This is a genomic window from Streptosporangium sp. OZ121 (assembly GCF_051918885.1).
In the GTDB taxonomy this organism is placed as follows: Bacteria; Actinomycetota; Actinomycetes; order Streptosporangiales; family Streptosporangiaceae; genus Streptosporangium.
Genome location: NZ_JBPXMC010000036.1, coordinates 1 through 57,062, shown reverse-complemented (window position 1 = coordinate 57,062; position 57,062 = coordinate 1). Strand labels below are relative to the sequence as shown.

46 protein-coding genes and 2 pseudogenes (1 of these 48 running past the window's edge) are annotated in these 57,062 nt (G+C 70.7%); 28 read left to right on the top strand and 20 right to left on the bottom strand.

The features are described from left to right. The 3 genes from ACTOQ1_RS37990 to ACTOQ1_RS37980 form a co-directional block, all read left to right on the top strand. On the top strand, positions 1-544 hold the 3' end of the coding sequence (locus tag ACTOQ1_RS37990; protein WP_440072934.1) for a serine hydrolase domain-containing protein. 569 nt of this gene lie to the left of the window's left edge; 544 of the gene's 1,113 nt are visible here — the last part of the coding sequence; its start codon lies beyond the left edge, outside the window; its stop codon occupies positions 542-544. Between the two features lie 308 nt (positions 545-852). After that, on the top strand, positions 853-2,586 hold the full coding sequence (locus ACTOQ1_RS37985; protein WP_440072932.1) for an ABC transporter ATP-binding protein: 1,734 nt from the start codon (positions 853-855) through the stop codon (positions 2,584-2,586). Continuing rightward, positions 2,583-4,340 (top strand): ABC transporter ATP-binding protein, encoded by a 1,758-nt coding sequence (locus ACTOQ1_RS37980; protein ID WP_440072931.1) that lies wholly within the window; start codon positions 2,583-2,585, stop codon positions 4,338-4,340. The genes ACTOQ1_RS37985 and ACTOQ1_RS37980 overlap by 4 nt, the downstream gene beginning before the upstream one ends. A 182-nt stretch (positions 4,341-4,522) precedes the next feature. Here ACTOQ1_RS37980 and ACTOQ1_RS37975 read toward each other — a convergent pair whose 3' ends face one another. Beyond that, positions 4,523-6,868, bottom strand: coding sequence for a HelD family protein (locus ACTOQ1_RS37975; RefSeq protein ID WP_440072929.1), 2,346 nt, complete (start codon positions 6,866-6,868; stop codon positions 4,523-4,525). Between the two features lie 345 nt (positions 6,869-7,213). Between ACTOQ1_RS37975 and ACTOQ1_RS37970 the strand changes: the two genes are divergently transcribed. The 4 genes from ACTOQ1_RS37970 (at position 7,214) to ACTOQ1_RS37955 (ending at position 12,369) form a co-directional block, all read left to right on the top strand. Continuing rightward, positions 7,214-7,699: a TipAS antibiotic-recognition domain-containing protein gene (locus ACTOQ1_RS37970; protein WP_440072927.1), complete on the top strand. Its 486-nt coding sequence runs from the start codon at positions 7,214-7,216 to the stop codon at positions 7,697-7,699. 16 nt (positions 7,700-7,715) lie between these two features. Further along, the gene (argG, locus tag ACTOQ1_RS37965; RefSeq protein WP_440072925.1) at positions 7,716-9,164 is read left to right on the top strand and encodes an argininosuccinate synthase; all 1,449 of its coding nucleotides are present in this window, start codon (positions 7,716-7,718) and stop codon (positions 9,162-9,164) included. A 510-nt stretch (positions 9,165-9,674) separates the two neighbouring features. Then, positions 9,675-11,918 carry an RICIN domain-containing protein gene (locus ACTOQ1_RS37960; RefSeq protein ID WP_440072924.1) on the top strand — a complete coding sequence of 748 codons (2,244 nt, stop codon included), beginning with the start codon at positions 9,675-9,677 and terminating at the stop codon, positions 11,916-11,918. Positions 11,919-12,024: 106 nt separating this feature from the next. Then, complete coding sequence (locus tag ACTOQ1_RS37955) at positions 12,025-12,369, top strand: hypothetical protein (protein ID WP_440072923.1); 345 nt, start codon at positions 12,025-12,027, stop codon at positions 12,367-12,369. Positions 12,370-12,383: 14 nt separating this feature from the next. On the opposite strand, the gene ACTOQ1_RS37950 is transcribed toward ACTOQ1_RS37955, so the two are convergent. Further along, a complete protein-coding gene (locus tag ACTOQ1_RS37950) occupies positions 12,384-14,351 on the bottom strand; it encodes a beta-galactosidase (RefSeq protein WP_440072921.1) in 1,968 nt (655 codons plus the stop codon). A gap of 255 nt (positions 14,352-14,606) precedes the next feature. Here ACTOQ1_RS37950 and ACTOQ1_RS37945 point away from each other — a divergent pair, with 255 nt between their 5' ends. After that, complete coding sequence (locus ACTOQ1_RS37945; protein WP_440072919.1) at positions 14,607-14,921, top strand: PaaX family transcriptional regulator C-terminal domain-containing protein; 315 nt, start codon at positions 14,607-14,609, stop codon at positions 14,919-14,921. Here ACTOQ1_RS37945 and ACTOQ1_RS37940 read toward each other — a convergent pair. Together ACTOQ1_RS37940 and ACTOQ1_RS37935 are read right to left on the bottom strand one after the other, a co-directional pair. Next, positions 14,867-15,375: pseudogene (locus tag ACTOQ1_RS37940) on the bottom strand (rhamnogalacturonan lyase); the annotation flags it as partial. The gene ACTOQ1_RS37945 and the pseudogene ACTOQ1_RS37940 sit on opposite strands and share 55 nt — an antisense overlap. Before the next feature lie 129 nt (positions 15,376-15,504). Then, a pseudogene (locus ACTOQ1_RS37935) lies at positions 15,505-15,804 on the bottom strand (rhamnogalacturonan lyase); the annotation flags it as partial. A gap of 1,046 nt (positions 15,805-16,850) precedes the next feature. Here ACTOQ1_RS37935 and ACTOQ1_RS37930 point away from each other — a divergent pair. Continuing rightward, positions 16,851-18,326, top strand: a complete 1,476-nt coding sequence (locus ACTOQ1_RS37930) for a family 43 glycosylhydrolase (RefSeq protein ID WP_440072917.1) — start codon at positions 16,851-16,853, stop codon at positions 18,324-18,326. Positions 18,327-18,547: 221 nt separating this feature from the next. Here ACTOQ1_RS37930 and ACTOQ1_RS37925 read toward each other — a convergent pair whose 3' ends face one another. Then, entirely contained in the window at positions 18,548-19,918 is a 1,371-nt protein-coding gene (locus tag ACTOQ1_RS37925; protein ID WP_440072916.1) for an RICIN domain-containing protein, read from the bottom strand. Between the two features lie 329 nt (positions 19,919-20,247). Between ACTOQ1_RS37925 and ACTOQ1_RS37920 the strand changes: the two genes are divergently transcribed. The 3 genes from ACTOQ1_RS37920 (at position 20,248) to ACTOQ1_RS37910 (ending at position 24,394) form a co-directional block, all read left to right on the top strand. After that, the gene (locus ACTOQ1_RS37920) at positions 20,248-20,436 is read left to right on the top strand and encodes a hypothetical protein (protein WP_440072914.1); all 189 of its coding nucleotides are present in this window, start codon (positions 20,248-20,250) and stop codon (positions 20,434-20,436) included. A gap of 923 nt (positions 20,437-21,359) precedes the next feature. Continuing rightward, entirely contained in the window at positions 21,360-23,273 is a 1,914-nt protein-coding gene (locus ACTOQ1_RS37915; protein WP_440072913.1) for a hypothetical protein, read from the top strand. Next, positions 23,270-24,394, top strand: coding sequence for a substrate-binding domain-containing protein (locus ACTOQ1_RS37910; RefSeq protein WP_440072912.1), 1,125 nt, complete (start codon positions 23,270-23,272; stop codon positions 24,392-24,394). The genes ACTOQ1_RS37915 and ACTOQ1_RS37910 overlap by 4 nt, the downstream gene beginning before the upstream one ends. A gap of 11 nt (positions 24,395-24,405) precedes the next feature. On the opposite strand, the gene ACTOQ1_RS37905 is transcribed toward ACTOQ1_RS37910, so the two are convergent. Continuing rightward, a complete protein-coding gene (locus ACTOQ1_RS37905; protein ID WP_440072910.1) occupies positions 24,406-26,304 on the bottom strand; it encodes a DUF2264 domain-containing protein in 1,899 nt (632 codons plus the stop codon). 228 nt (positions 26,305-26,532) lie between these two features. Here ACTOQ1_RS37905 and ACTOQ1_RS37900 point away from each other — a divergent pair, with 228 nt between their 5' ends. From ACTOQ1_RS37900 to ACTOQ1_RS37875, 6 genes are all read left to right on the top strand, one after another. Beyond that, complete coding sequence (locus ACTOQ1_RS37900) at positions 26,533-27,546, top strand: hydroxyacid dehydrogenase (RefSeq protein WP_440072909.1); 1,014 nt, start codon at positions 26,533-26,535, stop codon at positions 27,544-27,546. Positions 27,547-27,576: 30 nt separating this feature from the next. Then, complete coding sequence (locus tag ACTOQ1_RS37895) at positions 27,577-28,875, top strand: ABC transporter substrate-binding protein (protein ID WP_440072907.1); 1,299 nt, start codon at positions 27,577-27,579, stop codon at positions 28,873-28,875. Between the two features lie 70 nt (positions 28,876-28,945). Further along, a complete protein-coding gene (locus ACTOQ1_RS37890; protein ID WP_440072905.1) occupies positions 28,946-29,881 on the top strand; it encodes a carbohydrate ABC transporter permease in 936 nt (311 codons plus the stop codon). Then, complete coding sequence (locus ACTOQ1_RS37885) at positions 29,878-30,777, top strand: carbohydrate ABC transporter permease (protein WP_440072903.1); 900 nt, start codon at positions 29,878-29,880, stop codon at positions 30,775-30,777. Before ACTOQ1_RS37890 ends, ACTOQ1_RS37885 begins: the two co-directional genes overlap by 4 nt. Positions 30,778-30,782: 5 nt before the next feature. Next, positions 30,783-31,451 carry a hypothetical protein gene (locus ACTOQ1_RS37880; protein ID WP_440072901.1) on the top strand — a complete coding sequence of 223 codons (669 nt, stop codon included), beginning with the start codon at positions 30,783-30,785 and terminating at the stop codon, positions 31,449-31,451. Between the two features lie 480 nt (positions 31,452-31,931). Then, complete coding sequence (locus ACTOQ1_RS37875) at positions 31,932-33,383, top strand: family 43 glycosylhydrolase (RefSeq protein ID WP_440072900.1); 1,452 nt, start codon at positions 31,932-31,934, stop codon at positions 33,381-33,383. A gap of 331 nt (positions 33,384-33,714) precedes the next feature. Here the strand turns inward: ACTOQ1_RS37875 and ACTOQ1_RS37870 are convergent, their stop codons facing one another. From ACTOQ1_RS37870 to ACTOQ1_RS37860, 3 genes are all read right to left on the bottom strand, one after another. Next, a complete protein-coding gene (locus tag ACTOQ1_RS37870; protein ID WP_440072898.1) occupies positions 33,715-34,146 on the bottom strand; it encodes a VOC family protein in 432 nt (143 codons plus the stop codon). A 240-nt stretch (positions 34,147-34,386) separates the two neighbouring features. Continuing rightward, on the bottom strand, positions 34,387-35,019 hold the full coding sequence (locus ACTOQ1_RS37865) for a DNA alkylation repair protein (RefSeq protein WP_440072974.1): 633 nt from the start codon (positions 35,017-35,019) through the stop codon (positions 34,387-34,389). Between the two features lie 164 nt (positions 35,020-35,183). Then, on the bottom strand, positions 35,184-35,642 hold the full coding sequence (locus ACTOQ1_RS37860) for a MarR family winged helix-turn-helix transcriptional regulator (RefSeq protein ID WP_440072897.1): 459 nt from the start codon (positions 35,640-35,642) through the stop codon (positions 35,184-35,186). 91 nt (positions 35,643-35,733) lie between these two features. On the opposite strand from ACTOQ1_RS37860, the gene ACTOQ1_RS37855 reads away from it, so the two are divergent. From ACTOQ1_RS37855 to ACTOQ1_RS37830, 6 genes are all read left to right on the top strand, one after another. Further along, the gene (locus tag ACTOQ1_RS37855) at positions 35,734-36,294 is read left to right on the top strand and encodes an NADPH-dependent FMN reductase (protein WP_440072896.1); all 561 of its coding nucleotides are present in this window, start codon (positions 35,734-35,736) and stop codon (positions 36,292-36,294) included. 291 nt (positions 36,295-36,585) lie between these two features. Beyond that, complete coding sequence (locus ACTOQ1_RS37850; protein WP_440072894.1) at positions 36,586-37,326, top strand: SDR family NAD(P)-dependent oxidoreductase; 741 nt, start codon at positions 36,586-36,588, stop codon at positions 37,324-37,326. Positions 37,327-37,530: 204 nt separating this feature from the next. Then, positions 37,531-37,677 (top strand): hypothetical protein, encoded by a 147-nt coding sequence (locus tag ACTOQ1_RS37845; protein ID WP_440072892.1) that lies wholly within the window; start codon positions 37,531-37,533, stop codon positions 37,675-37,677. A 254-nt stretch (positions 37,678-37,931) separates the two neighbouring features. Continuing rightward, positions 37,932-40,247, top strand: a complete 2,316-nt coding sequence (locus ACTOQ1_RS37840) for a xanthine dehydrogenase family protein molybdopterin-binding subunit (protein WP_440072891.1) — start codon at positions 37,932-37,934, stop codon at positions 40,245-40,247. Beyond that, positions 40,244-41,170, top strand: coding sequence for an FAD binding domain-containing protein (locus tag ACTOQ1_RS37835; protein ID WP_440072890.1), 927 nt, complete (start codon positions 40,244-40,246; stop codon positions 41,168-41,170). Before ACTOQ1_RS37840 ends, ACTOQ1_RS37835 begins: the two co-directional genes overlap by 4 nt. Continuing rightward, positions 41,167-41,649 carry a (2Fe-2S)-binding protein gene (locus ACTOQ1_RS37830; protein WP_440072889.1) on the top strand — a complete coding sequence of 161 codons (483 nt, stop codon included), beginning with the start codon at positions 41,167-41,169 and terminating at the stop codon, positions 41,647-41,649. Before ACTOQ1_RS37835 ends, ACTOQ1_RS37830 begins: the two co-directional genes overlap by 4 nt. A gap of 195 nt (positions 41,650-41,844) precedes the next feature. Here the strand turns inward: ACTOQ1_RS37830 and ACTOQ1_RS37825 are convergent, their stop codons facing one another. Both ACTOQ1_RS37825 and ACTOQ1_RS37820 read right to left on the bottom strand, forming a co-directional pair. Next, positions 41,845-42,045: a ferredoxin gene (locus ACTOQ1_RS37825; RefSeq protein WP_440072972.1), complete on the bottom strand. Its 201-nt coding sequence runs from the start codon at positions 42,043-42,045 to the stop codon at positions 41,845-41,847. A 56-nt stretch (positions 42,046-42,101) separates the two neighbouring features. Beyond that, complete coding sequence (locus ACTOQ1_RS37820) at positions 42,102-43,313, bottom strand: cytochrome P450 (protein ID WP_440072888.1); 1,212 nt, start codon at positions 43,311-43,313, stop codon at positions 42,102-42,104. 173 nt (positions 43,314-43,486) lie between these two features. On the opposite strand from ACTOQ1_RS37820, the gene ACTOQ1_RS37815 reads away from it, so the two are divergent. After that, positions 43,487-44,125, top strand: a complete 639-nt coding sequence (locus ACTOQ1_RS37815; RefSeq protein WP_440072887.1) for a TetR/AcrR family transcriptional regulator — start codon at positions 43,487-43,489, stop codon at positions 44,123-44,125. Positions 44,126-44,158: 33 nt separating this feature from the next. Here ACTOQ1_RS37815 and pcaG read toward each other — a convergent pair whose 3' ends face one another. The 5 genes from pcaG to ACTOQ1_RS37790 form a co-directional block, all read right to left on the bottom strand. After that, positions 44,159-44,683, bottom strand: a complete 525-nt coding sequence (gene pcaG / locus ACTOQ1_RS37810) for a protocatechuate 3,4-dioxygenase subunit alpha (RefSeq protein WP_440072886.1) — start codon at positions 44,681-44,683, stop codon at positions 44,159-44,161. Further along, on the bottom strand, positions 44,680-45,441 hold the full coding sequence (gene pcaH, locus ACTOQ1_RS37805; RefSeq protein ID WP_440072884.1) for a protocatechuate 3,4-dioxygenase subunit beta: 762 nt from the start codon (positions 45,439-45,441) through the stop codon (positions 44,680-44,682). Before pcaH ends, pcaG begins: the two co-directional genes overlap by 4 nt. 101 nt (positions 45,442-45,542) lie before the next feature. Next, positions 45,543-46,172, bottom strand: coding sequence for a CoA transferase subunit B (locus tag ACTOQ1_RS37800; protein ID WP_440072882.1), 630 nt, complete (start codon positions 46,170-46,172; stop codon positions 45,543-45,545). Continuing rightward, the gene (locus ACTOQ1_RS37795; protein WP_440072880.1) at positions 46,169-46,948 is read right to left on the bottom strand and encodes a CoA transferase subunit A; all 780 of its coding nucleotides are present in this window, start codon (positions 46,946-46,948) and stop codon (positions 46,169-46,171) included. Before ACTOQ1_RS37795 ends, ACTOQ1_RS37800 begins: the two co-directional genes overlap by 4 nt. Before the next feature lie 194 nt (positions 46,949-47,142). Continuing rightward, positions 47,143-47,907, bottom strand: coding sequence for a class I SAM-dependent methyltransferase (locus tag ACTOQ1_RS37790; protein ID WP_440072878.1), 765 nt, complete (start codon positions 47,905-47,907; stop codon positions 47,143-47,145). Between the two features lie 133 nt (positions 47,908-48,040). On the opposite strand from ACTOQ1_RS37790, the gene ACTOQ1_RS37785 reads away from it, so the two are divergent. Next, complete coding sequence (locus tag ACTOQ1_RS37785) at positions 48,041-48,640, top strand: TetR/AcrR family transcriptional regulator (RefSeq protein ID WP_440072877.1); 600 nt, start codon at positions 48,041-48,043, stop codon at positions 48,638-48,640. Between the two features lie 192 nt (positions 48,641-48,832). On the opposite strand, the gene yjfF is transcribed toward ACTOQ1_RS37785, so the two are convergent. From yjfF to ACTOQ1_RS37765, 4 genes are read right to left on the bottom strand one after another with little or no spacing between them, the layout of a single operon-like run. Further along, positions 48,833-49,825, bottom strand: a complete 993-nt coding sequence (gene yjfF, locus ACTOQ1_RS37780; RefSeq protein ID WP_440072876.1) for a galactofuranose ABC transporter, permease protein YjfF — start codon at positions 49,823-49,825, stop codon at positions 48,833-48,835. Then, positions 49,822-50,940, bottom strand: coding sequence for an ABC transporter permease (locus ACTOQ1_RS37775; protein WP_440072874.1), 1,119 nt, complete (start codon positions 50,938-50,940; stop codon positions 49,822-49,824). The genes yjfF and ACTOQ1_RS37775 overlap by 4 nt, the downstream gene beginning before the upstream one ends. Beyond that, entirely contained in the window at positions 50,937-52,448 is a 1,512-nt protein-coding gene (locus ACTOQ1_RS37770; RefSeq protein WP_440072873.1) for a sugar ABC transporter ATP-binding protein, read from the bottom strand. Before ACTOQ1_RS37770 ends, ACTOQ1_RS37775 begins: the two co-directional genes overlap by 4 nt. Before the next feature lie 35 nt (positions 52,449-52,483). Beyond that, positions 52,484-53,479 carry an ABC transporter substrate-binding protein gene (locus tag ACTOQ1_RS37765; RefSeq protein ID WP_440072872.1) on the bottom strand — a complete coding sequence of 332 codons (996 nt, stop codon included), beginning with the start codon at positions 53,477-53,479 and terminating at the stop codon, positions 52,484-52,486. A 682-nt stretch (positions 53,480-54,161) separates the two neighbouring features. On the opposite strand from ACTOQ1_RS37765, the gene ACTOQ1_RS37760 reads away from it, so the two are divergent. Together ACTOQ1_RS37760 and ACTOQ1_RS37755 are read left to right on the top strand one after the other, a co-directional pair. Further along, positions 54,162-55,697: a S1 family peptidase gene (locus ACTOQ1_RS37760; protein ID WP_440072871.1), complete on the top strand. Its 1,536-nt coding sequence runs from the start codon at positions 54,162-54,164 to the stop codon at positions 55,695-55,697. Positions 55,698-55,976: 279 nt separating this feature from the next. Beyond that, entirely contained in the window at positions 55,977-56,891 is a 915-nt protein-coding gene (locus ACTOQ1_RS37755; protein WP_440072869.1) for an RNA polymerase sigma-70 factor, read from the top strand. Positions 56,892-57,062: the final 171 nt, after the last annotated feature.

Genomic DNA, 57,062 nt, shown 5'->3' with positions numbered 1-57,062 from the left:
GGAGATCGAGCACCGTCTCGCCCGTCCGCTCCACCTGACGGGAACCTACCTCCCCGGCAGCGAGGAGACGGTCCGCGACCCGCACGCCCGCCACTACTCCAAGCTGGGCGAGAGCGACCCCGACGCGGAGATCCACGACGTGACCGAGATGGACGTGAGCTGGGCCGGGGCCGCCGGCGGCATGATCTCGACGACCTCGGATCTGCACCGGTTCCTGAACGCCCTGCTGGGCGGTCGTCTCCTGCCGCCCGCCCAGCAGGAGGAGATGTTCACCACCGTCTCGACGGAGGGCTCGGGCTGGGTCCCGGACACCCGGTACGGCCTCGGCGTCTACTCCCAGAGGCTCCCGTGCGGGGTCACGCTCTGGGGCGGCGGCGGCTTCATCCAGGGCTCGATGTCGTACGCGATGGGCGACCGCCAGGGCAACCGCGTGCTGGTGAGCAATCTGAACGGCGACTGGAACGACTTCCAGGAGACCTTCACCACGCTCTTCGAGACGACCTTCGGCCCGGCCGTCCCATCACCGGGCGGCGCGGGCGGGTGACCGGGGGACGACGGGCCCGCCGGCGCGCGACGTCCGGTTTGTCGAAATTCATCGGATCCGGCTAGTCTCCCGTTGATTAGGAAAGGCTAACCTACTTCAGGCGAGCTCTCCGCCCAGCCCGTCCAGAGCCGCCCGAAAGAGCCCTCCATGTCCCCCTCATCCGCGCGCTGTCGCCGCCGGCCGGCGACGTCCTGGCGGTGCGGCCTCGCTCCGGCACAACCACCGGTGGGGGTGGTGACCGTGAGCCTGGGCGGAGCCCGTTTCGCGTGGCCGCCGACCGGACGGGCACGCGCACGACAGGGACGGGCATGACCGGAACGCGCACGGCAGAGGCGGGCATGACCGGCGCGAACGTTCTGCGCAGGACCATGAGACGCAACGCCGCGCGCCTGGGCGCGGGCACCCTGCTGCTCAGCCTGCACCAGGTGTGCGAGGCGAGCGTGCCGATCCTCATCGGTGTGATCGTCGATCGCGCGATCGGCCCGGGCGACGGCGGGTCGCTGCTGTGGTGGCTGGCCGCGCTGGCCGCGTTGTTCACCGCGCTGACCCTGGCCTACCGGTACGGCGCGCGGACCCTGATGCGCGCCATCGCCCACGAGGCCCATCTCCTGCGCCTGGAACTCGCCGCGAAGATCATCGACCGGCGCGGCCCGGACACCGGCCTGCGCGCGGGCGAGCTGCTGACGATCTCCTCCAACGACGCCGGCCACACCTCGGAAATCCTGGACCACCTGCCACGCGCGGTCGGGGCGCTGGTCGCGGCGGCGATGTGCGCCGTGACGCTGCTGCTCATCGACCTGCCCCTCGGCGTGGCCGTCCTGGTGGCCACGCCGTTGACGCTGCTGGCGCTGCACGCCGGCACGCCGTACATCACCCGGCACGTCGCCGCCCAGCAGGAGCTGGCCGGTCAGGCCGCGTCGCTCGCGACCGACCTGGTCAGCGGCGTGCGGCCGCTGCGGGGCATCGGCGCCGAGGCGGCGGCCTCCCGGCGGTACAAGCGGGTCAGCCGGCTCTCGCTGGCGGCCGCGCTGCGGGCCGGCCGTACCCAGGCAATCTACGCGGCCGTCTCCGGCGCGGGCGGTGCGCTGCTGGCGTGCGGGGTCGCGGTGCTCGCCGGGTGGTTCGCGTTGCGCGGCCAGATCTCCGCCGGCGAGTTCCTGACGGTGATCGGCCTGGCGCAGTTCCTGATGGAACCCGTGGGCACGCTGACGCTGGTGCCCGGCTGGGTGGCCGAGGCGCGCGCCTCGGCCGACCGGGTGGCGCGCGTGGCCGGCGCGCCGGTGCTGCTGCCCGGCGGACCTCCGTCCGGCGGGTCCGGCGACGCCGGCGCGGCGGGCCCGCCGGGCCCGGTGGACGGGGGGCTTCCCGGGCTGGAGGTCTCCGGGCTGAGCTACGACGCGCTCGCGGGGGTGGACCTGGTGGCCGGGCCCGGCGAGCTCGTCGGGGTGATGGCCCACCGCCCCGCCGACGCCGACGCGCTGGTGCGGGTGCTGTCCGGGCGGGTGAGCCCCGCCGAGTACGGCGGAAGCGTGAGGATCGGCGGCCGGATCCTCGTCGAACCCCACCACACCGACCTGTTCGAGGGCACCCTCGCCACCAACCTGACCGTGGGCGGCGAGCCGGGGAGCCCGGAGGAGCTCGCGGCGGTGCTGGCCGCCTCGGCGGCCGACGACGTGGTCGCCGCCCATCCCGACGGCCTGGAACTCCAGGTGGTGGAGCGGGGCGCGAGCCTGTCGGGCGGCCAGCGCCAGCGGGTGGCCCTGGCCAGGGCGCTGCTGGCCCGCCCGCCGATCCTGGTGCTGCACGATCCGACCACGGCCGTGGACGCGGTCACCGAACAGGGCATCGCCCGTGGCCTGCGCTCCCTGCGCCACCCCGCGGGCGGCGGCACCTTCACCACCCTGGTCGTGACCAGCAGCCCCGCCCTCCTCGCCGCCGCCGACCGGGTGTTCGTGCTGGACGGCGGCAAGGTGGTCGCCGAGGGATCACACGCCGAGCTGGGGGCCACCGACGACGACTACAGGCGGGCGGTGCGGCGATGAGCACGGCGGGGGAAGGGGATCAGCTGCCGGTCGCGAGCGGCGGTGAGACCTGGCGCTGGTTGCGCGCCGAGCTGCGCGAGCGCCGCGGCGCGGTGGCCGGGACGCTGCTCGTGGGCGTGCTCGGCGCGACGGCGTCGGTCGTCCCCGCGTACGTGATGGGCATCCTCGTCGACCGGGTGCGCGAGCAGTCGGGCACCGCGGTGATCGTCGCGGTCGCCGTGGTCATCACGCTGTCGGCCCTCGCCGGCGGTGCCGCCACCGGGCTGACGTCATACCTGGTGGCCAGGCTGGGCGGCCAGATCCTGGCCGTCCTTCGCGAGCGTACGGTCGCCCGCGCCCTCACGCTCCCGCTCACCAGACTGGAACGCGCGGGCAAGGGCGACCTGCTGTCGCGCGTCAGCGCGGACGCCGCCGAGGTCACCAGGGCCGTCTCCGACGTCATCCCCGGCGTGATCGCCTCGGTCCTGCTCGGCACGCTGAGCCTGGCCGCGATGGCCGGCCTCGACTGGCGGCTCGGCCTGGCCGGCGCCGTCTCGGTGCCGCTGTACGCGCTGGCGCTGCGCTGGTATCTCCCCCGGGCCGCCCCTCACTACGCGAGACAGCGCGTCGCGGTCGCGCGCTCGTCGCAACGGCTGGTGGAGAGCATGCAGGGTGTGCGCACGGTGCACGCCTACCGCGTGGAGGAAGGTCACCTGCGCGCCATCGAGACCGCCTCGCGCGACTCGAGGGAGGTGTCGGTGGGGGTGCTGGACCTGTTCACCCGTTTCGTGGGACGGGTCAACAGGGCCGAGTTCTGCGGCCTGACCACCATCCTGGTCGCCGGCTTCCTGCTGGTCCGCGCGGACGCCGTCACCGTCGGCGAGGCCGCCGCCGCGGCGGTGCTGTTCCACCGGCTGTTCAACCCGATCGGCATGTTGCTGTTCGTCTTCGACGAGGTGCAGGCGGCCGGGGCGAGCCTGGCCAGGCTGGTCGGCGTCGCCCACCTGGAGTCCGCTCCCGAGCCCGAGGGGGGAGCGGCCCCGGCCGACGCCTCACTCGACCTGGTCGACGTGCGCTTCAGCTACGACGGCTCCGCCGAGGTCCTGCACGGCGTCACCCTTCGCGTGCCCCCCGGGGCCCGGGTGGCCCTGGTCGGCTCGACGGGCGCGGGCAAGTCGACCCTGGCCGCCGTCGCGGCCGGGTCACTGCGCCCGACCGGCGGCAGCGTGCTGATCGGCGGGGTGTCGCCCTCCTCGCTGGACACGGCGAGGCTGCGCGGACACGTGGCGATCATCACGCAGGAGACCCACGTCTTCGCCGGGCCCCTCGTCGAGGACCTGCGCCTGGCCCGCCCCGGCGCGACGGCCGAGCGGGTCGCCTCGGCGCTGGAGGTGGTCGGGGCGCTGCCATGGGCGCTGGCGTTGCCCGAAGGCCTCGACACCGTGGTCGGGGAGGGCGGTCACGAGCTCTCGCCCGCCCAGGCGCAGCAGCTCGCCCTGGCCCGCCTGGTGCTGGCCGACCCGGCCGTCGCCGTGCTGGACGAGGCCACCGCGGAGGCGGGCAGCATGGGCGCGCGCGTGCTGGAGGACTCGGCCGCCGCGGCGACGCGCGGCAGGACCACCCTGGTCGTGGCGCACCGGCTGACCCAGGCCGTCTCCGCCGATCGTGTCGTCGTCCTGGAACACGGGCGGATCGTCGAGGAGGGGCCCCACGAACGACTGGTCGCCGCCGGGGGCCGCTACGCCCGTCTCTGGGAGGCCTGGGAGTCGCGCTAGGCCCGGGGCCGGGAATCGGCGCCCGTACCGGGCCGTTCACCGTGGCCGCACCCGGGTGGAGCCGAACTCACCGGACCGGGATGACCTGTTCCTGAGGGTCCGGTGGCGATCGGCCGTATCGTCTTCGCGACCGCCAGGAGGACCTTCTCCTCCTCCCGAAGGCGGCTTCGTCACCGTCACCGTTACCGGGCGAGTTTGGCGAGCATGTCGGGTAGTTCCGCTTCGTGCACCACGGCAAGGCGCCTGGTGGCCCGGGTGATCGCCACGTAAAGATCGTGACCCCCCTTGGGTGACTGGGCGAGGATCTCGTCAGGTGCCACGACCACGACGGCGTCGAACTCCAGCCCCTTGGACTGGGTCGCGGTGAGCACCACCATCGGCGTCTCGAGATCGACCTCGGCGAGCCCGGTACGGCGCGCGTCGGGAACGATGACGGCCAACCGCCCTTCGCCGATCGCGGCGAGCTCGGACTCCACCACGTCCGCGAACCCGGGTGACGTCCGGTGGACGGCACGAGGCGGAGTCCCGCCGGTACGGACCGACCGCGGGGGGACCTGGTCAGGAGCCACGGCGCGCAGGACGTCGGCGGCCACGTCCATGATCTCGGCCGGGGTCCGATAATTGATCATCAGTCGCTCCTCGCGCCAGCGGCCCTCGGCATAGGGAGCCAGCACCTCTTCCCAGGTGCGGGCGCCCGCCGCCGACCCCGTCTGGGCGATGTCGCCGACGACGGTCAGCGAGCGGGTCGGGATGCGCCGCATGACCGAACGCCAGGCCATCGCCGACAGCTCCTGGGCCTCGTCGATGATCACGTGACCGTAGACCCACGTCCGGTCGGCGACCGCGCGCTGGGCGGTGGTCAGCGCCGGGCCGCGGTCGTGATGACGGTCGGCCAGGGTGCCGACGTCCAGCAGGTCACCGAGCCTCGCCCCGGCCTCGTCCAGGATCTCGAAGTTCTCGTTGTAGGTCAGCACGTCCTGGGCGTAGGCCCGCTCGTCGCGCCGCTCGGCGGCGTCGGCCCGGTCACGTTCGGGATCGCCGGTCAGGTCGGAGCCGAGCAGCTCGGCGGCCTCGTCGAGCAGCGGCACGTCACCCACCGTCCACGGCGCGTCCGGCGCACGTAGCAGCTCTCCCGCCTCACCGGCGTCCAGCCCCGCCGAGAGCATCGCCTCCCAGTCGGACAGCAGCTCGCCGACCAGTCGCTCCGGGGTGAGGGCCGGCCACAGCTCGTCCACCGCCCGCCGTACCGCCGGCTGCTCCCACAGCACCCGGCAGGCCTCACGCAGCGTCTCCTCCTCCTCGACCCGCATCTCCTCCTCGTCCGGCGGCAGCTCCAGCCACGAGTCGCCGTCGTCGGGCAGTACCACCCCCAGCTCCTCCTCATCCGTCAGCCACTCGTACTGCGCGGCCTCGGCGGTGGCCAGCGCCCGCAGCATGTCGAGTACGAACACGTGCCGGGCCTCGTTGTGCGGGCTGCGCAGCGCGCGGGCGCGGTCGCGGGCGACGACGCAGGTGTCGTGGTCCACGCGGATCGTCGTCCAGTCGACCACGACCTCCTCGCCGCCGCGCACCGACGTCCGAGCGGGGATCTCGACCTCGAGATCCCCTTCGGGAACCCGCTGCCGATCCCGTACGGCTCTCGCCATCACCTCGGCCATCCGCAGGTCACCCTTGATCACGGCCTGAGACGGGCCGTCCTCCGCCGTCGCCACGATGCCCGGATAGAGCCGCCCGAGCGTGGTCATCACCACGTCGCTCTCGCCGAGGGAGGGCAGCACCTGCTCGATGTAGCGGGAGAACAGGTCGTTGGGCCCGATGATCAGAACACCCCTGCGCTCCAGGACGTCCCTGTGCGTATAGAGCAGGTAGGCGGCCCGGTGCAGCGCGGCGACCGTCTTCCCGGTGCCGGGACCGCCCTGGACCACGAGGATCCCGTGCAGGCCCGAGCGGATCACGCGGTCCTGCTCGGTCTGGATGGTGGCCACCACCTCGCTCATCTTGCCGGTCCTCGCCCGGCGCAGCGTCGCCAGGAGCGCCGCCTCCCCGACCAGCGACCGGCGGTCGGCGTCGCTCATCCGATCGAGGTCGAACACCTCGTCGTCGACGCCGACCACGGTCCGGTCGCGAGTGTGCAGGTGGCGGCGCCGTACCAGTGAACCCGGGTTGCCGGGCGTGGCGGTGTAGAACGGGCGGGCGGCAGGCGCCCGCCAGTCGATCAGGACCGGCTCGCCGTCGCCGTCGCGCAACCCGATCCTGCCGATGTAGAGGGTCTCACCGCCGGAGTCGTCGATCCTGCCGAAGCACAGGCCATGCTCCACTCCGTTGAGCCTGGCGAGGCGCCTGGCGTACTCGCCGGAGAACACCTCCCGCTCGACCATGCCCCGAGCGGTGCCGACCCCTGGACTCCGGTGCGCCTCCCTCAGAGAGGTCTCGGCCCGCTCACGCGCCTCGTCGAGGTGGCAGTACAGCATGGTGATGTAGGACTGCTCGGCCTCGATCTGGGGGCTTGACACTTGACGGCTCGACATTTCCTTGGTACGCTCCTCTTAGTTGGGGACGTGTTTTCTTTTTCATGTGAGAGCGCTAAGAAAACGAGTATAGACCGTCCCGTACGCCGATGCGTCGACCTGATGCAGCCCGCCGTGCAGCCACCGGCCTCAGACGGCGGACCACCCCGCCGGGCGCGCCGCCCACCCTGTCGGGCGATGACCGGCGGGATGACGGGGCAGCGCGGCCGTTCGCAGCGTCCCCCGTGGTCACAGGCTCGATCGACACACCCGGACCTCGCCCGTGCGACAACCCGGGGTCGCCGGTGCGGGCCGATATGCGACCGGTTTGACCCTCACGCGACGTCAGTCCGTACGGTCGCCGTCATGAGTGACAGGAAGATCAGGTCCCCGCTCGGCGACGAGGAGAAGCGCGAGGTCTGGGGCGAGTTCGCCGATCGGGAGGACGAGTACCTCACCGAGGTGGAGCAGCGGTGGGGGGACTCCGGCGCGTACGCGCAGTCCGCGAAGCGCGTCGCGGCCTACGGAAAGGAGCAGTGGGAGCGGATCAACCGCGACAACGCGGCGATCGAGGCGCGGATCCGGGAGCTGATGGACGCCGGCGCGGCCCCGTCGAGCGAGGCGGCGATGGACGTGGCCGAGGCGCAGCGGCGGCACATCGCCCGCTGGTTCTACGACATGACGCACGAGTTCCATGTGCGAAAGAGCCACCTGTACGTGGAGGACCCGCGTTTCCGGGCGGGCATCGAGACGAACACCCGGCCGGGCGCGGCGGAGTGGCTGCGGGAGGCGATCGCGGCCAACGCCTCGCGCCATGAACCACCCCCCGCTTTGCATGACCATGCGCCGTAATGCATAATCTTGTTTCATGTCCAAGGTTCTCACCTCCCTGCCCACCGGCGAGCGGGTCGGCATCGCCTTCTCAGGCGGCCTCGACACCTCGGTCGCCGTCGCGTGGATGCGCGACAAGGGTGCCGTTCCGTGCACCTACACCGCCGACATCGGCCAGTACGACGAGCCCGACATCGCCTCGGTGCCCGGCCGCGCGCTGACGTACGGTGCCGAGATCGCGCGACTGGTCGACTGCCGCGCGGCGCTGGTCGAGGAGGGCCTGGCCGCGCTCACCTGCGGCGCGTTCCACATCCGCTCGGCAGGGCGCCCCTACTTCAACACCACGCCGCTCGGCCGTGCCGTCACGGGGACCCTGCTGGTCCGGACGATGATCGAGGACGACGTGCAGATCTGGGGCGACGGCTCGACGTTCAAGGGCAACGACATCGAACGGTTCTACCGCTACGGCCTGCTCGCCAATCCCCATCTGCGCATCTACAAGCCCTGGCTGGACGCGGACTTCGTGTCCGAGCTCGGCGGACGCAAGGAGATGTCGGAGTGGCTGCTCGCCCACGGCCTGCCCTACCGCGACAGCACCGAGAAGGCCTACTCGACCGACGCCAACATCTGGGGCGCCACCCACGAGGCCAAGACCCTGGAGCACCTCGACACCGGCATCGAGACCGTGGACCCGATCATGGGCGTGCGGTTCTGGGATCCCGAGGTCGAGATCGCCGCCGAGATCGTGACCGTCGGCTTCGAGCAGGGCCGCCCGGTGACGATCAACGGCAAGGAGTTCGCCACCCCGGTCGACCTGGTGATGGAGGCGAACACGATCGGCGGACGGCACGGCATGGGCATGTCGGACCAGATCGAGAACCGGGTGATCGAGGCCAAGAGCCGCGGCATCTACGAGGCGCCCGGGATGGCGTTGCTGCACGCGGCGTACGAACGGCTGGTCAACGCGATCCACAACGAGGACACCCTGGCGAGCTACCACAACGAGGGACGGCGGCTCGGCCGACTGATGTACGAGGGCCGCTGGCTCGACCCGCAGGCGCTGATGCTGCGCGAGTCGCTGCAGCGCTGGGTGGGCACGGCGATCACCGGCGAGGTGACGCTGCGGCTGCGGCGCGGTGAGGACTACTCGATCCTGGACACCTCGGGCCCGGCCTTCAGCTACCACCCGGACAAGCTGTCGATGGAGCGCACCGAGGACTCGGCGTTCGGCCCGGTGGACCGGATCGGCCAGCTCACCATGCGCAACCTCGACATCGCCGACTCGCGCGCCAAGCTCGAGCAGTACGCCGGCCTCGGCATGGTCGGCACCACCCACCCCGCGCTCATCGGCGCCGCCCAGGCGGCCTCGACCGGGCTGATCGGCGCGATGCCGCAGGGCGGCGCCGAGGCCATCGCCTCCCGCGGCGAGGTCTCCGGTGACGACGAGATGCTCGACCGCGCCGCGATGGAGTTCGGCACCGACTGACCGGCGAGACCTCCCTCGGCCGGCGCGCCGGACCGCGCCGGTGCCACCGCGAGGGCGGGGAGGACCAGGAGAGGACCGGAGAAAGACCACCCGGCGTGCCGGCCACGGTCGCGGCGCTGAAACTTTCAGAACCCCGAGGTCTGCGGACGGGCCGCGGGGCCGGCGCCGCGGGCGGCGCCGGGACGCCGGGAAGACGCAGGTCGTGCGCGGCCGGCCTCCGGGAGAGACGGCCGGGAAAGCCGCGCGGGACGCCGGCCCCGCGCTCCGGACCCTCCGGGGATCCCGTACGCCGCTTGACCGCCCCGAGGTCGCTGCCGACACTTGGCACACATTTGCCTTCATGCCTGTGAAGAGCCCGACACCCAGCGGAAATGTTAACGCTAACAGCAGCCGTCGCGCGTTCGTAGAGCCATCGTCCGTAACGAGAGGCACCCCCCTGTGAACAGACTCGCAAGCCCTCCCCCGCGAGGCGTCCGCCGTCGTGCCGGCGCCGTTCTCGCGGCAGCCGTCTTGGTACTGCTCGCGGTGTGCCAGTCGCTCGTGGCCGCCGGACCGGCCGCCGCCGCGACGATCGACACCAACGCCTGGTACGTCCTGGTGAACCGGCACAGCGGCAAGGCCGTCGACGTCCTCAATCTCGCCACCAACGACGGCGCCCCCATCGCCCAGTGGTCCCGCAACGACGGCGCCTGGCAGCAGTGGCAGTTCGTCGACTCCGGCGGCGGTTACTACCGGCTGCGCTCACGCCACAGCGGCAAGGTCCTCGACATCTACAACCACTCCACCGCCGACGGCGCCCAGGTCGTCCAGTACACCGACCTCAACGGCGGCAACCAGCAGTTCCGTGTCGTCGACACCGACGGCGGCCACATCAAGCTGATCAACCGCACCAGCGGCAAGGCCCTGGAGGTGTGGGAGCGGTCCACCGCCGACGGCGCCCGCGTGTCGCAGTACACCGACCTCAACGGTGCCAACCAGCAGTGGCAGCTCGTGAAGCTCGGCGGCACCGACCCGGTCCCCGGCGACGCCAAGCAGATGGAGGACCTGGACCGCGGCCTGATCAGCGTGCGCTCCGGCAGCGGCAACCTGGTGTCCTGGCGCCTGCTGGGCACCGAGTCCCGCGACACCACGTTCAACGTCTACCGGGGCGGCACCCTGGTCGCCGGCGTCACGAACTCCACCAACTACCTGGACTCCGGCGCCGCGGCCGACGCCTCGTACACGGTGCGCGCCGTGGTCGGCGGCACGGAGCAGGCCGACTCGGGGACCGCGTTGCGCTTCGGCAACGGCTACCTGGACGTGCCGATCAGCCCGCCCAGCGGCAACCACACCGCCAGCGACGCGAGCACGGGCGACCTGGACGGGGACGGCAGGCTTGACCTGGTGCTGAAGTGGGAGCCCAACGACGCCAAGGACAACTCCCAGTCCGGGGTCACCAGCCCGGTCTACATCGACGGGATCAGGCTCGACGGCACCCGGCTGTGGCGGATCAACCTGGGTCGCAACATCCGCGCCGGCGCCCACTACACCCAGTTCCAGGTGTACGACTACGACGGCGACGGCCGGGCCGAGGTGGCGATGAAGACCGCCGACGGCACGGTCGACGGCCGCGGCACCACCATCGGCAACGCGAGCGCCAACCACGTCAACTCCTCCGGCTACATCCTGGCCGGGCCGGAGTACCTGACGATGTTCAACGGCCAGACCGGCGCCGCGATGTCGACCGTCGGCTACGAGCCGCCGCGCGGCACCGTCTCCTCCTGGGGTGACAACTACGGCAACCGGGTGGACCGGTTCCTGGCGGGCACCGCCTACCTGGACGGACAGCGGCCGAGCCTGATCATGGCGCGCGGCTACTACACGCGGGCGGTCATCGTCGCCTGGGACTTCCGCAACGGCTCGCTGACCCGCCGCTGGACGTTCGACTCCAACTCCTCGGGCAACAGCGGCTACGCCGGCCAGGGCAACCACCAGCTGTCCATCGCCGACGTGGACGCCGACGGCAGACAGGAGATCATCTACGGCGCGGCCACGATCGACGACAACGGCGCCGGCATGTACCGCACCGGCTTCGGGCACGGCGACGCGTTGCACGTCGGCGACCTGATCCCGGGCCGGTCGGGCCTGGAGGTGTTCACCATCCACGAGGCGGGCAACCAGCCCGCGGCCGACGTGCACGACGCCCGCACCGGGCAGGTCGTCTGGCAGCGGCCGAACAACGGCGGCGCGGAGGGACCCGGCCGCGGCGTGGCCGCCGACATCTACGCCGGCAGCCCGGGAGCGGAGTTCTGGGGCGCGGGGACCAACATGGGCAACCTGTACAACTCCTCCGGGGCCTCGGTCGGCCGCAACCCCTCCTCGGCCAACTTCCTGGCCTGGTGGGACGGCGACCCGGTCCGCGAGCTGCTGGACCAGACCCGGATCGACAAGTACGGCACCGGCGGTGAGACCCGGCTGCTGACCGCCTCCGGGGTGCACTCCAACAACGGCACCAAGGCCACCCCGTCCCTGTCGGGCGACATCCTCGGCGACTGGCGCGAGGAGGTCATCTGGCCCACCACCGACAACCGGGCCCTGCGGATCTACTCCACGCCGGCCGCGACCAGCACCAAGATCCACACTCTGCTGCACGACCCGCAGTACCGGGTGGCCCTGGCCTGGCAGAACACCGCCTACAACCAGCCGCCCCACCCGGGCTTCTTCATCGGCGACGGCATGGCCACCCCGCCGCAGCCGAAGGTCTACCTGCCCTGATCCCTCGCGCACGGTCCCCGGCACCCCCCGGTGCCGGGGACCGGCGCGCGGGCCGAGGGCCCTCCCCCGCCGCCCTCACCGGTCCTCAAGGATCACTTCGGGTCCTTTGTCGGTCTACCACTACGTCGCCGGCAAGGACGACGTTCTCGACGGCATCGTCGAGCTCGTCTTCGGCGAGATCGAGTCAGGGCTCACCGTGATCCTCGACGCCCTCGCCACGTCGACTCCCGCGACCCCTTCGTACCCGGCCGGAGAAGTGGACGGCGCGGGAGCGGACACGGCGCGAGCGGCGCTCGACCTCGACCGAGGCGTCGAACTCGGCGGGCTCGTCACGCGATGCAGGGAAGCCGCTCCGGCCGCACCCGTCCCAGCAGCGGTGTGCGGCGGCCGACGACGATCCGGGACGTGGCCTCGCCCGCGGCCACGGCGTCCGGGAGGCGGGTGGCCGTAGTGGGGGCACCGCGGTCATGAGGCCGCCCGCCCGAAGACACGCCAGCCGTAGGCGCCGATGGTGTCACCGGCTTCGCTGGCCGCCTCCGGCCGGCGGCCGAAGGACGAAGGCGGCGTGAAGGGCTGTCCTGAGTGGTTGATGACGAACAGGCGCCCGTCGCGCACGACGGCCTCGACGTGCTGCGGCAGCCGGTCCACAGGCGGGCGAACGCCGGCGCCGGCGAAGATCCGCGCGGTGACCGCGCGCATGCCGTCCTCATCGGGAATGGTGGCCAGGTAGTAGGCCGTTCCCGAACCGTTCGTCCGCGAGGTGAAGGCGGGGTGCCCCTGGAGCCTGCCGTCGCGGAAGTGGCCGATGACCGTCGCGTCGATCAGGTCGAGCTCCTCCGCGAACAGGCGGCCGGTCATCGAGGCGTCTCCGAGGGACACGGTCACCGTGGTGCGATCGTGCGCGTCGAGGGGGAGGGCGCCGAAATCCCTCACCCTGAGGCCGAGCGTGGCTCCCAGCCGGGTGGTGAAGCCCCCGGCGGCGAACCTGTCGTGCTCGTCGACCACGTCGCTGAACGCCGACAGCAGCAGCGTCCCGCCGCCGGCGACATAGGCCGCGACGTTGGCCGCCGACGCGTCGGTCAGCAGGTAGAGCTGTGGTGCGATGACGACGGCGTACTTCGACAGGTCGTCGTCCGGATGCCGGATGTCGGCGGTGACGTGCTGCCGATGGATCGCCGCGTGCCACTGCCGCACGACCGCGAGGTAGTCGAAGCGCACCGGATGGTCGGAGTTCTCCACCGCCCACCGGTTCTGCCAGTCGTAGATCAGCGCCACGGGCGCGTCGACCTCCGCCGAGAGCCGAGGGAGCCCGGCCAGGTTCCGCCCGAGCTCGACGATCTCCCTCCAGGTGCGGGTGCCGGTTCCCGCGTGCGGCACCATCGCCGAGTGGAACTTCTCCGAGCCTGATCGGGACTGGCGCCACTGGAAGAACATCACCCCGTCGGCGCCTCGCGCGACGGCCTGCACGCTGAGCGCCGCCATCTGCCCCGGCGCCTTCGGCGAGTTGCTCGCACGCCAGTTGACCGCGTCCGGGGCCTGCTCCATGAGGACCCACGGAACTCCCGGTTTGAGGGATCGCATGAGATCCCGGTCGAAGGCGGCCTCCCGGAACGACTCGGCGTCCGCCGGATCGGGATAGCTGTCATCGGCGACCAGGTCCAGATCCGCCGCCCACGAGCGGTAGTCGATCGGCTCGAACGCGCCGATGAAGTTCGTGGTGACGGGCTGAGCGCCACCCGCCGCGCGGATGATCGACTTTTCCATGCGATAGAGGTCGAGCAGCGCGTCGGAGGTGAAGCGCTTGAAGTCCAGGAGGCCGGAGGGGTTGACGCTGGAGGGCGTGAGCCGAGGCGGGACGACCTCCTCGAAATCGCCGTAGCGCTGCGACCAGAAGGCCGTGCCCCAGGCGTCGTTCAAAGCCTCGATGTCGCCGTACCGCCCGCGCAGCCAGGCGCGGAACGCGACCGCGGCGTTGTCGGAGTAGTCGGCGTGCACATGGCAGCCGTACTCGTTGTTGACGTGCCACATCACCACCGCGGGATGGCAGGCGTAGCGTTCCGCGATCGCTCCGGCGAGTTCGGCCGCCAGGCGCCGGTACACCGGCGACGTGGGAGCGTACGCCTGCCGGCTACCGTGCCAGTAGGTGGCCCCCGAGGCGTCCTTCGGCAGGATCTCGGGGTAGGCCCGGCTCGCCCACGGTGGCGGGGAGGCGGTGGCCGTGGCGAGATTCACCCCGATTCCGCCCGCGTGCAGCTTGTCGAGGATCCGGTCGAGCCAGCCGAAGTCGAACTCGCCCTCGGCGCGCTGGATGCGCGCCCACGCGAACACCCCCAGGCTGACCAGATTCACGCCCGCCGCCCGCATCAGCCGGATGTCGTCGTCCCATACCGATTCGGGCCATTGTTCTGGGTTGTAGTCGCCGCCGTAGTACACCTGAGGTGCTCTCCTGCCGGTGGTTCGTGTCGAAGCCGAGCGCGCCCCGGAGCGCGAACGCGCTCGGTGCCGCCGATCCGCGACTGGACGGGACGAGCCCCGCCGCCGACGTTCACCGAGGGGCACGCGGGGATCGGCGGCGAGCCGTGTGACGCGGTCCTCGGCCGCGGAGCCGACGCCGCCGAGTACAACGGTGGCCGTCGTCGCCGGGCCGCCGGGCGGCACATGCTCGTCACCGGAAATTAAAACGTTTCCATGGAATGGGTTCAAGCCCCTCACACAGAAGAGCCGTGGCGCGGGAGGGTCGCCGCGGCGGTACGGGCTCGAACGGAGATGACGAACGTCTACCGCCGCTTCCCGGTGCTCGACCCGATGCTTCCCGCCGTCCTCATGACGCCCGGCTGGCCACGCAGACGTGCCCGGGATCTGTTTGTCCAGGTCCACGACGGGCTCCTCCAGCCCGCGCAGAAGCCGGGGCGTCCCGCTTTCGGACGCCCCGGCTTCTCAGCGGCGGATCACCGGATCCTGGGCACGGGGACCTTGGCCCAGTCGAGGTCGGTGGCCAGGTAGAAGCCGGGATAGGCGGGCTGGTTGTAGCCCGTCTGCTGCCTGGCCACCTCGACCCGGTACTGCGGGTCGCGCATGAGGGTGTAGAGCTTGCGGTTCGTCACCTCGGTGCTGATGTGGAGGCGGGCGGCGGTGCTGTCGGTGGTGCGCACCACCAGTTCCTCGCGCCAGTCGCCGAGGATGTCGGCGACCAGGCCCGGATTGCCCTTGGTCCCGTTGTTGGCAAGGGTGCCGGTGGCGGTCAGCAGCGTGCCGCGCTTGAAGTCGCCGACGTGCACGGCGTCGCCGTGGCCGAGCCCGACGTTCTGGCCGGGCGCGCCGCTGTTCGGCGGGGCCACGTCGAAGGAGGAGTACAGCAGGCTGCCGTCGTCGTCGATGGTGGCCGCGCCGTACACACGACCTCCCGCCTGCCGTCGGCGTCGACGTCGGCGACGCTCATGTCGTCGGCCGCGTAGGTGTACGTCTCGCCCACCGGGGTCACGCCGTCGGCGGGCTTGCGGAGCGGCACGTCATAAAACGATTCACTCCAGGGCCGGACGGCAGCGCTCTTCCTGCCCTCCCTGCCCCTTGTGATCGGGGCGACCGCGTACCAGGAGGCGGGCGCGCCCGCGACGTCCCGGTAGTTGGTGCTGTCGGTGACGGTGGCGATCGGGCGGCCGTCCCTGTACAGGCGGAAGGTGGCGCCGAGCATGCCGTTCCGGCCCGCTCCGGTCACTTCGGATCCCAGTAAACGCCAGCTCAGGAAGATGCCGTTCGGGGTGGTCGTGGCGACGAGACCGCGGTCGAGGCGCTCCGTCCGGATGCGTGGTCCGGCGGCGGCGGGAGTGGCCGGGAGGATGCGCGCGAGTGCGGCCAGGATCGTGAAGGCTAAGCGGGCGGCGCGCATGACGGAGTTCCTGAGGGGGATCGGAGCGGTTAAATCGATATGCCTGCTGGAGGTCATGAGCGTTGACATCGGCGGTCAAGGTCTCGGTTTCCCCGGCACTGGAGGTCGCTCTCCGGCGTCTTCGCCTCGTCGCTCCCGTACCTCGCGACACGGCCGGGCTCCATCCGCGGCTCGTACCGCACCCGACCTGGACGGCTTCCGCGACGAGACCGTCCGCGGCAGCCGACGTCCGTGCCGCCGTTGATCCCGGCCCTCCACAGGCGGCAAGAAGGAAAAGCATGAAACCTTCACGTCACCGCCGGAGAAGGTCGAAGACTCGGGGAGCGTTCACAAGGCGAAAAAGGGCGTTGTGGCCGCTGACGGCGATTGCACGCTCGCCATCCGGACTTTCCCCTCGGACTCCGAACGGGCACTTTCAGCGCGCAGGGTTGTGCGTTACCGTGCACGTCCACAGAGCCTTATCGAGCCTGTGAGGAGGACGCGTGGCCTCACTCGCCGTCGTCGTGTCTCGGCACCGGTTCGGTGAAAGTTTCACGGCATCGGCCGCGGCGTGCGGGTAATCTTCCGCGACATCCGTCCCGAGAGATGATCTACCCCGAAAGGGTGTACGACAGACTTCCACGATGCCGGGACGCGGCCGGATAAACCGTCGACGCGCTCGCAGGCCTCGGCCTTGATGAGTGCGCCGGTGTAGCGACGGCGCGACGAGGGGGAAGCCGCCTCCCTGGCGACCGGGAAGCCCGTGGTCGCGATGGGTGAGTGTGACGGCGCTGCGCGCCTTCGTGTTGTTCCGGCGGATCCCGAGCGTCCCTTGACGAAGGCGGCGTCGATGTTAAAACTAAGAACCGATCTCCTCACAACATCGTGAACCGCTGGTTACACAGAGGAATGTTAACGCTAACAGAATCGGCGGCAGCCCTTTGTCGACTGCCCGCACCAGAAGACCTCCGCGAACAGAACCTCGATCGCCTCCGCTGTCGAATGTTAACGCTAACAAACGCTGTGACCTGTTCCCTCTGCTGATCGTCCAGACAAGAGGACCCCCCATGAACAGACTCCCAAGCCCTCCCGTCCGACACGTCCGCCGTGGCGTCGGCGCCGCCTTCGCGGCAGCCGTCGTGGTACTGCTCGCGCTGTGCCAGTCGATCGTGGCCGCGTCCCCGGCCGCCGCGGCCGTCATCGACACCGGCGCCTCCTACGTCCTGGTCAACCGGCACAGCGGCAAGGCGATCGACGTCCCCGACCTCCCCACCGGCGACGGCGCCCCCATCGCCCAGCGGACCCGCAACGACGGCGTCCGGCAGCGGTGGCAGTTCGTCGACTCCGGAGGCGGCTACTACCGGCTGCGCTCACGCCACAGCGGCAAGATGCTCGACATCGCCTCCCGCTCCACCGCCGACGGCGCCAACGTCACGCAGTGGACCGACAACAACGGCACCAACCAGCAGTTCCGCGTCCTCGACAGCGACGCGGGGCACATTCGCCTGATCAACCGCAACAGCGGCAAGGCCCTGGAAATCTGGGAATGGTCCACCGCCGACGGCGCCCGCCTGTCGCAGTACGCCGACACCGGCGGCGCCAACCAGCAATGGAACCTGGTCAAACTCGGCGGCTCCGGTGACCCCACCACCCCGCCGCCCGCCTACCCGGGCCCCGGGTACGTGACCGGCGACATCGGCGTGCACGACCCGGAGGTGACCAAGACCCCCGGCGGCACCTACCTGCTGGCCCACACCGGCGACAACATCTCGCTCAAGACCTCCACCGATCGCACCACCTGGCGCAACGCCGGATCGGCCTTCCCCGGGGGCGTTCCGTGGGCGCACCCCTACACCGGTGGCGGCAACCACGTGTGGGCGCCCGACATCACCTACGTGAACGGGCGGTACCACCTGTACTACTCGGCCTCCAGCTTCGGCTCCCAGCATTCGGCGATCTTCCTGGCCACGTCCGCCACCGGCGCCTCGGGATCGTGGACCCACCAGGGCCTGGTCGTCGAATCCCGCACCGGCGACACCTTCAACGCCATCGACCCCAGCCTGACCATCGACGCCCAGGGCCGCTGGTGGCTGACCTTCGGCTCGTTCTGGTCGGGCATCAAGCAGATCCAGCTCGACCCGGCCACCGGCAGGCGCACCGGCAGCACCCTCACCAGCGTCGCCGGCCGAGGCGGCGGGGCCATCGAGGCGCCCACCCTCATCAGCCGCGGTGCCTACTACTACCTGTTCGTCTCCTTCGACTACTGCTGCCGGGGCGCCTCCAGCACCTACCGGATCATGGTGGGTCGCTCCACCTCGGTCAACGGCCCCTTCACCGACCGCAACGGGGTGGCGATGAACTCCGGCGGCGGCACCGAGATCCTGGCCGGCCGCGGCAGCGTCCACGGCCCTGGCCACCAGACCTATCTGGACGACAGCGACGGGTCGATCCTCTTCTACCACTACTACGCCGACAACGGCACGCCCCTGCTCGGGGTCAACAAGCTCGGCTGGGACTCGGCCGGCTGGCCCTTCGCCTACTAGCCGCCACGCGGGACCGGGACCAGGGCACGGCCTGCTTCGTCCGCGACGGGAAACACGTCCTGAGCGGCGCACCACCGCACCCCGAACGGGAAGATCGCGCGAACGCGCCACCGACCCGACACCACGGCGATCCCGCTCCCCCGACGCCGAGCACGCGGCACGTGATCGGCGCCGGGGGTGTGAGGGCCTACCGCGGATCCGCGGTCACGTCGAGACGACCGTCAGACGGCCGTGCGCGACCACTGCTGATTGGTGCCGGTGTTGCACGCGTACTGCTTGAGGATCACGCCGTTCGCGGTCGACGCGGCCGGTACGTCCACGCATTTGCCGCTGTGTCGTGCCCGGAGCTGGAAGTAGCCGCCGTTGGCGACCATCTGGAACTGCTGGTTGGCGCCGGTGCCACAGGTGTACTGGACGAGCTCGGCACCGTCGGCGGTCGAAGCGCTCACCACATCGAGACACTTTCCGCTGTGGCGGCTGACGATGCGCCAGTAGCCGCCGCCGGCGTCCTGGAACCGCCACTGCTGCCACGCGTTGCCGCCGTAGGTGTACTGGCCGACGCGCGCACCGTTGCTGGTGTTCGGCTGCTGGACGTCCATGGCCTTGCCACTGTGGCGCACATCGATCCTGTAGAACGTCTCCGGCCCTGGCGTGGGGGTGGGGGTGGGGGTGGGACCGCTGACGGTGTCGCCCCAGGCGTACCGGACCCGGTTGGCGCCGGAGCCGTTGCGGATGGTCAAGTTGAGAGTGGTGCCGCTGCCACCCAGAGCGAACATCGAGTACCAGTCGTAGCCGATGGTGCCCGTCTTGCCGCCGAGGGCGGGCCAGTAGGTGCCGCCCATCTGGTTGTCCCGCATGACCTGGGCCATGGCGCGGATGTAGCGCACGAAGTTGTCGGTGCTGTTCGCGTCCGCGTAGTTGAGGCCGGTGGACATCGGCGCGCCGAACTCGGTCGCGACCGCGCGGGAGGCGCAGTTGCCCAGACGCGTTTGGATGTGGCTTCGGAAGTCGTCGTAGGTCATGGCGCCGTAGAAGAAGGCGTAGTAGTGGAAGGACAGCAGCGTCGAGTTGAAGCGGCTGTCGTTGCAGATGTCCCGCAGGTCCTGGCTGAAGCCGGTGCCGCCGATGAGCACCCGGCCGGGCACCGCCGAAGTGTGATAGCTGAGCCAGTTCGCCGCGACGTTGCGCCAGTCCGCCGACGAGTAGCCGTGCGGCTCGTTCATCGGCTCGAAGTAGACGTTGCTGTTCGAGCCGTACGTGTTGGTCACGCTGGACCACATCGTGTTCCATGCGGCGAGGTTCGTGATCCTGCCGCCGGAGGCGGCGCCGTCCTCCCAGTAGGCCAGGATGACCTTGAATCCGCGCTCGGTGGCGGCGTCGATGGCGCCGCGGTAGGCGTTCCACCAGGTCGTGTTGGCCACGGTGTGAGTGTTGATGGGCAGCCGGACGGTGTTGACCCCCATGAGGTATTCCATGCTGTCGTAGAGCGAGTTGGCCTTGGCCCGAACTGTCGCGTTGCTGTCGGACTGGCTCAGGCCCTGCACGACCAGCGTGCCGGTACTGAAGTTGTCACCCAGCACCGCCCAGTTCATGCCTCGGAATTGCCTGGTGTCGGCATTGGCCGGCGGCGCGGAGACGACGAGGCTTGTCACTGTGGCGAGCGCGGTCGCCACAAGGGCGATCAGTAACCGGCGCGACGGCCGAGTGCTCCGCGATGGTCCTGATGAGTACCCATCGGACGCCATGATCGGTGCCATGAGATGTCCAATCACTAGATCTGAATTCCTGGGTCAAGCTCTCGGCAGGAGTGACGACCGGGTTGTTCTGGTTCAGGGGCATCCGGTGGAGACCGTCGGAGCTCACCGCCAGGTGGAGGGCGTGGTTGTCACCGGACTGGTTCGGCGACTCTTCGAGGTGGCCCATGACATGGGCCGAATGCATGGCCGCCGAGGCTGACGGCGCCGCGGCGATGTGGACGACGCCGCTCAGCACGGCCGTCGGCTACCTGCCGGTGGCGGCGATCTTTGACGTGGGGACACCGCGGGCGTCCTTTCCGGGAATCGGTGAGGAGACGGCGAGGGGCGACATCACCGCCGCGCACTCACGGTGAGGCCTCAGGGGCGACGGGGCGCGTCAACGGGCGCACGAAAAAGTGTTAACGCTAACATTTATGCATGAACCTCGCCCCGGCGAGCTTGGCAATGGGGCGATGATTCCCGATGAAGGGCCGACGGTCGGGCCGCATTCATGTTTCTGTTGCATTTCCGCAAAGTGTTGGGGTTCACAAGCGGGATGTCAACATCTCGCTACGAGAAATTCATCTCCGCACAGCCGGCATCCCGTGGCGGCGGCGATGGCGTGTAGCGCCGGCCTCCGGTCACAGACGGGCATATCGCCTGTTCAACCCCCTTCGGTGCCCGGCGGCCGGCGGCCTGGGTCGTCGTGCCGGCCTTCGGGTCACGGGCCGGAAGGTCCGGTGCGGTCGATGACAGCGGGTATTGACCGCACTCATGTGAACGCACACACTGGTGCGATGTCGACGTAGCCCGCCGCCCTGTCGCGGTCACGGGCCGCGCTTCGCGCATTGAGACCTGCGTTGTTATCGCGTTCCAATAGTCATGTCCGATTACGTTGACGCCCACGTGATCGCGGCAATGGTGCCGCCCGTGCCTCTGTGCCGACGAGCCGCGTGGCGTCGCCTTCCCCGTCGCCCGGCCCGCCCGATCGTGCCCGGTCTCCGAGGGTCGCCGTCGCCGAAGGTGGCCGCGCCCCGGCGTCTCACCTCGTCACCCGGATCGGGGGCGTCAAGCGGATCCGGCCACCGCCCCCGTCGTTCCTCGCCTGCGGACCCCCGCGACGGACCCGCGAGCGGCCCGTCCGCTTACCTGCGGCATCGGTCCACGGTTCCGACCGCGGTAGCCCCCCGAGGTGATCGCATGAACGTCGGATTTGATCGCTTTACCGGTGAATTTTGCGAAGGGATCAACTTCGATCAGGTTCGATCGGTACTATGAGGGGGTCCTAAGGAGGAGCATGACCAGTACGGCGATCGGCCCCGCCGTTCAGCTCGCGAAGAGCGTCGCTTCAGGCCCGCTGCTCGGCAAGTGGGGGACGCTCGCCTCGCCGGGCGCGCTGATCGGCATCCTGGCGCACCCCGACCGCGCTCTGTCCCCCTCCTCTCCGCGCGGCGAGTCGCCGCCGCGGGCGCTGGAGCGCGTGCGGGAGCGGGCGGAGGCCGAGCGCGGGTCGCCGTGGGCGCAGCCGCTCGCCACGCAGTACGCCAGGTACTTTCAGGACGGCGACCGCACGGTCTACGAGGGCGGCGTGTTCGCGCGCCAGGAGCGGCTCACCCGAGCCGTGCTCATGGCCGCGGCGATCGGGTCGGACGAGTGGCTGGCCGAGGCCGCCGACGGGATCGTTCTGCTGTGCGAACAGAGCTCGTGGTGCTGGCCCGCCCATGAGGAGTCCTGCCGATCGCGGGGCACGGTGTTGCCCGACCCGGCCGCCCCCTGCCTCGATCTCGGCGCCGGTGACGTGGCCGCCCAGCTCGCCTGGGCGGACCACATGCTCGGGGAGCGGCTGGACGAGCGATTCCCCGGGCTGCGGGATCGCCTCCGTGCCGAAGTGCGGTGGCGGGTTCTGGAGCCGTTCACCCGGCGGCGCGACTGGCACTGGCTGGGCCTGGACGGCCGCGTGCACAACTGGTGCCCGTGGATCTGCGGCAACGTGCTCGTCGCCGCGCTGCGTCTGGCCGAACCGGGAGCGGAGCGGGCTCTGCAGGTCGCGCTGGCGATCGAGGGCCTCGACCGCTACCTGGCGGCACTGCCCGGCGACGGATCGGTGGACGAGGGCTACGAGTACTGGTGGAACGGTGCCTGCCGTGCCCTGGAAGCGCTTGACGTGCTGGAGTACGCCACGTCCGGGGAGCTGAGCGCGGTCGACGTGCCGGTGGTGCGCGAGACGGTGCGGTTCCCCTACCGGATGCATCTGGGCGGGGCGTGGTATGTGAACTTCGCCGACGCCCGCGCGCTGCCGCCCGCCGGGCAGCCCTGGCACGTGCTGCACCGCTGGGCGCGGCGGATCGGCGATCCCGACGGGGTGCGGCACGCCGCCGCCCACCGCCCCGGGACCGTCGCCCCCTCAGCCGAGCTGGGACGGGCACTGAGCGAGCTGGCCGACACCACCTGGCTGGAGGCCGGCCCGGCCGAACCGCCGCTGGTGGCCTCGGCATGGCTGCCCGGCACGCAGGTGGGCGTCGCCCGCCCCGCCCGCGGTACCGAGCGAGGTCTCACCCTCGCCGTCAAGGGCGGCCACAACGACGAGAACCACAACCACAACGACGTCGGCTCTGTGATCGTCGCCGTCGACGGGGCACCCGCCGTGGTCGACGCGGGGCGGCCCACGTACACGGCGCGGACGTTCGGGCCCGACCGGTACGCGATCTGGACGATGCGAAGCGGCTGGCACAGCGTGCCCGAGGTGCGCGGCACTCCACAGGGGCAGGGCGCGTCCTTCGCGGCCGGGGACGTCACGGTGGCCGACGGACCGGACGCCTTCCAGCTGAGGCTCGACCTCGCGGGGGCCTACCCCGTGGAAGGGCTTGAGCGGTGGTGGCGCACGGCCAGAATGGACCGGGTGGCCGGTAGCGTGACGATCGAGGACTCCTGGGCCTTCACCGACGCGGGCCCGCCCAGCGAGGTGCGGTTCCTGCTGGCCGGTCAGGTGCGGCAGGAGGGGCCGGGGCAGGTGACGATACGGCCGCCCGGCGGGAGCCGGTCCGCGGTTCTCTCCTGGGATCCGGAGCGTGCGGCCGGGTCGCTGGCCGAACGCGAGCTGGACGATCCCCTGCTCGTCGCGGTGTGGGGCGACCGGCTGACCAGGCTGCGGCTGGAACTGCCCGGCACCGCGAGCGGATCCGTCCTGGTACGCATAGAGGTGCGGCCATGACCGTGTCCGACTCGCCGACCCCGATGCCTGACGAGCGCCGTACCCAGATGGTCGAGTTGCTGCGGCGGCGCGGCCCCGTCCGGGCTACGGATCTGGCCGACGAACTGGACGTCTCGGTCATCACCATCCGCCGTGACATCGCGTTCCTCGCCTCGCAGGGGCTGATCCGGCGGGTACGGGGCGGGGCCATGCCGCACAGCGACACGCCCGCCGAAGAATCCGGTAAGGAGGCCTCGCCTCAGCCGGTCGCCGAGGAGAGCGCCGGCGACCGGCAGCGGCTCACCATCGGGATGGTCGTGCCGTCGCTCGACTACTACTGGCCGGAGGTGATCCGTGGCGTCCGCGAGGCCGCCGCGGCGGCCGGGGTCAGGGTCGTGCTGCGCGGCGCCACCTACCAGGCCGCCGACGAGCGGCGGCAGTTGTCAGGGCTGATGGACCTCGTCGGCGTGGACGGGCTTCTGGTCGCGCCGACCACCACCGGTGACGACGGCGAGGAACTGGTGCGCTGGTTGCGGCAGGCGCCGGTGCCGGTCGTGCTCATCGAACGGGCCGTCGCCACCGGACCGTACAGGGAGGCCATGGAGTCCGTTGTCAGCGATCACGCGCTGGGAGCGGCCATGGCCGTGCGCCACCTGGCGGCGCTCGGGCACCGGCGGATCGGGGTGATCACGACCTTGCACAGTCCGACCACACCGCACGTACGGCACGGATGGCGGCAGGCGTGCCAAGAGCTCGGTCTCGAGCTCGACGGCACCCCGGACATCACCACCGTCGACCAGCGCGACCCTGAATGGATCAAGGTCATGGACCAGGCCCTCGGCTCGTGCCTCGACACGGGCACCACCGCGCTGCTGGTCCACTCCGACCCGGAGGCGATCAACCTCGTGGAACGGTGTCAGGAGAGGGGCATCCGGGTGCCCGCGGACCTGGCGGTGGTCACCTACGACGACGAGATGGCGGAGCTGTGCGACCCGCCGCTGACGGCGGTCCGCCCGCCCAGGAGAGCGATCGGGCGCGCGGCTTTCTCCCTGCTGCTGGCCCGCCTGACGGATCAGGATCCACATCGGCCGACGCATCGCGTGGTCATCGAGCCTCGGTTGATCGTGCGCTCCTCCTCCTGAGGAAAGGCTGTTCAGGACAGAAGGGACATGGGGTCCAGTATGTCTTTGACACCGTCCGCCCAGGTGAGCTGGGCGGACGCGTTCGCCCAGCTCACCTCCGGAGGTGCCGACGGCATGTCGGAACCGAGGTGAACGCGGGCCTCGTACCATCTGCCGGGCTCGGCGGTCGCGCTGGTGCCGCACCAGGGGACGAGGGTCCGTGCCGACAGGGGGGTGGCGTTCTCGGCGAGCGTCACGTCCGACAGGTCGAGACCGGGGCCGGGGAGGATGCGGGAGATCACGTGTGACGATGGGGTGGCGGCGGGGACGGGCCAGCCACCCAGGCGAAGCGGGGCCGCGCACGTGGGCGAGACGAGGACCAGACGAACCTCCCAGGGGCCCCGCAACGCCGACAGGACCGTGATCCAGGGTCCCAGGACGGCGGCACCCGATCGGCCGTAGCCGTGGTCGGCGGTATCGGGGTCCGGGTCCACCCAGTGGGCCCGCCAGCGGGAGGCGCCGACGGCGGTCCCCGTCGGCAGGCGGTCCACGAGGAGGGTGTCGAAGCCGGTGCGATGGCTGGGCCGGCCGTCCGGGTCCAAAAGCGTGACCGACTGGTCGAGAGGGTCTCCGGCGTGCGGGCCGGCCAGGATGGGCGAGGTGGCGCTGGAGTATCCGAGGCGGGCGTACAGCGGCGAGTCCGTGCGGTGGTCGCCGGGGGTGGCGTGGTCGGTGCCGTGGTTGACGACGCGCACGACGCCGTCCGCGCGGGTGCCGGAGACCAGCCAGCCCGGTGACCGGATCACGAGCTGGAAGTCCTCCCGCTCGACCGGCAGCGGTTCCTCGACCGAGGTCCACACGGGGTGATCGGCGGGCAGCGCCAGCCCGTACAGGCCTTTGGCGGCCCAGTAGGGGGAGCCGGTGCCGGAGTACGACTGGGCGATCGGCCGCCAGGGGCCGTGCCAGCCGAGTGTCAGGACTCCGTCGTCGTCGGGGCTGCCGTGCTCGGCGAAGTGGCGGGCGATGCCGGAGGCGGCGCGGCGCAGGAGACCCGGCGCGGGGGTCGCGACACCGGCCCGCGCTCCCGCCCAGAACTGGGCGGCGGCCGCGAACCGGTAGGTGAGGCTGCGGCCCTGTACGAGCGGAGAGCCGTCCGCGCCCACCAGGTGGACGGCGTCGTGGAGGTAGCGCGTGAACCGGGACAGGTAGGCGGTACGACGGGTGTCGGCGGCCGGGTCGCCGGCCGCCATCTCGGTCCACAGCAACGGGTAGAAGTGGAGTGCCCAGCCGACGTAGTGGTCGTAGCCGCGCCGCTCGCCGTCGGAGTACCAGCCCTCCTCCCGTACGAACCCGTCGGTGAGCGCGAGCCCGGCCTCGACGTCCCGACGTGAGGACGGGCCGCCCACCGAGGCGAGGAACTGCTCGACCACGAGCTGGAACCAGATCCAGTTGATCGGCGGATACGCGGCGCCGACCGCCGGGGCCAGGTAGCCGATCACTCGCTCGCGCACCCCGTCGTCGAGGCGGTCCCACAGCCACGGGCGGGTGAGGTGCAGCACCAGTGCGATGGAGGCGGCCTCGACCTTGGCCTGGTCATGCTCCTCCAGCCGCACCCATCGCTCGGGAGAGCCCGGATCGGTGCCGGCCGCCAGGCCGCGTGCGTACCACTCCAGGTAGCCGTGCGGGTCACGGCCCCCCTCCCCCGCCACCCGGAAGCCCGCGGCCAGGAATGTCCGGGCGAACCCTTCCAGCGCGTCGACGTCCGGCCCGTACCCGCCGGGCTCGCCGGGAAAGGAGATCCGCGCGTGCGAGGGGGAGGCGTGTCGCCGTGCGGACAGCAGCAGACGGTCGGCCAGAGCGGCCCAGTGATCTCTGGTCCAGCCGGTGTAGGGCGAGAGCCGCCGGTCGTCCAATTCCCGCAGCCAGCGCATCGGGCCTCCTGTCGCGACTCCGAACGAAACCCCGTGATGCTGGCACCGCCTCGACGACCACGTCAAGCGGCAATGAATCAAAAGCGTTCATACTGATCATCGTCGACGGTCTTCAGGATTCTCAGATGATCGTATTGATCATATTAGCGTTAACAATCTATTGACCTGATTGAAACGATCGGTCATGATCGGCGGCACTGGCAAGCACTGGCTGGCGAGAGGACCGGTGTGAGAGACCGACGATCACAGGCTCTGCTGGTGATGGATCCCGTGCACGTCGACGTGCAGTTCCAGGAGCCACAGCTGCGGCGGTTGCGCGATCTCGTCGAGCTCACCGACCCCATGGCGACGGCGGACCTCGACGATCCGCTCGTGCGCCGCCGGTTGCGCGAGGTCGAGGTGCTCGTGACCTCGTGGGGCTGTCCTCCGCTCACCAAGGAGCGGCTGGACTGCGCGCCGGAGCTTCGAGCGATCTTCCACTGCGCGGGGACGGTGCGCCCGTTCGTCACCGACGAGGTCTGGCGGCGCGGGCTGCTGGTGACCAGCGCGGCGGACGAGAACGCCGTCTCGGTCGCCGAGTTCACCCTCGCCGCGATCATCTTCGCGGGCAAGAAGGCCCCGTTCCTGGCCCAGGACGCGCGCAGGCACCGCGACGACTGGTCCTACCTGGAACGGCGGGGGGAGCTGTCCAACCGCGGGCGCACGATCGGCGTCGTCGGCTTCTCACGAGTGGGCCGCCGGGTCGTCGAAAGGCTGTGCAGCCTGGACGTGGACATACTGGTGTACGACCCGTACGCCGACGCCGCCAAGGTCCGTGAGGCAGGCGGCCGGCTGGTCGGTCTGACCGACCTGCTGCCGCGCTGCGACGTGCTCACCCTGCACGTCCCGGAGCTTCCCTCCACCCGCCACCTCATCGGGGCGCCGGAACTCGCCCTGCTGAAAGACGGCACGACCGTCATCAACACGGCGCGCGGCACCGTCCTGGACACCGCCGCCCTGGAGACCGAGTGCGCGAGGGGACGCCTGGACGCGATTCTCGACGTCACCGACCCGGAGCCGTTGCCCGCGAGCTCGCTCCTGTACGACCTTCCCAATGTCATGATCACCCCCCACATCGCCGGATCCCTGGGATCGGAGACCCGGCGAATGAGCGAGAGCGCCCTCGACGAACTCGAACGTTACCTGTCCGGCCGGCCGCCGCGTGCGGTGGTGACGGCCGACGAGTTCGCCGTGAGCGCCTGAGCCCGGCTTCAGGGAAAGGAAACCCGACCGATGTTCAATCCCCTTCCACCCGCCGGCACCCGGACGCGGCGCCACGTCGTGAAGGCCGCGGGGATGACCGTCCTCGCGCTCGTGATCGCCGCGTGCGGCGGCTCCGGCGAGCCGGCCGAGGGCGGCGGACCCACCACCCTCACCGTCACCGTGTGGAACCTCGCCAAGACCCCCGAGTTCACCGCGCTGTTCCAGGCGTTCGAGAAGGCGAATCCGGGCGTCAAGGTGAAGCCGGTCGACATCCTCGCGGACGACTATCCGGAGAAGGTCACCACCATGCTCGCCGGTGGCGACAGGACCGACGTGATCACGATGAAGAACGTGACGGACTACTCGCGCTACTCCAGCCGCGGGCAGCTCCTCGACGTCACCGATCTCGCCACGTCGGCCGACGCCTCCAAGCTGGCGGGTCTGGAGGCCTTCAACGTCAACAACACCTACTACGCGCTCCCCTACCGCCAGGACTTCTGGCTGCTGTACTACAACAAGGCCCTTCTCGACAAGGCGGGCATCACGCTCACCGGCGCCCTGACGTGGGACGACTACGCCAAGTACGCCCGGCAGCTCACCCGGGACGAGGACGGCAAGAAGGTGTACGGCGCCTACCACCACACCTGGCGTTCGGTGATCCAGGCGATCTCCGCGGCGCAGACGGGCGGCGACCAGCTCGGCGGCGACTACACCTTCTTCACCGACCAGTACACGATGGCCCTGGACCTGCAGAAGAGCGAGGCGGTCATGGACTTCGGCACCGCGAGCGCCCAGCAGGCCGACTACAGGAACATGTTCGGAACCGGCTCGGCGGCGATGATGCCCATGGGCACCTGGTACATCTCGGGCATTCTGGAGGCCAAGAAGAAGGGCGAGAGCAAGGTCGACTGGGCGCTCGCCCCGATGCCGCAGCGGGCGGGCTCCGGCGAGGTCGTCACCTTCGGTTCCCCGACGGGATTCGCGGTGAACAAACGGAGCAAGTCCGCCGACCTCGCCAAGAAGTTCGTCCAGTTCGCCGCCGGTAAGGCGGGCGCGGAGGCGATCGCCCAGGTGGGCGTGGTGCCGGCGCTGCAGGATCCGGCGATCACGGAGGCCTACTTCAAGCTCGAGGGCATGCCGTCGGACGAGCTGTCGAAGAAGGCGTTCGAGCCCGGCAAGGTCGTGCTGGAGATGCCGGTGAGCGACAAGAGCTCCGACGTCGACACCATCCTCAACGAGGAGCATCAGTTGATCATGGTCGGTGAGAAGTCGGTCGCCGACGGCACACGCTCGATGGGCGAGCGCGTCAAGAACGAGGTCCTCAACTAGGACGGCCACGGCGGGCTCCGCGGCCCGCCGCCCGTCCACCCGGCCTGCGAAGAAGTCACGAAGGACGACCATGGCCCATGTCATGCCGCAGCCCGCGCCGACCGAACCGGGCGAACCTCGGGTGCCCCACGGCGGCCGGGCCTGGCGCGACACCCTGATCGGGTGGAGCTTCATCCTGCCCAACTTCCTGGGCTTCGCCCTGTTCACGCTCGTCCCGGTGATCGCGGCGTTCGTGCTGGCGTTCATGGACTGGGACTCCTACGGAACGCCCGAGTGGGTGGGGCTGAGCAACTTCGAACGGTTGTGGGGGGACGAGAACTTCCACGTCGCCCTTCGCAACACGTTCTACTACGCGCTCGGCCACATCCCGCTGACCCTGGTCGCCTCCCTCGCCCTGGCGCTGGCGCTGAACCGGCGACTGCGCGGGGTGAACTTCTTCCGCACCGCGGCGTTCTTCCCGTACATCACCTCCCTGGTCGCGGTGGCCGTGGTCTGGAACATGCTGTTCAACCCGACGGCGGGGCCGATCAACCTGCTCCTGGAGGCGATCGGCGTCCAGGACCCCCCGCGCTGGGTGTCGAGCACCGACTGGGCGATGCCCGCGGTGATCATCACCAGCGTGTGGCGCGACATGGGCTACTACATGGTGCTCTACCTGGCCGGCCTGCAGACCATCCCCAGGGAGTACTACGAGGCGGCCACGGTGGACGGGGCCAACGCCTGGCAGCGGTTCTGGGGCATCACGTTGCCCTCGCTGCGGCCCACCACCTTCTTCGTGCTGGTCATGCTGACCATCCAGAGCTTCAAGGTGCTGGACCTGATCGTGGTCATGACCGGAGGCGGCCCCGGTCGCAGCACCCTCGTGCTGGCCCAGCTCGTCTACCGGGAAGGCATCACCGAGGGTCAGTTCGGCTACTCGTCGGCGATCGCGCTCGTGCTGTTCCTCATCGTGTTCACCGTGACCATCGTCCAGTTCCGGATCAACGAACGGAGAAACGCGTCATGACCACGTTGCGCGATGCTCCTTCGGCCACCGTGCCGCCGCCGCGACACGCCGGGAACACCGGGTCGCCGGGCTCCCGGCACCCCGCCGCCCGCAGGACGCTGGCCTACCTCGGGCTCGTCGCGGTGACGTTGCTGACGCTGGTGCCGTTCGGATGGATGCTGTCGGCCTCGCTCAAGCGCGACAGCGAGGTCCTGGCGATCCCGATCGACTGGATTCCGGACGAGCTGCGCTGGTCGAACTTCGTGGAGATCTGGGAACGCGTGCCGATGGCGACGTACCTGGGCAACTCACTGTTCCTGTCGGCCGCCATCACGCTCCTGCAGGTGCTGACCGGCAGCTTCGCCGCCTACGGGTTCTCCAAGGTCCGCTTCCCCGGGCGCGACGCGCTGTTCCTGGGCTACCTCGCCACCATCGCGGTGCCGTGGCAGGCCTACATGGTGCCGCAGTACATCATGATGCAGCGGATGGAGCTGACGGACACGTACTGGTCGCTCATCCTGCTTCAGGCGTTCGGCGCGTTCGGCGTGTTCCTCATGCGCCAGTACTACATGTCGATCCCGGACGAACTGTGCGAGGCGGCCAGGATCGACGGGCTCAGCGAATACGGCATCTACCGGCGGATCATGCTCCCGCTGTCGAAGCCGGCGCTCGCCAGCCTGGCGCTGCTGACGTTCGTCAACACGTGGAACGACTACATGGGGCCCTTCATCTACCTGACGAGCAACGACCTGTGGACGGTACAGCTCGGCCTGCGCTCCTTCGTCGGCCAGTACGAGGCCGAACACGCGATGATCATGACGGGTGCGGTGCTGTCCGTGCTGCCGATCCTGGTCCTCTTCCTGTTCGGGCAGCGCTACTTCATCCAGGGCGTCGCGACGAGCGGGCTGAAGGGGTGAGCCCGATGCGCGACCTGCTGCGTCCGGCCCGGCAGGAGACGTACGAGAAGGTCTTCGGCATGGTTTACGTCGGATTGACGACGAACCTGCTGCTGGCGATATCGTGCGCCCCGCTGCTGGTGGCGCTGGCCCTGGTACGGGATCCGTCGGCGTCATGGCCGTTCTTCGCGGCGCTCTCGGCGGTGTGCGCGCCGGCGCTGGCAGGCGCGTTCCGGTGCTTCGCCCTGCTCGACGAGGGGTCGACGGCGGTGTTCGCGGCCTTCTGGGACGGTTACCGGCGGGCGGCGGTGCGTGCGCTGGTCACCTGGCTGACGGGCGCCGCGGTGGTGAGCGTGCTCGTGGTGGACGTCATGGTGGTCGGCCGCACCTCGTGGGGTCCGGCGCTGCTGCCGTTCTTCGTCACGGCGGGCGCGCTGGTCGTGGCCACGACGGTGACGGTGCTGATCGTGGTGGCCGAATCGTCGCGTCCGGTCCGCGGCCTGGTCCTGCCGTGCCTGTACCTGGTGGCGCGTCGCTGGTATCTGACGCTGCCGACGCTGGCGGTGCTGGCGCTCGCGGTCGGCATGGTGCTGCTCAAACCGGTCGTCGGCGTGCTGCTGGGATTGGCGCCCCTGCTCTATGCGGCCTGGGCCACGAGCCGGTTCGTGGCCCTGCCGCTCCTGCCGAGACCTTGACCGGCCTTCGCTCCCGATCCACGACACCGGTACGGCGGGGGTGGCCGGCGCCTCGGCGAAGCGCTGCGGCTTCGCGCGGCGCGCGAACCGCGGTCTTCCGGAAAGGGGGACGAGTGCGACACGATGATCAGCCGCACGCCTTGCCAGGCCGTCTCACCGTCGCGAACGCATTCCGATCGCCGCGGTGTCGCCGGACCCGAATCGCGTGCCGTCCATTGACCGGGGGCCCCTCGCCGGGCTAATAATGCGCCTACGCCCGAATCACCATTACCGCGCGGTCACCGTGAGATGTTAGCGCTAACATTATGGAGGTATCGGAATGCGCACATATCAAAGGGCCTCGGCCGCGTTGTTCGCCGTTGTCATGGCCCTCGTCATGGCACCGGTGGCGGGCCCACCTGAAGGCGTCCACTTCGGTCTCCGCCTCCGACGCCTCCTTCGCCGTGACCTCTCCCCCGGCCTGACAGAAGGATGACCCTGATGCCCCCACCGCACGCGCGCCGCGCCCTGGTGACCGCCCTGGCCACGCTGCTCGCCGTGATCGCCGGCCTGCTCTCGCCGATCGCGGCCCACGCCTCACCGCCCGCCCAGTACACCAACCCCCTGGCCGCCCAGCGCGCCGACCCGCACATCTTCCGCCACACCGACGGCTACTACTACCTCACCGCGACCGTCCCCGAGTACGACCGCATCGTGCTGCGCCGCGCCACCACCGTCCAGGGCCTGGCGAGCGCCCCCGAGACGGTCATCTGGCGCAAGCACACCAGCGGCGAGATGGGCGCCCACATCTGGGCGCCGGAGATCCACTTCATCAACGGCAAGTGGTACGTCTACTTCGCCGCCGGCCGGGCCGACGACGTCTGGCGGATCCGCATGTACGCGCTCGAAAGCTCGGCGGCCAACCCCCTGACCGGCACCTGGACCGAACGCGGCCGGATCACCACCCCTTGGGACACCTTCGCCCTGGACGCCACCACCTTCACCGCGAACGGCGTGCGCTACCTGCTCTGGGCCCAGCAGGAGCCGGGCATCTCCACCAACTCCAACCTCTACATCGCCCGCATGGGCGCCAACCCCTGGACGATCACCGGCGCCACCACCCGCCTCACCGTGCCCACCCTGGCGTGGGAGACCCGCGGCTACAAGGTCGCCGAGGGCCCGGCCGTGCTCCAGCGCAACGGGCGGCTCTTCCTCACCTATTCCGCCAGCGCCACCGACGCCAACTACTGCCTCGGCATGCTGACCGCCTCCGCCTCGGCCGACCCGCTCAACGCCTCCTCCTGGACCAAGAGCGCCAACCCCGTCTTCGCCAGCAACGCCTCGACCGGCCAGTACGGCCCCGGCCACAACTCCTTCACCGTCTCCGAGGACGGGCAGAGCGACATCCTCGTCTACCACGACCGCAACTACCGCGACATCAACGGCGACCCGCTCAACGACCCCAACCGCCGCACCCGCGTCCAGAAGATCTACTGGAGGGCGGACGGCACTCCCGACTTCGGCATCCCGGTCCCCGACGGCGCGACCCCCGTGCGGCTGATGTCCCACGACACGCCGGGCTCGGCTATACGCCACTGGGACTACCGGGCCCGCCTGGAGGCGAACGTCTCCCCGCTGGCCGACTCCCAGTTCAGGATCGTCACCGGCCTGTCCGGCTCGGGCACCGTGTCGCTGGAGTCCACCAACTTCCCCGGCTACTACCTGCGGCACCGCAACCACGAGGCCTGGGTGGAGCGCAACGACGGCACGAGCCTGTTCAGGGCCGACGCCAGCTTCACCCGCCGCACCGGGCTCGCCGGTTCGGGCACGGTGTCGCTGGAATCGGTCAACTTCCCCGGCTACTACCTGCGCCACCGCGCCGGTCAGGCGTGGGTCGAGCAGAACGACGGCACCACCGCCTTCCGGGGAAACGCCAGCTTCGTCCTCGAGTGAGGCCCGGACGGGAAACACGAATATGAGAAAGAGGGGTGACAGCGGCGCACCCCTCTTTCGGCTCTCTTCCCGGGGCGCCGTCCGGCCGGTGTCAGGGGCTCAGCAGTTTGAACGTTTCACCCCGCGAAGTGGACTGCCCCTTTTTGGGAACAGATCAGCGCATCAGGGGTATCGACCTCGATATGGTTTCCCGTTGGTCGAGGGGGAAAAGCGCCCAGGCGCGCTGAACCGCACCGCCGTGCGTGCCGGCAGCCGAGTACGTGATCGACCGTGGTCAGGCGTGCCGGGGACGGACCCGCGGCCCGCGCCGGCTCCCCGGTTGTCCTCCGCGTCAGGAGGCGAAGACCTGGGAGTCGTCGGCGAACGCCTTGAACTCCAGGGCGTTGCCCGCCGGGTCGAGCAGGAACATCGTCCACTGCTCGCCGGTCTGCCCCTCGAAGCGGACATAGGGCTCGATGACGAATTCGGTACCCGCCGCGCGCAGCCGTTCGGCGAGCGCGCGGAACTCCGGAATCGTCAGGATCAGGCCGAAGTGCGGCACCGGGACGTCATGGCCGTCGACGGGGTTGTGCACCGGCCGGGCACGGCCGGGCGCCAGGTGCGTGACGAACTGGTGGCCGCGCAGGTTCCAGTCCACCCAGGTGTCCGCGCTGCGGCCCTGCTCCAGGCCCAGCACCTCGCCGTAGAAGTGGCGCGCGGCGGCCAGGTCGTCGACCGGCACGGCCAGATGGAACCTGGGGATCGGGGAGTCGAGAACGGTCATGGGCGTGGGCTGCCTTCCTGGACGCGGGCCGGTGGACCACCGGGCCCGAAGCGGTTGTCCCAATGGTGACACCAGGACGACGGGGAGAGTCCGCCGGGCAACAGCGGAGGGTGGCTCCGGTCCCCGCACCTGCGAAGCCGGCCGCCGCGTCGGTGACCTGACCGAGCAGCAACGCCGCTATCTGCTCGATGCCATCACCAAGTGACCGCCGGCCTCGGTGGGTCTTGTCTTCCTGTCGTGCTACCGGCGCACCATCTCGGCGATCCAGATGGGCGCGAACGGAGACGTGCAACCCGGGGAGGTCGGGTAGTCCTTGAGCACCTCCAGGCGCTCACCGATGTCGATGGCACGGGCGCGGTGCTCGGCGTGCTCGATCCCGATCTGCGCCAGGCAGTGGTTCATCGCCCACTGCAGGCGATCCGGGGCGTCCTTCATCTCCGCCTCGATGACGTCGAGCAGCCCCGCGAGGTCGAGGACCTCGGGCTTCCTCGCCACGCGTTCGGTGGTCAGCGCCCAGGCGGCACTCGCGACCACCGGATCCGGATCGGCCGTCCAGGCCAGGCGCAGCTCTTCGGAGTGCGGGCTCTTCTTCACCACGTAGTTCACGAGCCAGTCGTGCACCTTGGGCGTGCGCGCCTCGCGCACCATGGCGTCCAGTTCGTCACGCCCGAACGCCTTAGGGCGGCAGATCAGGATCGCCAGCAGTCTCGCCGCGCTGTCGTCCGTCTCCCAGAGCCGGCACGCGAGCTCCTGCTGCGTCTTCAGCCGCTTCGCGAGCGCGCGCAGCTTGCCGAGGTTCACACCGTGATCGTCGCCGTGTCTCTCGTTGACCTCGCGAATTCTCGGGTCCGCGAGTTCGGCCAGCTCGGCCATCACCTCGGCCACCATCGTCTGGGCCACCTCAGCCTTCCCTCCATCGCGTGCGAGATCCAGCCTACGGCGGAAGCCGGCCTCCCGCCGTATCCGCCGGTTCGGCGGCGGGCACCGACACGAGATCCCGCCTCTTCGCACACCCGCGGCAGTTCCCGGCACCCGCCTCAGTCGGTGATCGGGACGTGCTGAAGCGCACGGGCGAGCCGGGCGAGATCGACGCCTTCGAGGTGGTCGAGAAAGTGCCGGCGCACGCTGGCCAGGTTGCTCGGCCACGCCCGTTCCAGGCGGGCGAGGCCGGCTGCGGTGAGGACGGCGCTCCACCCGCGGGCGTCGTTGTCGCACCTGACCCGTTCGATCATGCCCTGACCCTCCAGGCGGGTGACCACGCGGGTCATCCCGCTCAGCGAGAGTTCACAGGCGACCGCGAGCTCGCCCATCCGCATCTGCTTCTGCGGCGTCTCGGACAACCGCATCAGGGCCGTCCACTCGATGAGCGGCAGCTGTTGCTCGCGGGTCATGTCGGCGTCGATCGCGCGGGGCAGCGCGTACATCAGGCGAGGCAGCGCACGGATCAGCGCCTCCTCGTCGGGGGTCAGTGGCTGCAACGGCCGCTCTGTGGTCATGGACACATCCTATTTGCTTCACGCAGCAAGCACTAGTACTTTCCTTTCTTGACGAAGCAACCATCTACCGTCAGAGAAGTGGAGTACGCCGATGACCAAAATCGGGATCATCCTTGGCAGCACCCGTCCCGGACGCAACGGGGAGGCCGTCGCCCGCTGGGTGCACCAGGTCGCCGCCCAGCGGACCGACGCGGAGTTCGAACTCGTCGACCTGCTCGACTACAACCTCCCGCACCTCGACGAAGCGATGCCGCCGTCGTTGGGCCAGTACACCCAGCCGCACACCCTGCTGTGGGCGAACAAGATCGCCTCGTTCGACGGGTTCGTCATCGTGACGCCCGAGTACAACCACTCGACGTCAGGCGCGCTGAAGAACGCCATCGACTTCCTGTACGGCGAGTGGAACAACAAGGCCGTCGGGTTCGTCAGCTACGGCTCGGCCGGCGGCACGCGCGCGGTGGAACATCTGCGCCTGATCGCAGCCGAGCTCCAGATGGCCGACGTGCGGAACCAGGTGGCGCTGTCACTCTTCACCGACTTCGAGAACTTCAGCGTGTTCAGGCCCAACGACTTCCAGCGTGAGTCGCTCACCGCGATGCTGGGTCAGGTCGTGGCCTGGAGCACGGCGCTCGCGCCGATGCGCGCCCGCTGAACACCCCGCCCCGAACCGATCCGACGAGGGCGGACATCACGACCGACGCGTGCGAGCCGGCCACGTCGGGCGGCACGGACATCGCGAACCGCCCTGCGACGGCGTCCATGAACCGCGATCGGGGCCGGTTCATGGACCTCGCGACCCCGGTGACGGCGAAGTGCCGCCGGCGGCGGGCATCCTCGGGGCCGATCGTGACGAAGGCCGTCCATCCCGGTCGGCTCGCGCGGTCGTCACCCGGACGAACCACGGACCAGGAGGAGCTCCATGGGAACGCTTGACGGGAAGGTAGTGCTGATCACCGGCACCGCGGGAGGTCAGGGCCGCGTCGCTTCGCTGATCTTCGCGAGAGAGGGCGCGAAGGTCGTCGGGTGCGACATCCAGGCCGACGCCAACAACGAGACGGTCGAACTCGTACGTCGCGGCGGCGGTGAGATGACGGGCATCGCACCGGTCGATCTCACCGATCCGGAGCAGGCGCGGCAGGTCGTCGAGGACGCCGTGACCGCCTACGGCGGCCTCGACGTTGTCTACAACAACGCGGCCCTGCAACGTTTCGGCCCGATGCCGGATTTCCCGGTCGACGACTGGCGGGTGGCCATGGCAGGCGAACTCGACATCCCCTTCTTCGTGTCGAAGTTCGCATGGCCGCACCTGGTCCGGCGCGGTGGCGGCGTCATCATCAACGTCGCGTCCATGGCCGGCATGATCGCCGGCGAGGTCCCTCCGATGGTCGCGCACACCGCGGCGAACGCGGGCGTCATCGGCATGACGCGACAGCTCGCGCTCGAGGGTGCGCGCCATGGGATCCGCGCGGTGGCGATCAGCCCCGGGCCCGTCCTGACTCCGGCCAGTGACCGCGATCTCGGCGACGACCAGGCGGCCCGGGACGCGGTAACCGGCAAGACGCTCCTCAAGCGGTTCGCCCGGCCCGAGGAGATCGTCGAGGTGGCGGCCTTCCTCGCTTCCGACCGGGCGTCGTACATCACCGGCGCCAACTACCCGGTCGACGGCGGCGCGACCGCCTGGTAGCTCCACCGGGAGGTTGCGCGAACCGGACCGCCGGCTGAAACGCTCGAACCTCTCGCTGCCCGTTCACAGCTCGGCCGGGCGTCGGCCGAGGCTCGTCCGAGACGGTGGGAACGCCGACGGCCGCACACGCCGGCCCGGGCGGAGAAGATCGCGTCGTTCGACGGTTTCGTCTTCGTCACGCCCGAGTGCACCCCCCTCCACCAGGTGTGGCAGCACTACGAGAGCACCTACTCGCAGCTGTACGCCTTCGGGAACCACGGGTGGGACCAGGTCATGGCCAACGGCGGCGGTCTCGACTCCGCCCGGCTCCCCCTCGGCCCTTTCCCCTTGCCCGCTCCCCCGCGGAGGTGATCGGCGACCGGAGAATCCCCCGGCCATCGAAACCCGGGAAAATCATCTCAAAGTTCCCTTCAAGCCAGCAAAACCCCATCAAATCCACATGTACCGTTGATTCAGTACGTCTCATTCACGCACCCGGTGCGTCCACGAACGACTCGCGCCACCTGCCATCCGGCGGCTCACCACGAATGCCCTTCGCCCCCCACGCATCCCACTGGAAATCGACCGAACCATGCGATGACATGCGCGGCGCGGAGGTCTTGGTTGTGGAGCAATGGTCAAGGCGTGAGGACGAACGGCTGCTCACCGGTGAGGGCCGCTATGTCGCCGACATGGACGTGCCGGGTTGCCTGGACGCCGTGTTCGTCAGGAGCGACGTCGCGCACGGCGTACTGCGCGAGGTGGACTGCTCCGCCGCCTTCGAGGTGCCGGGAGTGGTGGGAGCCTGGTCCGCCGCGGATCTCTCCGGGATGCCGCCCTGCGCGCGGTCGGCCGCCGTGCTGCAGGACCTGCCTCCGGTTCCGTACGTGCCGCTCGCCCAGCTGTCCACGGAGGAGGCCGTGGCCGGCCGGGAGTGGCCGGTGCTGGTGAGGGACCGGGTGCGCTACCCGGGCGAGGCGCTGGCGGTGGTCCTGGGCGAGGACCGCTACCGGGCCGAGGACGGGGCCGCCGAGGTCACCTTCCGGATCGATCCGCTGCCCGCGGTGGTGACGCCGTCCGCCGCCGCGGAAGACTCCGTCCGCCTGTTCGACGGGCTGAGCAACGTCGCCCTGCTGGGGGAGGCCGGGAAGCCGATCGAGGAGTCGGTGTGGCGGGAGGCGGCGGTCGTGGTGGAGGGCCGGTACCGCCAGCAGTTGCTGATGCCCATCCCCATGGAGTGCAGGACGATCCTCGCCGTGCCCGAGGGAGACGTGCTGACGGTGTGGTCGGGCCATCAGGCACCGCATCGGTTGCGCCGGGAGCTGACCGCGCTGCTGGGCCCGCGGGTCGAGCGGGTGCGCGTGGTGGTGCCGGACACCGGGGGCGCGTTCGGGTCGAAGAGCGCGACCTTCCCGGAGTTCGTCGCGGTCGCCTTCCTGGCGGTGGAGCTCGGGCGTCCCGTCCGGTGGATCGAGGACCGGCTGGAGTCCATGATGGTCGCCACCCGGGGCCGGGGCCAGGACCAGAGGATCCGGCTCGCCGCCGACGCCGACGGGCGCCTGCTCGCGTACGAGCTGAACATCGACGCCGACATCGGCGCCTACCCCCACCTCGGGGTCGGGCTGCCCATGCAGACCGCCTGGATGGCGACAGGTCCGTACACCACCCCGCGGGTGCACGCCACCGTCCGCTCGATGCTCACCAACACCATGGTGACCTACCCCTATCGAGGCGCGGGGCGCCCCGAGGCGGCGATCGCGCTGGAGCGGTCGATGGACACGCTGGCCCGCCGGCTGGGAATGGACCCGGCGGAGCTGCGGCGGCGCAACTTCATCCCGCCCGGGGACTTCCCCTACGAGACGCCCACCGGGCGGCGCTACGACAGCGGGAACTACTCCGCCGCGCTCGACCTGGCGCTGGAGACCCTCGGCTACGACGGATGGCGGGCCGAGCAGGCCCGCCGCCGGGCGGACCCGGAGTCCCTCCCACTGGGGATCGGCCTGTCCTGCTACGTGGAACGCTCCGGTGGCGAACCAGGGGGGCTGCACGAGTTCGCCGGCGTCGAGGCGCACGAGGACGGCACGGTCACCGCTCGCTGCGGCACGGCCTCCAGCGGCCAGGGCCACGAGACGGTCTTCCCCGCGCTGGTCGCCGGGACCCTCGGTGTCGACGGTGCGCGGGTCCGGCTGGTCGAGGGCGACACCGACGAGCAGCCGGACGGGGTGGGCTCCTTCGCCAGCCGGTCGGCGCAGGTGGCCGGCGCGGCGCTGCGGAACGCCGCCACGCTGCTCGTCGAGGAGGCGCGGACGCGGGCGGCGGCCCTGTGGGAGGTGCCGGAGGGGGAGGTGGCGTGGTCCGACGGCACCGTGCACACCGTCCACGACGGCTCGGCGACGATGGACCTGGCCGAGCTGGTGAAGGCGACCGGGCCGATGCGGGTGGGCGGCCGGTTCGAGTCGGGCATGGCGTTCCCGTTCGGCGCCCACGCGGCGGTGGCGGAGGTCGATCCGGAGCTCGGCACCGTGCGCGTGCTGCGGCTGGTGGCGGTGGACGACTGCGGGGTGGTGCTCGACCCGGCCATGGTGCACGGGCAGGCCTTCGGGTCGGCCGTGCAGGGCATCGGCCAGGCGCTGTACGAGGGCATCCCCTTCGGGGAGAACGGCGTGCCCCTGCTCGCCGGAGCGCTGCTGGACTACCTGCTGCCGACGTCCGCCGAGATCCCGCCCATCGAGCTCAGGGACACCCGCACGCCGAGCCCCAGCACGCCGCTGGGCGCCAAGGGAGCGGGAGAGTCGGGCTGCATCGGCACGCCGGCCGCGATCGTCAACGCGGTGGCCGACGCGCTGCGGGTGGCCGACCCCGGCCTGCTGCAGATGCCGCTCACCCCGGACGTGGTGTGGCGGGCGGCCCGCGCCCCGAAACTCCCGGAGGAGGTCCGGTGAAGCCCGCCGCCTTCGACTACGTCGCGCCGCGCACGGTGCGCGAGGCCGTCGACGCGCTCGGTTCCGGGCCGAGTGCCCGGATCCTCGCCGGCGGCCAGAGCCTCGTCCTGGAGATGCGCCTGCAGCGCATCCGCCCCGAGCTGGTGGTCGACATCAACCGCGTCCCCGAGCTCGACCACATGAGCGTCGACGACGGCACGTTGCGGGTCGGCGCCCTGATCCGCCACGCCGCCTTCGAGCGGGAGCGGGCCGTGCCGGGCCCGCTCGGCACCCTGTTCTCCCGCGCCGTCGTCAACGTCGCCCATCCGCCCATCCGCTCCCGCGGCACCCTGGTGGGCAGCCTCGCCTGGGCGCACCCGGCCGCGGAGTGGTGCGCCCTCGCCCTCGCCCTCGACGCCGGCATCGAGGTGCACGGCGCCGGCGGCCCACGCGAGATCGCGGCTCGCGACTACTTCCTCGGGCCGTTCCTGACCTCGCGCACGCCGGACGAGCTCATCACCGCCGTACGGTTCCCGCTGCTCGCCGACGACACCGGCGTCGGCTTCGCCGAGCACCGGCGCACGCACTTCTGCTTCGCCCAGGTGGCCGTGGCGGCGACGCTCACCGCACCCGACGGGGTGATCACCGAGGCGAGGATCGGGCTCGTCAACTGCGCCGACCGGCCGGTACGGGCCCGCGCCGCCGAGCAGGCGCTGATCGGCGCCGAGATCACGCCCCCGGCCGGACGCCGGGTGCCCGGCGACCACCCGTTCGCCCGCGCGGGCCGCGTCGCCGCCGAGCAGGACGCCGCGCCCCTGCCCGAACCGTACGCCGACGTGGAGTACCGGCGCCAGGCCGTCGCCGTCCTGGTCGGCAGGACCCTGTGCGAGGCGGCGAGGGATCGGCTGTCACGGACCGGCACGTCCCAAGGAGGCCACCGATGAGGATCACCATCACGGTGAACGGCGAGGAGCGCGCGCTCGACGTGGAGCCCCGGCGCGTGCTGGCCGACGTGCTGCGCGAGGACTGCCGCCTCACGGGCACGCACCTGGGCTGCGAGCACGGCGTCTGCGGGGCCTGCACGGTGCTGGTCGACGGCGAGGCCGTCCGGTCGTGCCTCATGCTGGCCGTACAGTGCGACGGCGGCTCGGTGCGCACCGTCGAAGGGCTGTCCGGCCCCGGCGGCGAGCCCCATCCGCTGCAGCGGGCCTTCTCCGCCGAGCACGCCCTGCAGTGCGGTTTCTGCACGCCGGGCTTCCTGATGGTGGCCGCCGGGGCGCTGGAGTCGGACCCCTCCGTCGGCGACGCCCCGGAGCGCGTCGCCGCCCTGGTCGGCTCCAACCTCTGCCGGTGCACCGGTTACGAACCCATCCGGCGCGCGATCGCGCGGGCCGCGAGCGAGTGGCCGCAGACCCCGTCCTGAGGCGACCTCCGCCGGCTCTGCGGGCGAAGGTGACGATCGAGGAGGGCAAGATGGCCGTGAGAGGACGACGTGGACGCCGCCCGGCGGGAGATGACACGGCCGTCGGCGGTGGAGCGCGTCGCCGGTGTCGCCGTCCCGCCGCTCGTGCGGGGACGCTCCTACGGCGAGGGCGTCACGCGCGAGGTGCGGTGCCGCTCAGATCTCCTCGCTCAGCGCGATCGCGGCGGCGGGGCAGACGGCGGCGGCCTCGCGGACCAGGGCGTGCCGGTCCGCGCCGGGCTCGGGGTCGAGCAGGACGACGATGCCGTCGTCCTCGCGCTGGTCGAACACCTCCGGCGCGATCAGCACGCACTGGCCGGCGCCGCAGCATTTGTCCTCGTCCACGGTGACCTTCATGGTGACCTTCATATGGGGTTCCTCTCTACCGGCCGGCCGGGTGGGACGGTGCCCGGTCACCAGCGGACCGGCACCGTGCGCAGGCCGCCGACGGCCAGCCCCTCCACGCGTTCCAGCTCCTCCACCGGGACGGCCAGCTCCAGGGACGGAAGCCTGCGCAGCAGCACCTCGAGCACGACCTGCAGCTCGGTGCGCGCCAGTGACTGGCCCAGGCAGGAGTGGGCGCCCGCGCCGAAGGCCAGGTGCGGGTTCGGGCTGCGGCTCAGGTCCATCTCGGCGGCGGCCTCGAAGACGCTCTCGTCCCGGTTGGCCGCGGCCATGCTGCACACCACGGTGGTGCCGCGGGGCAGGGCCGTACCGCCCACCTCGGTCTCCACGGGCAGGTAGCGCGGCAGGCCGAAGCCGGAGTTGGCGTCGAGCCGCAGCGTCTCCTCCACCGCCGTGCGCACCAGCGACGGGTCGGCGAGCAGCCGCTCCCACCGTCCGCGGTCGGCCAGCAGCATGGAGACCATCTTGCCGATCATGTTGGCGGTGGTCTCGTGCCCGGCGACCAGCAGTCCCATGCCGGTGACCAGGATCTGGATGTCGGACAGCCCGCCGTCCTCGGGGCCGCCGGCCGCGATCAGCTCGCTCAGCAGGTCCTCGCCCGGCTCGGCGCGCTTGGCGGCGACGTGCTCGGACATGTACTGGAAGAACTCCACCTGGGCGGCCTCGGTCTCGGCCCTGGTGTAGCGGGTGAGGTTGAGCAGGGTGTCGGACCAGTACGAGAACCGGTCCCGGTCGGCGGCCGGCACGCCAAGCATGTCGCAGATGACGTACACCGGCAGCGGGAAGCCCAGGCCCGCCCTGAGGTCACCGGGGGCGCCGCGCTTGACCATGTCGTCGATGAGCTCCTCGGCGATCCGTGCCATCGAGGGCCGCAGGGCGGCCATCCGCTTGGCGGTGAACCACTTGCCGACCAGTCGCCGCCAGTGCTGGTGCTCCTCGCCCCCGTCGGGGATGATCTGCGCCATCTCGCTGCTGAAGACCCCGCCGCCCTCCGCCGACAGCCGTGCCGCGTCGGGGGCGGTGAGCTGGCGGGTGAAGCGCGGGTCGGCGAGCACCTGCCTGACGTCGGCGTAGCGGGTCAGCAGCGTCGCCCGGTCGCCGCTGGGCAGCTCCACGTGCGCCACCGGGCACGTGCCGCGCAGCTCGGCCCATTCCGCGGGCGGCTCCAGCGCCTTGTCGTTGGGGATCGGGTAGCGCAGGACCTGCTCGTCGGCACTCATGCGTCATCTCCTTGCGAACGGATGGATCGGCGGGCGCGCACGCGGAGGGGACGCGGCGGCCCGGCCCGCGTGTGCCCGCATGCGACGAGGTCCTTTCGGTCGTCCCGCACCATCACGCTACCCTACATGTGTCGGGAAACCTACATGTGTAGTTTGCCGGTAAAGTGAAGGATGTGGCCACGACCAAGAGCAGCGACACTCCCTCCGGCGACCGGCGCGTGCGCCGCACGCACACGGCCCTGGCACGCGCGCTGATCCAGCTCGTCGAGGAGCGGGACCTCTCCCGGATCACCGTCGCCGACGTCGCCGAACGCGCCGGGGTGAGCCGCTCGACCTTCTACGACCACTACCGCGACGTCCACGAGCTCGCCGAGGCCGCCTGCACCGCGATGATCGACGAGCTGATCGGTTCCCTGCCCGCCCCCGGCCCGGAGACGGCGGACCCGGCGCCGGAGGCGACCCAGTCGCTGGAGGCGTTCTTCGCCAGCCTCGCCGAGCACGCCGGGCTCTACCGCACCCTGCTGGGGCCGCAGGGCAGCGCGCGCGTCGTCGACCACATCCGCCGCCGCATCGCCGCGGCCGTCTACGGCCGCCTCCACCAGATCACCGCCGGCGATCTGGTTGGATACTCCGGCCCTCCGTCGGACATCCCGCACGACGTCCCGGCCGCGTTCACCGCCGGGGCGCTCATCGGCGTGGCCGCCGACTGGCTCCAGCGCGGATGCCCGCGGCCCCCCGCCGAGATGGCCGCCCTGACCTGGCCGCTCTTCAGCGCGCTCTACCACCGCGTCGACACCGGCATGCCCACCTGAGGCCGGCCGCTTCCACGGGGTGGCCGCCCGGGATCAGCCGAAGTCGAAGAAGATCGTCTCCTTCTCGCCCTGAAGGTGGATGTCGAAGCGGTAGCGGTCCTCCCCCTCCCGCGCGGCCAGCAGCGTGTGCGCGCGCTCGGGCGGCAGCGAGTCGAGGAAGGCGTCGTGGGCGAGGTAGACGCGGGTGTAGAGATGGTGCAACAGGCCGCGGGCGAACACGCACACGCTGATGTAGCCGTTGCCGGGCACGAGCGTGCGCAGCGTCCAGCGGCCGTCGGCGCCGGTGGGCACCCGGCCGAAGCCGGTGAAGTCGACGCCGTGCCTGCCGATGACCGCGCCGGTCACCGGGTCGCGGCGCAGCGTGCCGGGCGCGCCGGCGAGGTCGCCGGACGGGGCGGCCTGCCAGAACTCCAGCAGCGCGTCCGGCACCGGGACGCCCGCGCCGTCGTAGACGTACCCGTGCACGGTGATCCCGCCGGTCGCGATGTCACCGCCGCCGGGGAACGGGAGCGCGTAGCCGTAGAAGGGGCCGACGGTCTGCGAGGGGGTGGGGTTCATCGGCCCTCCTCCGTCCAGGTGGCGGCGGGGCCGTCCAGAACGATGTCCCACCGGTAGCCGAGGGACCACTCGGGGACGGACAGGTCGTGCTCGTAGGCGGCGACCAGACGCTGCCGGGCTCGCTCGTCGGTGACGGAGTTGAAGATGGGGTCGTAGGCGAACAGCGGGTCGTTCGGGAAGTACATCTGGGTGACCAGGCGCTGGGTGAAGGCGGTGCCGAAGACAGAGAAGTGGATGTGCGCGGGGCGCCAGGCGTTGGTGTGGTTGCGCCACGGGTAGGCGCCGGGCTTGATCGTGGTGAAGGCGTAGCCGCCGTCGTCACCGGTGAGACAGCGGCCGACGCCGGTGAAGTTGGGGTCGAGAGGGGCCGGGTGGTCGTCGCGCTGGTGCGGGTAGCGGCCGGAGGCGTTGGCCTGCCATATCTCCACGAGCTGGCCGCGCACCGGGCGGCCGTCCCTGTCGAGGACGCGGCCGTGCACGGTGATGCGCTCGCCCAGCGGCTCGGCGAGGTGCTGCCTGGTCAGGTCGGCGTCGAGCGCGGTGACGTCGGTGACGCCGAAGACCGGCCCGGCCAGCTCGGCCGCTTCCGGGTCCTTGAGCGCGATCAGCGGTTGTCTCGGGTGGCGGAGCACGGTGCTGCGGTAGGGGCCGTAGTCGCGGGACGGGTGGTGCGTCTCCCGGCCGTCACCGGCGTTCCGGAGGTCGCGGAGCTCGGCGATCTCGCGGTCGATGTCGGCCTGCGTGAGGGGTGTGGACATGAACTCCTACCTTTCGGGAACGACGGCCGGGCCCTGACCGGCGCCGACGCGCGGGAAGGCGAGACCGGAGCGGGCCGTCCCGGCCACGGCGGAGACGCTCCTCACGCCCTCACCTCCGCGTCCGTACGATCGCGCAGCTCCGCCAGGCTCACCCCGGGGGCGGTCTCCACCAGCGCCAGCCCCTCCCCCGTGACGTCGAGGACGCCGAGGTCGGTGATGATCCGGTGGACGCACTCCTTCCCCGTGAGGGGCAGCGAGCACTCCTCGACGATCTTCGGCGAGCCGTCCTTGGCGACGTGATCCATGATCACGATGACCCTGCGGGCGCCGTGGACCAGGTCCATCGCGCCGCCCATGCCCTTGACGAGCCTGCCGGGGACCATCCAGTTGGCCAGGTCGCCACGGGCCGAGACCTGCATCGCGCCCAGCACCGCCGCGTCGATGTGACCACCGCGGATCATGCCGAACGACAGCGAGGAGTCGAAGAACGACGCGCCGGGGAGCACGGTCACGGTCTCCTTGCCCGCGTTGATCAGGTCGGGGTCGACCGCGTCCGGCGCGGGGTAGGGACCGACGCCGAGGATGCCGTTCTCCGAGTGCAGGATCACGTCCGTGCCCGCCGGCAGGAAGGAGGGGATGCGGGTGGGCAGGCCGATGCCGAGGTTGACGTGGTCACCGTCGCGCAGCTCGGCCGCCGCGCGCGCGACCATCTGGTCACGGCTCCAGCTCATGAGGTGGCCCCCCCTCGCTCCTCGGGCACGGAGGTGGTACGCCGCTCGACGGCCTTGTCGGCGGCCTGCTCCGGGGTGAGCGGCACGACGCGCTGGACGAACACCCCGGGCAGGTGGATCTCGTCGGGGTCGAGCTCGGTCAGCTCCTCGACCTCGGCGATCGTGACCCGCCCGGCCATCGCGGCCAGCGGGTTGAAGTTCCTGGCGGCCTTGCCGAACACGAGGTTGCCGTGCCGGTCTCCCCTGGCCGCCCGCACCAGCGCGAAGTCGGTGGTGATGCCGTGCTCCAGCACGTAGGCCCGGCCGTCGAACTCGCGCACCTCCTTGGGCGGCGAGGCGAGCACCACCGAGCCGTCCGGGCCGTGCCGCAACGGCAGCCCGCCGTCGGCGACCGGCGTACCGACCCCGGCCGGGGTGTAGAAGGCGGGGATGCCGCAGCCGCCCGCGCGCAGCCGCTCGGCCAGGCTGCCCTGCGGGGTGAGCTCCACCTCCAGCTCCCCCGTCAGGTACTGCCGGGCGAACTCCTTGTTGTCGCCGATGTAGGAGGCGGTCACCCGGCCGATCCGGCCCGCCTCCAGCAGGACGCCCAGGCCGCCGCCGTCCACGCCGCAGTTGTTCGACACCACGCCGATCCCGCGCACCCCCGTGTCGTACAGGGCCTGGATCAGCACGTTCGGGATGCCGCTCAGGCCGAACCCGCCCACCGCGAACGACGCGCCGTCGCGCACGTCCGCCAGGGCCTCCGCGGCCGTGGCGATCACCTTGTCTCCGCGCACGGCACTCCGTCCGGCCAGTGTTCGCTGTGCGAACTTTGGTTCATTATCGCGCACTTGAGTATGTGTACCGGCGACCGTCCTGTCAAAGCGCCCTCGTCGACGCGGGAGGCACCGGCCCACGTTCCAGGAGGGGTTCCACGAGGGCCGGCTTCCCGGAACGCGGGCCGGCCGCCGTACCGCGCACGCCGGCCGTGTCAGGCCGCGCCGGTGCGCGCGGCGGTGACGACCACCGTGGTGTAGGGCATCGTGAAGCCGCCCCCCATCGCGTCGACGGCGGAGCCGGCGCCCTCCAGCACCTCCGCCAGCCTGTCCCGCGGGAGCCGGGTGAGAGCGCCGGAGGTGGGCAGTTGGTCCAGCCACGCGTCCCGGGTGTAGTGACACTCCCAGTCGAACCGCCACTGCTCCGGGTCGCCGAACCCGCCCGCCTCCCGTATCCCGTCGGCGGCCCTGGCGAACAGCACCTGGTATCCCTCCAGGGCGTTCCCCTTCTCCTGGAAGACGAACGGCGAGTCGGGCACCACCCGCCGGTAGACAGCGGCGAAGGTCTCCGCCACGCCGGGCGGAAGCTGGAACACGTGCCAGAACGCCGCCAGCCGCCCACCGGGCCGCAGCACCCGCGCCGCCTTGGCGGCTCCCGCCACCGGGTCCACCCAGTGCCAGGCCGTCCCCGCGACGACCGCGTCGAACATGCGGCCGGCGGGGTCCCAGGCCTCGAACGTCGCCACCTCGACCTCGACCCCGCCGCGCCGCGCGAAGTCGGCCATCCGCGCGTCGGGCTCGACGCCGAGGACCTCGCAGCCGGCCGCCTGGAACTGCCGGGCCTCTATGCCGGTGCCGCAGCCGACGTCGAGGACGCCGGGCCCGGGGCAGGCGGCGACGATCCGGTCCACCATGGCGTCGGGATAGCGGGGCCGGGTGCGGTCGTAGCGTTCGGCGTCCACGCCGAACGATTCCGCCACCTGCCGGTGTCGATGAAGGTCGTTCCCAGGAAGAGGCGCTCCGGCCGGCGGTATAGTGGGCATGCGCCCACGCTAGTGGGCACATGCCCACTCGTCAACGGGCGGGCTCCTCGACCGGGAAGAGGGATGCACGGTGCCGACGGGGGTGGCCATGCGCGACGCGCGCGAGCAGCTGTTCGACGCCGCCGAGCGCGTCCTGCTCAGAGACGGGCCGAACGCGCTGACCAGCCGGGCGGTCACCACGGAGGCCGACTGCGCCAAGGGGGTCCTGCACCGGCACTTCACCGACTTCGACGCCTTCCTCGCCGAGCTCGTGCTGGACCGCGCCGCCCGGATCGGCCCTCAGGCCGCCGCCCTGTACGACTCCGCCGGGACCGGCACCGTCGCCGGCAACCTCACCGGCGCGCTGACGGAACTGTTCGAGACGGTCGCCGTGGCGATCGTCGGCCTCGTCATCTCCCGGGACGACCTGCGCGCCCGGCTGCGCCGGGCCGGGTCGACCGGCGTCCCGGTCCTGGCGGAGGCAGGGGCCATGCTCGCCTCCTACCTCACCGCCGAGTGCGAGATGGGCCGCATCGCCGTGGACGCCGACACCGACACGCTCGCGTTCACGCTGGTCGGGGCCGGGCACCTGCTGTACGCCGGCGCGGGGGGCACCCCGCCCGAGGCCGGAGCCGTCCATCGGATCGTGACCACGGTCATCGCCGACGTGGTGCAAAGACGGCTGCTGTGAGCCGCCCGCCCGCGCCGGCGACCCGCGGGGAGCGCGGCGCGGCTCACCGCCTCGCGGAGCGACGCCGGACGCGCGGCCGGCCGTCGTGGTCGAGGGCGGACGGGGCCGTTCACGGCGTACCGCGGATAAGGCGGTCACAGCCGTGAGACGTGAGCCGGGGGGACCGGCCGCCGGCCGGCCGGTCCCCCCGGCTCAGGACCGCCGGACGCCGATGAGCCGTTGCAGCAGGATGAAGGCGAACAGCAGCAGGCCAATGAAGATCTTGGTCCACCAGGAGCTGAGGGTCCCCTCGAAGCTGATGATCGTCTGGGTCAGGCCGAGCACGAGGATGCCCAGCACGGTGCCGAAGAGATAGCCCGAGCCGCCGGTGAGCAGCGTGCCGCCGATGACCACCGCCGCGATGGCGTCCAGTTCCATGCCGACGGCGTGCAGGCCGTACCCGGACAGCATGTAGAAGGACAGCAGGATCCCGCCGAGCGCGGAGCACAGCCCGCTGATCGTGTAGACGGCGATCTTCGTCCGCCCCACCGGGAGACCCATGAGCAGCGCGGACTGCTCGCTCCCGCCGACGGCGTAGACCGTGCGTCCCAGCCGCGTGTAGTGCAGCACGTACGCGGCCACCAGCACCACGATCGCGGCGATCACCACGCTCGGCGAGATCCACATCTCGCCGCCCAGGTCGATCCTGGTCTGCGCGAAGGCGGTGAAGATGCCGTCGGTGATCGGGATCGAGTCGGTGCCGATCGTGTAGCACAGCCCGCGGGCCAGGAACATCCCGGCGAGGGTCGCGATGAAGGGCTGGACCTCGAAGTAGTGGATGATCGCCCCCATCCCGAATCCCAGCGTCGCGCCGATGGCCAGCACCAGCACGATCACCACCGGCGCCGGCCAGCCCTGGTTCGTGACGAGGCTGGCCGTGACCATCGTGGACAGCGCCACCACCGCGCCCACCGACAGGTCGATGCCGCCGGCGAGGATCACGAACGTCATGCCGACGCCGACGACGAGCAGGAACGCGTTGTCGACGAAGACGTTGAGGATCACCTGCCCGCTGGCGAACCCCTCGTACCGGATGCCGCCGGCCGCGAACATCGCGATGAGCAGGCCCGCGGTCACCATGACCGGGACGTACCTGCGGGGGATCGCGAGCCGCCCGGCCGGGCCGGCCAGGGTGGTGTCCGTCATCTGTTCCTCACCGTCTCTTCCCGTACCTGCTCGCCGGTGGCCGTGCCCGCGAGGGGGCGGCCGGGACCGCCCTCCGGAGCGGGCGGCGGTGCGGGATCGTCCCGCTCCCACTGGAAGATCCTCCGCCGGAAGGCCGGCGACTGCAGCAGGCAAACGATCGTCACCACGAGCGCCTTGAACAGCAGCGTCGTCTCCGGCGGCACGCCGATCGAGTAGATCGTGGTGGTCAGGGTCTGAATGATCAACGCCCCCAGCACGGTGCCGCCGAGGGAGAACCGGCCGCCCGCCAGCGAGGTGCCGCCGATGACGACGGCCAGGATGGCGTCCAGCTCGATCCACAGGCCGGCGTTGTTGCCGTCCGCGCTGGACACGTTGGAACTGATCATCAGCCCCGCGATGCCCGCGCACAGCCCGCAGAAGGTGTAGGTCACGATCAGCACGCCCCGGGAGCGGATCCCGGACAGCCTGCTGGCCTCGGCGTTGCCGCCGACCGCCTCGATGAACATGCCCAGGGCCAGCCTTCTGGTGAGGAAGGCGGTCAGCGCCGTCAGCGCGATCACGATGAGGATGCCGAACGGCAGCGTGAGCCAGTAGCCGCCGCCGACCAGCTTGTACGGGGCACTGTTGATCGTGATGATCTGCCCGTCGGTGATCAGCTGGGCCAGGCCCCGTCCCGCGACCATGAGGATCAGCGTCGCGATGATCGGCTGGATGCCCACGGCGGCCACCAGGAACCCGTTCCAGGCTCCGAGCGCGAGCGCCACCACCAGCGTGACGCCGATCGCCGACAGCACGCCGGCGACGGAGTTCTGGTCGGCCAGGCCGCTGATCTGCATGCAGGCCAGCGCCCCGCCGATCGCCACCACCGAACCGACCGACAGGTCGATGCCGCCGGTGGCGATGACCAGCGTCATGCCCAGCGCGACCAGGATCAGCGGCGCCCCGAAGCGGAGGATGTCGATGAGGCTGCCGTAGAGGTGCCCGTCCCTCATCTGCACGTGCAGGAAGTTGTCGGTGAACACCACGTTGAGCGCCAGCAGCGCGACCAGGATCACACCGGGCCAGAGCAGCCGGTGCCGGGCCAGGGCGCCGGCGCGGTCTCGCACAGAACTCATGCCGGCGCTCCGCTCGCGATCTTCTGCATCAGGATGTCGGTGGTGAGCGCGTCGTCGTTGTCGAGCTGGGCGACCAGCGCGCGGTCGCGTAGCACCCCGACCCGGTGACTGAGCCGCAGGACCTCCTCCAGCTCGGCGGAGATGAACAGCACGGCCATGCCTCCGTCGGACAGTTCGGCGACCAGCCGCTGGATCTCCGCCTTCGCGCCGACGTCGATCCCCCGGGTGGGCTCGTCGAGGATGAGCAGCCGGGGCTCCATGATCAGCCAGCGGGCCAGCAGCACCTTCTGCTGGTTGCCGCCGCTGAGGGTGCGGACCGGCTGCTCGGGGTCACCCGGCCGGATGTTCAGGGTGGCGATGTACTTGGCGACCAGCTCGTCCTGCTTGCGCCGGGACAGCGGCCTGCTCCAGCCGCGCGAGGCCTGCAGCGCGAGGACGATGTTCTCCCGCACCGTGAGCTCGTCGACGAGTCCTTCCGCCCGCCGGTTCTCCGAGCAGAAGGCGATCTTCCGGTTCATCGCCGCCCGTGGTGTGCGCAGCGCGATCTGCTTGCCGCCGACCTCCAGCGAGCCGCTGTCGGCGTGGTCGGCGCCGAACAGCAGCCGCGCCAGCTCGGTGCGGCCGGAGCCGAGCAGGCCGGCCAGCCCGACGACCTCGCCCTGCCTGATGGTCAGGGTGAAGGGGGCGATGGCGCCCACCCGCCCGAGGTCGCTGGCCTCGACCAGCGGCTCCGTGACCCGGGCGGGCGGCTTCTCGTCGAGTTTCTCCAGGTCGGCCAGCTCCCGCCCGATCATCTTGGCGACCAGGTCGACCTGGGAGAGTTCGCGGGTGAGGTACTCCCCCACGAGCTTCCCGTCGCGCAGGATCGTCATGCGGTCCGACACCTCGTAGATCTGGTCGAGGAAGTGCGAGACGAACAGGATGGCGATGCCCTGCTCCTTCAGCCGGCGCATCACCCGGAACAGCTGGGCCACCTCGCCGGCGTCGAGGCTGGAGGTCGGCTCGTCGAGGATCAGCACCTTGGCGTCGATGTCGATCGCCCTGGCGATCGCGACCATCTGCTGCACGGCCAGCGAGTACGACGCCAGCGGCGCCGACACGTCGACACGCAGGTCCAGGCGGCCCATCAGTTCCTTGGCCCGCCGGCGCATCTCCTTCCACCGGATGCGGCCGAACCTGCGCGGTTCCCGGCCCACGAAGATGTTCTCCGCCACCGAGAGGTTCCCGCACAGGTTGACCTCCTGGTAGACCGTGCTGATACCGGCCTGCTGGGCGGCTGACGGGCTGGAGAAGGCGACCGGCTTCCCGGCCAGCTCGATCTCGCCCTCGTCGACGCCGTACACGCCGGTGAGGACTTTGATCAGCGTCGACTTCCCCGCGCCGTTCTCTCCCATCAGCGCGTGCACCTCGCCCGGCAGCAGCCGGAAGCCGACGTCGTCCAGGGCCTTGACGCCGGGGAATCGTTTACCGATCCCGCTCATCCGTACGATCGGTGCCGGTGCGTCCATGCCGCGCTCCTTTCTTCTTTCCCGGGGTGGGCGGCTCAGTACTGGCGGGTGGGCAGGGCTTCCTTGGCCTGCTCCTGGGTGAAGGTGGTCTCCTCGGTCACCACACGCGCCGGCACCTGCTCACCGGCGACGACCTTCTTGGCCAGGTCCATCAGCTGGGGGCCGAGCAGCGGGCTGCACTCGACGATGTAGCTGATCTTCCCGTCGGCCAGGGCCTGCATCCCGTCCTTCACCGCGTCGATCGTGATGATCTTGATGTCCTTGCCCGGCACCTTGCCCGCGCCCTCGATCGCCTCGATCGCGCCCAGCCCCATGTCATCGTTGTGCGCGTACAGCACATCGATGTCCGGAGTGGACTTCAAGAACGCCTCCATCACCTCCTTGCCCTTGGCCCGGGTGAAGTCACCGGTCTGCGAAGCGGCGATCTTGAACTTCGGATCGGCCGCGATCACCTCCGCGAACCCCGCCTTGCGGTCGTTGGCCGGCGCCGACCCCGTGGTGCCCTGCAGCTCCACGATGTTCACCGGGTCCTTGGAGTCCTTGTACTCCTCCACCAGCCACTGACCGGCCTTCTTGCCCTCCTCCACGAAGTCCGAGCCCAGGAAGGTCTTGTACAGCGTCTTGTCGGCCGAATCCACCGCCCGGTCGGTGAGGATCACCGGGATCTTGGCGTTCTGCGCCTCCTTCAGCACCGTGTCCCAGCCCGACTCCACCACCGGCGAGAACGCGATGACGTCGACCTTCTGCTGGACGAAGGACCGGATCGCCTTGATCTGGTTCTCCTGCTTCTGCTGGGCGTCGGAGAACTTCAGCTCCACGCCCGCCGCCTTCGCCGACTCCTGCACCGACTTGGTGTTGGCCGTACGCCAGCCGCTTTCCGCGCCGACCTGGGAGAAACCCATGGTGATCTTGCCGTCGTCGGCGACCTTGCCACTGTCGGTGCCGGTGGCCGGCGTGCTCGTGCTACCGCAGCCTGTCATCGCCGTGGCGATGACGCCCGCCAGGACGAACGCTGAGACTTTTCGGAACATGGGGGGTGTCCTTTATGTGAGCGTTAACATTTGGGCGGAAAACCGTGAATTGTGCTGGTCGTCCGATTTGACGGCTACCTCTGCCGAGTACCGTTATCCCGCAGGATGAGCAAGGGCGCGCGCGAGATGTTCACCTGGCGCGCCCGCCGCGCGAACCCGCCACGGCAGTGCGCCGGTGCCGCGTCGCCGCGCGGCTCCGCGGTTTCCGGGCGCCTGTCCTCCATGCGCCCGGAGGCTTGTTGAGCATCCAGGTGACCGTCCGGCGCGACACGCTCGCCGACCCGGACGCCTCGGCAGCCACCGGCGGGTGGAGCCCCACACTTGTCTGCACGGCCGCTCCTCATCTTGCGTTGGACAAGACTGTGAACGCTAACAACCATGCCGTCAAGCGATCGCCTTATTACGGTCTAATCACACCGGAAACGTGAAGCCGTGAGCCACCGTGGTCCTCGCGGTCGCCGGCGGCGGCCGGACGGGGGTGTTCGGCGTGGCCACGCCCGCCGGGGCGCGCGGGAGAGGCGGGGCCGGCCGGCGGAAATCCACGCCCGCGTGGCGAGCGGCCTTCGCGCCCGCGATCGGTCCCGGCTGATCTAAGGTGGCACTGTCCTGTCGCATGATCCACTGGTTACACAGGGTGATCTCCCCGCATGCTTCGACGACCGAGGTCAAGGGGAGAAGATCCATGTCTCGCAGACATGCCGCCACCGCCGGATGCGTCCTGATGGTCACCGCACTCGCCCTCGCCGCCGTTCCGGCCGGCGCCGACCACCAGAGAACCACCCCCGCCGGGGCGGCCGTTCCGGTCGCGCCGATCGCCCCGAAGTCCTCGGCCGCGCCGGAACCGCCGCCGGGCATGCTGGAGGCCGTACAACGCGACCTCGGCCTGTCTCCCAAGCAGGCCAGAGCTCGCTTGCTCAACGAGGCCCGCCTGATGCCGGTCGCGGCGCGGCTGCAAAGAACGCTCGGTACCCACTTCGGCGGCGCCTGGCTTCGCCCGAAGACCGCGCACACCCTGATGGTGGCCACCACGGCGATCTCCGACATCCCCACGATCCTCGCCGCGGGGGCCCAGGCCGAGATCGTCGCGAAGTCGCTGGCGGAGCTCTCGGAGATCAAGAGGAAACTGGATGACGCGCTGCCGTCGCAGCCGCTCATGTCGACCGTGCGCTACGTCGACATCAAGCGCAACAAGGTGGTCGTCCTGAGCCCCGAGCCCGCCCAGGTGCGCAACGTCATCCAGAGCACCGGCGTGGACGAGACCACGACGATCGTGCTGCCCTCCGACGAGGCCCCCCTGCCCCTGTACGACCTGGTGGGCGGCACCGCCTACTACATCGACGTCACCAGCCGCTGCTCGATCGGCTTCTCCGTGCTCAAGGGCGGCCAGGAGGGTTTCGTCAGCGCCGGCCACTGCGGCAGGACCGGCGCCACCACCGCCGGCTTCAACCGCGTCACCCAGGGCACCTTCCAGGGATCGGTCTTCCCCGGCAGCGACTACGCCTGGGTCGCGGTCAACGACAACTGGAAGGGTACTTCGGGGGTGGACAACGGCGAGGGCGGCATCGTGCCCGTCGCCGGCGCCATGGCCTCCGTCGAGGGCGCCTCGGTCTGCCGGGCGGGCTCCACCACCGACTGGCACTGCGGCCTCATCCAGCAGCGCGACGCCAGCGTCACCTACCCGCAGGGCATCGTCGCGCAGCTGGTCCGCACCAGCGTCTGCGCCGAACCCGGCGACTCCGGCGGCTCGTTCATCTCCCTCGACCAGGCCCAGGGCGTCACCTCCGGCGGCTCGGGCGACTGCGCCTCGGGCGGCACCACCTACTTCCAGCCGGTCGGCGAGATCCTCACCGCCTACGGCCTGACCCTGCGGACCACCGCGGGTGACCCGCCACCGATCACGGTCACCTGTACCGGCTACCCCAGCACCTACAGCGGCACCCTGGCCGCCGGCCGGTCGGCCTACCAGCCGAGGAACGTCTACTACCGCGCCGGCGTCTCGGGGGTCCACTCCGGCTGCCTGAACGGTCCCGACGGCGCCGACTTCGACCTGTACCTGCAGAAGTGGGACAACAGGAGCGCCTGGCGAACCGTCGCCACCTCCGGCGGCCCCGGCCCGGACGCGCAGATCACCTACACCGGCACGGCCGGCTACTACCGCTACCGGGTGACCGCCACGGCCGGCTCCGGCGCCTACACCATGGCTTTCAGGGCGCCCTGACCCGGCACGCACCTCACCTCCTTCTCCCGCCCACTCGCCGCGAGGTCTCCGGGCGCACGAGGTAACCGAGCGTGACAGCGCGGTGGTCGGAGTCGTCGGCCGCCGCCGGTACGCCGGCGCCGGGAATCCGCGACCGGGACGATCTCCGAGGGGCGAGGTCACGGACCCGGCCCGCACCGGGTACGCGCGCGAGGCAAGCCATGGACGCCCGGCACGGTAAGCCGGCGGGGAGGGCCATCGGCCCGGGGCGTGGTCCCCCGATATGGTGAGAAAGGGGCGATGACCATGGTGGATACCGCGCCGACGAACGAATCGGGTGAATCAGAAGATCTCCAACAGGCCGCGATGATCTTCGCGGACGTGCGGCCGCGCCTGTTCGGGATCGCGTACCGGATGCTGGGCAGCGCCGGCGAGGCCGAGGACCTGGTGCAGGACGTCTGGCTGCGCTGGCAGACCTGCGACCGCCGCGCGGTGGTCAACCCGGTCGCGTTCCTGGCGACGGTGACCACGCGGCTGGCCATCAACGCCGCCCGGTCCGCGCGGGTCCGCCGCGAGACCTACATCGGCCCGTGGCTTCCGGAACCCGTCGACACCAGCGCGGATCCGTATCTCGGCGCCGAGCGGGACGAGGCTCTGGGGTTCGCGGTCCTGCTCCTCCTGGAGAAACTTTCGCCCAGCGAGCGCGCCGCGTACGTGCTGCGGGAGGCGTTCGACTATCCGTACCGGCAGATCGCCGAGATCATCCGGCTCAGCGAGGCGGCGGCCCGCCAGCTGGTCAGCAGGGCTCGCAAACACGTGGTCGCCGAACGTCGCGCGCCGGTGACCGGCGCCGAGCAGCACAGGCTCCTGAGGGCCTTCGTCGCCGCCGCCCGTTCCGGCGACATGGCCACGCTGGAGGAACTCTTCGCGGCGGACGTGATCAGTTACTCCGACGGCGGTGGCGCCGTCCGGGCCTCTCGCATCCCCGTGGTGGGCGCCTTCCGGGTGGCCAAGTACCACAGGGCGTTCGCGAACCGGTTCTGGGCCGGGGTCGAGGTGGAGTGGGCGAGCCTGAACGGGCAGGCGTCCGCCCTGCTGAGCCGCGACGGCGCGGTGTTCGCGGTGGCCACCGTCAACGCCTCTGCCCAGGGCATCGACCAGGTGCTGTGGATGATGAACCCGGCCAAGATCACCGCGGTGTCCGCCGCGGGCTGACCCGCCGCCGGGCGCCGCCGGCCCCGGATCGCGGCCATGGCCGCCCGCCTGAGGGCAGATCGGCGGTGATGCGGGGGACTTTCGCCCCTAACGCCGTCGCGGGGCGGACGGGCAGCCTGGAGGGTATGAAGCTCGACTCGGCAGGTCTGCAGATCCTCTCGCGCCAGGAGT

What these genes read in the sequence shown, in the direction of transcription:
- ACTOQ1_RS37985 (WP_440072932.1), top strand. Translation starts at nt 853, where the DNA reads ATGACCGGAACGCGCACGGCAGAGGCGGGCATGACCGGCGCGAACGTT.
- ACTOQ1_RS37980 (WP_440072931.1), top strand. Translation starts at nt 2,583, where the DNA reads ATGAGCACGGCGGGGGAAGGGGATCAGCTGCCGGTCGCGAGCGGCGGT.
- ACTOQ1_RS37975 (WP_440072929.1), bottom strand. Translation starts at nt 6,868, where the DNA reads ATGTCGAGCCGTCAAGTGTCAAGCCCCCAGATCGAGGCCGAGCAGTCC.
- ACTOQ1_RS37970 (WP_440072927.1), top strand. Translation starts at nt 7,214, where the DNA reads ATGAGTGACAGGAAGATCAGGTCCCCGCTCGGCGACGAGGAGAAGCGC.
- argG (WP_440072925.1), top strand. Translation starts at nt 7,716, where the DNA reads ATGTCCAAGGTTCTCACCTCCCTGCCCACCGGCGAGCGGGTCGGCATC.
- ACTOQ1_RS37945 (WP_440072919.1), top strand. Translation starts at nt 14,607, where the DNA reads ATGGAATGGGTTCAAGCCCCTCACACAGAAGAGCCGTGGCGCGGGAGG.
- ACTOQ1_RS37930 (WP_440072917.1), top strand. Translation starts at nt 16,851, where the DNA reads ATGAACAGACTCCCAAGCCCTCCCGTCCGACACGTCCGCCGTGGCGTC.
- ACTOQ1_RS37925 (WP_440072916.1), bottom strand. Translation starts at nt 19,918, where the DNA reads ATGAACTGGGCGGTGCTGGGTGACAACTTCAGTACCGGCACGCTGGTC.
- ACTOQ1_RS37920 (WP_440072914.1), top strand. Translation starts at nt 20,248, where the DNA reads ATGACATGGGCCGAATGCATGGCCGCCGAGGCTGACGGCGCCGCGGCG.
- ACTOQ1_RS37915 (WP_440072913.1), top strand. Translation starts at nt 21,360, where the DNA reads ATGACCAGTACGGCGATCGGCCCCGCCGTTCAGCTCGCGAAGAGCGTC.
- ACTOQ1_RS37910 (WP_440072912.1), top strand. Translation starts at nt 23,270, where the DNA reads ATGACCGTGTCCGACTCGCCGACCCCGATGCCTGACGAGCGCCGTACC.
- ACTOQ1_RS37905 (WP_440072910.1), bottom strand. Translation starts at nt 26,304, where the DNA reads ATGCGCTGGCTGCGGGAATTGGACGACCGGCGGCTCTCGCCCTACACC.
- ACTOQ1_RS37895 (WP_440072907.1), top strand. Translation starts at nt 27,577, where the DNA reads ATGTTCAATCCCCTTCCACCCGCCGGCACCCGGACGCGGCGCCACGTC.
- ACTOQ1_RS37890 (WP_440072905.1), top strand. Translation starts at nt 28,946, where the DNA reads ATGGCCCATGTCATGCCGCAGCCCGCGCCGACCGAACCGGGCGAACCT.
- ACTOQ1_RS37885 (WP_440072903.1), top strand. Translation starts at nt 29,878, where the DNA reads ATGACCACGTTGCGCGATGCTCCTTCGGCCACCGTGCCGCCGCCGCGA.
- ACTOQ1_RS37880 (WP_440072901.1), top strand. Translation starts at nt 30,783, where the DNA reads ATGCGCGACCTGCTGCGTCCGGCCCGGCAGGAGACGTACGAGAAGGTC.
- ACTOQ1_RS37875 (WP_440072900.1), top strand. Translation starts at nt 31,932, where the DNA reads ATGCCCCCACCGCACGCGCGCCGCGCCCTGGTGACCGCCCTGGCCACG.
- ACTOQ1_RS37870 (WP_440072898.1), bottom strand. Translation starts at nt 34,146, where the DNA reads ATGACCGTTCTCGACTCCCCGATCCCCAGGTTCCATCTGGCCGTGCCG.
- ACTOQ1_RS37865 (WP_440072974.1), bottom strand. Translation starts at nt 35,019, where the DNA reads ATGGCCGAGCTGGCCGAACTCGCGGACCCGAGAATTCGCGAGGTCAAC.
- ACTOQ1_RS37860 (WP_440072897.1), bottom strand. Translation starts at nt 35,642, where the DNA reads ATGACCACAGAGCGGCCGTTGCAGCCACTGACCCCCGACGAGGAGGCG.
- ACTOQ1_RS37855 (WP_440072896.1), top strand. Translation starts at nt 35,734, where the DNA reads ATGACCAAAATCGGGATCATCCTTGGCAGCACCCGTCCCGGACGCAAC.
- ACTOQ1_RS37830 (WP_440072889.1), top strand. Translation starts at nt 41,167, where the DNA reads ATGAGGATCACCATCACGGTGAACGGCGAGGAGCGCGCGCTCGACGTG.
- ACTOQ1_RS37825 (WP_440072972.1), bottom strand. Translation starts at nt 42,045, where the DNA reads ATGAAGGTCACCGTGGACGAGGACAAATGCTGCGGCGCCGGCCAGTGC.
- ACTOQ1_RS37820 (WP_440072888.1), bottom strand. Translation starts at nt 43,313, where the DNA reads ATGAGTGCCGACGAGCAGGTCCTGCGCTACCCGATCCCCAACGACAAG.
- pcaG (WP_440072886.1), bottom strand. Translation starts at nt 44,683, where the DNA reads ATGAACCCCACCCCCTCGCAGACCGTCGGCCCCTTCTACGGCTACGCG.
- pcaH (WP_440072884.1), bottom strand. Translation starts at nt 45,441, where the DNA reads ATGTCCACACCCCTCACGCAGGCCGACATCGACCGCGAGATCGCCGAG.
- ACTOQ1_RS37800 (WP_440072882.1), bottom strand. Translation starts at nt 46,172, where the DNA reads ATGAGCTGGAGCCGTGACCAGATGGTCGCGCGCGCGGCGGCCGAGCTG.
- yjfF (WP_440072876.1), bottom strand. Translation starts at nt 49,825, where the DNA reads ATGACGGACACCACCCTGGCCGGCCCGGCCGGGCGGCTCGCGATCCCC.
- ACTOQ1_RS37775 (WP_440072874.1), bottom strand. Translation starts at nt 50,940, where the DNA reads ATGAGTTCTGTGCGAGACCGCGCCGGCGCCCTGGCCCGGCACCGGCTG.
- ACTOQ1_RS37770 (WP_440072873.1), bottom strand. Translation starts at nt 52,448, where the DNA reads ATGGACGCACCGGCACCGATCGTACGGATGAGCGGGATCGGTAAACGA.
- ACTOQ1_RS37765 (WP_440072872.1), bottom strand. Translation starts at nt 53,479, where the DNA reads ATGTTCCGAAAAGTCTCAGCGTTCGTCCTGGCGGGCGTCATCGCCACG.
- ACTOQ1_RS37760 (WP_440072871.1), top strand. Translation starts at nt 54,162, where the DNA reads ATGTCTCGCAGACATGCCGCCACCGCCGGATGCGTCCTGATGGTCACC.
- ACTOQ1_RS37755 (WP_440072869.1), top strand. Translation starts at nt 55,977, where the DNA reads ATGACCATGGTGGATACCGCGCCGACGAACGAATCGGGTGAATCAGAA.